The organism is Achromobacter sp. LC458 (genome assembly GCF_001005835.2).
In the GTDB taxonomy this organism is placed as follows: domain Bacteria; phylum Pseudomonadota; class Gammaproteobacteria; order Burkholderiales; family Burkholderiaceae_B; genus Achromobacter; species Achromobacter spanius_B.
The window spans coordinates 57,672-115,342 of record NZ_LBHW02000010.1 but is presented as its reverse complement, the minus strand read 5'-3'; the positions used below and the strand labels follow the sequence as shown (position 1 = coordinate 115,342).

Sequence of the window (57,671 nt, the reverse complement as noted above, 5' to 3'; positions counted from 1 at the left end):
TTGCAGCACTTCGATGGTGCCGGGGGCATTGGTACAGTCGGCCGCGCGGTCCAGCTTGCGCACGATGGCGGGGTCGCCGCCCAGGCCACGCACCGCGTTGACCATCACGTCCACATCGCCCACCACCAGCAGGCGGGCCTTTTGGCGCAGTTCGTCATGGCCCATCAGCATCTTGGCCGTGATTTCCGGCCCGATGCCGGCCACGTCGCCCAGGGTGACGGCCAACAGCGGCAGCTTGTTCGATTGAGGTTGTGTCATCGCTTGAATCTCCTGTCGCGGATCGCGCGCACGGCGCGAACCAGTACGTCTTCGGTGCCAAAGCCGCCGGCCTTGGTCACCACGGGCAGGCCCGCGGCCATGCCCCCGGTCAGCGTGCCAAGAGGCACGCCGCCCATGACTTCATCCACCAGCGCGATGCCGCGCGCGGCCAGCGCCACCAGCACGCTGCGCGCGCCGTCGCCACCCGTGGCGACCACGCCCGCCGCGCGGGATGCCGTGATCAATTGCGCCGCCAGGCTGCCCAGCCGTTCGGCGACTTTCTCGGAATCCAGGCCGTCCAACTGCCCTTCAGGCGCCAGCAGCAGCACGGTGCCTGCGTCGGCCGGCGCCTTGGCGTGGGCCTGCAACAGCGGCTGCGTCCAGGCCTGCCAGGCGGCGTCGTCGGCCAGTTGTTGCAGCGAGGGCGTCCAGGTGTCGGCGCCCGACGCCTTCAGTGCAGCGGCTTGCGCGCGTGCGGCGCTGTGCTGCGACGTGACCACGACGACGACGGGCGCCGTCTGGTCCGCACCGGCCCACACGCGAGCCAGCGGCACGGCCAGACCGCCCGCGCCCACGGGCAGGGCGTGTTCGCCCAGCAAGCCGATGGCGCGCGCCAGGCGCTCCAGGTCGGCGTCCGTGGCGGCATCCACCACCACGGTGTGGCCCGCTTCGCGGATGCGCGCGGCCAGCGCTTCCGGCGTCTCGCCGTCTTGCACCGCGACGTGGGCGCAACCCAGCAACGTGGGGATATGGCTTTCGGTGACGGGCGTGACCGGGTCCGTCGCGGCGGACGTTTCGGTGACGGGCTTGCCGTTCACCCTCAGCACGCCTTGTTCAACGGTGCGGCCGGTGGCGGGAAAGGCGGGGCAGATCACCGCCACCGTGTCCGGGCCCCAGGCCAGGCGGGCCGCGTCGATCTCGGCCTTGAAGGCGCCGCGCAAAGTGGAGTCCACCTTCTTGTACAGGCGCGACACGCCGGCCGCGCGCAGCTGGCGCACGTTCTGGTCGATGACGCGGGCGGCCTCGGCGGCGGGCAGGGCGCGGCTGTTGGTCGTGACCGCCAGCACTTCGACGCCGGCCGTGGCCGGGCCGGACAGCGCTTCCTCGGCGCCGCCGATGGACAGGTGCGTGCTCCAGCCGGCGCGCACGAACTGCACGGCGGTGTCGCCCGAGCCGGTCAAGTCATCGGCAACGATGGCGATGGTGGGGGTCAAAGCGCCTCTCCGCGCGCCTCGCCCAACGTCGGCGTGGCGCGGCTTGTGTCCGCGTCCTCGGACTTCAGTTCACCGGCGCGCTTCAGGAAGTACGACGCCAGGATCGGAGCCAGGATGGAACTGATCAGCACGCAGGCGGCCACTTGCGCGGTGGCAGTGGACACGTATTGCTGGAAGTTGGGATCGGCGGCGGCCACGACGGCGGGCGTGGCGATGGCGTTGCCGGCGGTGGTGCCGGCGGCAAAGCCCAGGCCGCTCTTGCCGCCACGACGCAGGATCAAGCGATAGCCCAGGTAGACCAGGCCGCCGGTAATCGGGCTGATGATCAGGCCCAGGATCAGGCCGCTGATGCCGCCGCTGACGACCGCGCCCAGGTTGATGCCGGTGCCCAGCGCAAAGGCGAAGAACGGGATGACGATGTTGGGCACGGGCTTGAGCACGTCGCGCCACTTCGGGTCCAGGTTGCCGACCACGACACCCAGCAGGAACGGCACCAGCGCCGCCACCAGGGCAATCATGGGAATGTCGGCCAGGCCCGAGGCGCCCAGGAACAGCAGGCTGAAGAAGGGGCCGTCATTGACGGCGCTGGCAACGTAGGCGCCACGGTCGCGCGCATCGCCGTACTGGCCGGTGTAGGCCAGCCACAGGCCGCCGTTGCTGTTGTCGAACGCGGCCAGCAAGGCCAGGATCGACACGCCCAGCACGCCGTCCAGGCCGACGTAGCTGCCCAGGATGATGATGAGCGTGGCGGGCACCAGCGTCTTCATCAGCAGGATGGTGCCGGCCGTGGCCAGGATGGGGCCGCCGGTGCGGGCGTTGACCTGCGTGCCGGTCGCGAAGATCAGCAGGGCGATCAGCGGCAGGGCGCTGTTCTTGAAGAGGGCGGTAGTGAAGCCGCCGATGGCCAGCGCATCAGGGGCAAAGGTGCCGATCAGGGAACCCAGGATCAGCGGCACAAGCATCAATCCACCAGGGATTTTCTGCATGGTGCCAAAAAAAGGCGAACGGGAAGAGGCAGCGGTCGACACTTGCGTAAGTCTCCAGGACGGTTCTGGTGGATTGCAGACGTTCGTTGACGCGTCTGTCAGTGGGGGTTGAAAAACCGCTAGTGTACACCTGTACGTACTGCCTGTACGTACAGGTTTCGCAGCTGGCTCGGGTTTTTCAGGATTCCCGTCCTGGAGGGTTTAGCGCAAATGCCGGCGTCGCGACGAGCCTTGCGTCAGAAGCGGTACGCACCGCTCAACATTACCGTGCGGCGTGCGCCGTAGAAGCAGTCGCCACGGTCCAGGCAAACCACTTCATAGCTGCGGTCGGCAATGTTGTTGACATTCAAGGCATAGCGCCACGGGCCGTTGTCGTAGCTGACCATCGCGTCGAACAAGGTGACGGCGGGCGTTTCGGGCGCGCCGCCATCGCGGAAAGCCGTCAGGTAGCGCACGCCCGCGCCCACCGCGAAGCCGGGCTGGCCGGCCAGCGCAAAGCGGTACTTGCCCCACAAGGACGCCATGTGCTTGGGCAGGGCTTCCAGTTGCGGGTCGACATCGGTGTAGAGGTAGTTGGCGATCACGTCGACGTTCTTGGTGACGCGGCCGCGCAATTCCAATTCCACGCCGCGCGTGCGCGTCTTGCCGGCCTGGAGCTGGTTGTTGGGGTTGTCGGGGTCATTGGTTTGACGGTTCTTTTCGCGCAGGTCGTAGGCCGCGGCGGTGAACTCGATGTCGGCGTCTTTGGGCATGTATTTGATGCCGGCCTCGACCTGCTTGCCGCGCAGCGGCTTGTAGCGTTCGTTGTAGAAGTTGGACCCGGCAATGGGCGTGAACGATTCGCTGTAGCTCAGGTAGGGCGACCAGCCGTTGTCGGCCGCGTACATCAGGCCGAAGCGCTTGGTGGTGGCGTAGTCGGTTTCCTTGTCTTGGCCTTCGATGCGATTGTCGGCGCGGTCGCGGCGGATGCCCGCCAGGAAGATCCAGTTCTGGTCGAACTTGATCTGGTCCTGCGCGTAAAAGCCCAGCTGCTGCTGCTTTTGCTTGGGCGTGTCGGACAGTTCATATTCCGGCCGGTTGCCGTAGGCGGGGTGATACAGGTTCAGCGGCGCGCCCAGGCCGGAGGCCGTCTGGCTGGTCTCGCGGTAGTGCGAATAGTCCATGCCGAAGATAACGGTGTGCTCGGTGCGGCCCCAGTTCAGCTTGCCCTCGATATTCTGGTCGGCCAGCAGCGTGCGCATGCGCGGCTTGTTGACGTAGAAGTAACGGTCGGTGGTGGTCTGTTCCGCGTCGATATAGGAATCGCCACGGCGTGCGCCGTACACGTTCGGGTACAGCGATTGGTAATCAACGCGGCTGACGGTGTTGCGGAAATTCTGGTGGAATTTCCACGTGTCGTTGAACTGGTGTTCAAACAGCCAGCCCACGCTGAATTGCTCGGTGTCGTAGGCGTCAAAGCCGGGCTCGCTGACGAAGCGGCGCGTCGGGATGCGGCCATTGGGGTTTTCTTGCACCGACCCGCTCCAGGGCAGGAACGATTGCGTCGTGCCCGCCTTGTCCTTCTGCCACAACGCCTGCAAGGTCAACGACGTGGCGGCGCTGGGCCGCCAGGTCAGCGACGGCGCCAGCATCAGGCGGTCATCGGGCGCATGTTGCACCTGGGTGTCGCTGTCGCGCCCCACGCCCACCACGCGATACAGCCATTGGCCGTCTTCCGTGACCGGGCCGGTCAGGTCGGCCTGGATTTCGCGGCGGCCGTGATTGCCCACCACCACGCCGATTTCGCGCTGGGCGTCGGCTTGCGGGCGCTTGCTGACCAGGTTGACCAGGCCTCCGGTGCTGCCTTGTCCGTACAGCATGGACGACGGGCCGCGCAGCACTTCCACGCGCTCCAGGCCGTAGACCTCGGTGCGCGGGTTGTTGGAGTTGAAGAACTGGCGCAGCCCGTCCAGGTATTGCGCGGGCTCGGTGCCGCGTATGCGCACATAGTCGCCGCGGTTGTCCACGCCGTACGCATTGGGCCGCACGCCCGCGGCGTAGTTCATGGTGTCCTGAACGTTCAGCGCGCCCTGGTCCACGATCTGGTCGCGCGGAATCACGGTGATGGCTTGCGGCGTTTCGGACAGCGGCGTGTCGGTCTTGGTGCCCGTGGCGCTGCGCGTGGCGACGTAGCCGTCCACGGGACCGGTCGCGGTTTCGCCCATGCCGGTGACCTGCACGGCAGGCAGGACGGTGGTGGCTTCGGTGGCCGGATTGGTGGTTTGCGCCTGCGCGTTGGCGCCCAGGCAGGCGGCCAGCGCGGCGGCCAGCGCGGCGGCGGGCAATAGCGTCTGCGGCCGCGCCAGGCGGGCGGCACGAAGTGTATGGCGTTTCAAGAGTCGTCCCCTACGGCGCTGCGGCCGCTGATTACATACAGGAATAGCAACGATAACTATTATTAATTGCGTTGCGGCCACGCGCCAAGACGCATGGGCGATCCCAGATGTAAAAAAAACCTGCAAGGGTGGGCGGCGGCGCTTGGCGGCCGGCAATAAATACCTTGCGTTTCAGAGGCTTGGCGGGACGCCAGGCAGGCCCCGCCATTGAAGAGAAGAAGGCGCCGTCCTGTTGGCCCCAAGCGACACCGGACGCCTCATGCGTACTGCGCGCGCCGCGTGCCACCTTCGCGGCGGCTGGCCTTGTCGGCCACGATATTGTCTTGGCCCATCTGCCGGCCGCGCTGTTCGATGCGGCCCAGAAAGTCGCGCAGCTGCGCCACCTCGGCATCGCTCAGGTCTTGCACCAGCAGTGCATTCAGCCGCGACACTTCGGGCAGCAGCGCCTGGTATCGCGCCAGCCCCTCGGCCGTGGCCTCGACCCGCACGACACGGCGGTCGGCGCTGTCGTGCAAACGTCGCAACCAACCTTTTTCACACAGCGCGCCCAAGGTGCGCGACGTGCGCGCCAAGTCCAGCTTGGCGGCGGCGGCAAGCTCGGCGGAATTCATGATGCCGCCTTCAATAGCGCAGGCCAGGATGCGCCACTCGCGTCGCGTGATGCCAAAGCGCCCTTCGCACAGGCGCACGAAGACGGGGTTCGATTGCGACCATGCCTGATACAGCCGATACATCAGCATGTCGGCCAATTGCGGCGGTGCGGGGATGGGGCGGGTTGGCATGGCGTCTCCTCCTTGCCGCAGCGCGTGCCGCGTCGGCGCGTTGCGCTGCATATCGTTATGGAAAGTCCTGGATTAGATCAAGCAATGGACCCGTTGCTACAGTCAATCTGCTTATTTCGGTATACGGCCAGGCAGAAAGAAACATAACCGACGGCGGGCCACTGTCGACAGGAGAACACCATGCGTAAATGGATGACGGGCGCGGCCTTGGCTGCCGCGTTGGCGGGGGCCGCGTCGCTGGCCGGTGCGCAGCAGGCGCCGCTGGATGGCGCGTTGACCATCGTGGTCGGCTACCCGCCCGGCGGAAGTTCCGACCGCATTGCGCGGCTGGTGGCCGACCGCCTGAAAGACCGCGTGGGCGTGCCCGTCGTCGTGGAAAACAAGACGGGCGCCGGGGGGCGCATCGCGGCCCAAGGCCTGCATGCCGCGCCTGCCACGCAGAACGTGTTGATGCTGGCCAACCCGGCCGTGATGGTGGTGGCGCCGCTGGTCTACGCCCAGCCCGGCTACGACGCCCAGCGCGATTTCAAGCCCGTGTCCCTGGTCAGCGAATATAAGTTCGCGCTGGCCGTGCCCGCGTCCTCGCCCATCCAGGACGTCGCCGCGCTACGTCTGTGGCTGCGCGCCAATCCCAAGCAATTCACCGTGGGCGTGCCCGCCACCGGCAGCTTGCCGCATTTCTTTGCATTGATGCTGGGCCGTGAAATCGGCCAGGAGCCCGAGGTGGTTGGCTATCGGGGGTCGGCGCCGCTGATCTCGGAACTGATCGGCGGCATCCTGCCGCAAGGCATCGACACGCTGGACACCTTGTTGCCGCAGCATCGCGCCGGCAAGATCCGCATCCTGGCGACCTCCGGTGAAACGCGTGACGCCGATCTGAAAGAGGTGCCCACCTTTCGCGAAGGCGGTGTGAACCTGGCGGCCGACGGCTGGAACGCGTTCTTCGCGCCGGCCGCGATGCCCGAGGCGAAGGTCAAGCGGCTGGGCGCCGACATTGCCGCCATCCTGCGCGAGCCCGCCATGCAGCAAGCGGTGCGCGCCGTGTTCCTGGAGCCGGTGTCGCGGGACGCATCCGACACCGCCAAAGCGTTGGCCGCCTACCGCCAGCAATGGGAGCCGGTCGTGCGCGACTCCGGCTTCACGGCCACGCAATAAGGGGCGGCGATGCGTACCGTGCAAAACGTGTTGTTCATCATGGCGGATCAGCTGCGCGCCGATCACCTGGGCTGCTACGGCCATCCCTATCTGCAAACGTCAAACCTGGACGCCCTGGCCAGGCGCGGCGTGCGCTTTGACCGCGCCTTCGTCAATTCCGGCGTGTGTGGCCCGTCGCGCATGAGCTACTACACGGGCCGCTATCCGTCGCGGCATGGCGCGACGTGGAACCGCGTGCCCTTGTCCGTCAACGAGATCACGCTGGGTGAATACCTGGCCGGGCAGGGCCGCGACCTGGCGCTGGCGGGCAAGACGCACATCATTCCCGACAAGGCCGGCATGGAACGGCTAAGCATCGATGGCGCCTCCGAGCTGGGGGTGCTGCTGGCGCGTGGCGGCTTCACCGAACTGGACCGCTACGACGGCCACCATCCGCCCGGCGACGAAAGCGGCTACCCGGCCTACCTGCGGCGCCACGGCTACGACAGCGCCGACCCCTGGACGGACTTCGTCATTTCAGGCGTGGATGCCAACGGCCAGATCGCCAGCGGTTGGCACATGCGCAACGTGCATCTGCCGGCGCGCGTGGCCGAACCGCATTCCGAAACCGCCTACATGACGGACCAGGCGCTGGACTTCATGCAGCGGCGCGGCAGCCAGCCCTGGGTGCTGCACTTAAGCTACGTCAAGCCGCACTGGCCCTACATGGCGCCCGCGCCGTACCACCGGCGCTATACCGCCGACCAGTGCCTGCCCGTGCAGCGCAACCGCGAAGAACTGCGCGACGCGCACCCCGTCGTTGCCGCGTATCGCCAGCAAGAAGAAAGCATCAGTTTTTCCACCGACGAATGCGTGCGCGTGGTGCGGCCCGCGTACCAGGGGTTGATCCAGCAGCTGGACGACCACCTGGGCCGACTGTTCGACTACATGGAAGGCGCGGGCCTGATGAAGAACACGCTGATCGTGTTCTCCGCCGATCATGGCGACTTCCTGGGCGACCACTGGCTGGGCGAAAAGGAATTGTTCTACGACACCGTGCAACGCGTGCCGTTCATCGTGATGGACCCATCGGCGGCGGCCGACGCCACGCGCGGGCAGGCGCTGGATGACATGGTGGAAAGCGTGGATCTTGTGCCGACCGTGCTGCGCGCGCTGGGCACGCCAGGCCCCGCGCACCGGCTGGAAGGCCGCGAACTGCAAACGCTGCTGCATGGCCGCGACGCCGCCACGCCGTGGCGCGACTGCGTGTTTTCTGAACTTGACTACAGCTTTCGCCACGCGCGCATCCTGCGTGGCAAGACGCCGCAGAACGCCCGCGCGTGGTCGGTGCGCACGGATCGCTGGCGCTATGTGTACTGGCTGGACGAGCCCGAGCAACTGTACGACCTGCATGCCGACCCGGGCGAATTCCAGGACCTGGGCACAAGCCGCGAGCACGCCGCCGTCCGCCTGGAACTGCGTCAGCGCCTGTTGGACTGGATGCTGCGCGGCAAGCGCCGCACCACCCTGAGCGACGAGGCCGTGGAAAGGGCCACCAACGCGCACAAACGGGCGGGCGTGTTTTTCGGGCAGTGGTAAGGGGCGAGCGCCGTTGCGCGGTAAGCGGCGGGAAGGCGTCGCGCACCAAGGGGCGTGGTGGCGTCGCGCACTAAGGGGCGGGGCGCGTCTTGCACCAAGGGCCGCAAATCGGCCAACTGGCGCCGGACGTGTAGTATTGCACGGCGTTTGGCGGGCACGGCATGAACACCACCTCGGCGGGGCGCCGTCGCGCGCCGCCCGGTCGCCGCGATTGGGCGTGCCCCCTCAGGCGTGCCCCGCGCTTTGCGTTTGCGTCGGCGCGGCGGTCTCGGGTTTCAGTTCCCGCCGCAGGATCTTGCCCACATTCGAGCGCGGCAGGTCATCGCGAAATTCCACATAGCGCGGCACCTTGTAGCCGGTCAGCTGCGTGCGGCAATGCGCAATCAGCGTGTCGGCGTCCAGGCCCGGATCCTTGCGGATCACGAACAGCTTGACCGCTTCGCCCGACCGTTCATCCGGCACGCCCACGGCCGCCACCTCGCGCACGCCCGGATGCAACGCGGCGGCGTCCTCGACTTCGTTCGGGTACACGTTAAAGCCCGACACCAGGATCATGTCTTTCTTGCGGTCGATCAGGAACACGTAGCCGTCGTCATCGACGTAGCCGATGTCGCCGGTGCGCAGAAAGCCGTCCGGGTACATCACCAGCGCCGTTTCGTCGGGGCGATTCCAATAGCCCTGCGTGACCTGTGGCCCGCGCACGCAGATTTCGCCGGGTTCGCCCACGCCCAGTTCTTCGCCGTCGTCGTTGCGGATCGAAATCTCGGTGGACGGCACGGGCAGGCCGATGGACCCGGTGAACGTCGTGACGTCCAGCGGGTTGACCGTGACGGCGGGCGACGTCTCGGTCAACCCATAGGCCTGCGCCAGCGACTTGCCTGTGACGGCGCGCCAGCGGTCCGCCACGGCGCGTTGCACCGCCATGCCGCCGCCCATCGTCAGGCGCAGGCGAGAAAAATCCAGCTTGGCGAAATCGGGATGATTCAGCAGCGCGTTGAACAAGGTATTGACGCCGGTAAACGCCGAAAACGGCACCTTGCCCATCTCTTTGATCAGGCCGGGGATGTCGCGCGGGTTGATGATCAGCAGGTTGCTGGCGCCGATTTTCATGAACGTCAGGCAGTTCGCCGTCAGCGCAAAGATGTGATACAGCGGCAAGGCCGTCACGACGCATTCCTCGCCATCGTTCACCAGCGGCTTGATCCAGGCGTGGGCCTGGCTGACATTGGCCACCAGGTTGCCATGCGACAGCATTGCCGCCTTGGCTACGCCCGTCGTGCCGCCCGTGTATTGCAGGCAGGCCAGGTCGCGTTGGTCCAGCTGCACGTCGGTAAACGGCTGGGCGCGGCCGGCAAGCAGCGCGTCGGCCAGGCGCACATGCCCGGGCAGGGACCACGCCGGCACCATGCGCTTGACGTGGCGGATCGCGAGGTCCACCAAGCGCCCTTTGACCGGCCCCAGCATCTGGCCGATGGAGGTGACCAGCACGTGTTCCACCGCGCTGTTGGGTAACGCCTTTTGCACCGTGGCCGCGAAGTTGTCGGCCACCACGATGGCGCGCGCGCCCGAATCCACCAGCTGGTGTTCCAGCTCATGCGGGGTGTAGAGCGGGTTGCAATTGACCACGACGCAGCCCGCGCGCAAGGCGCCGAACAGGCACACGGGGTATTGCAGCAGGTTGGGCATCATGAGAGCGACACGGTCGCCACGGCCCAGGCCTTGCGCGTGCAGCCACGCGGCGAAGTCGCGCGTCAGTGCGTCCAGTTGGGCGTAGCTGATGGATTTGCCCATGCTGATGTACGCGGTTTTATCCGCGTAGCGGCGGCAGCTGTCTCGCACGATCGAGACCAGCGTGGTGACGCCGTCCATGTCGATTCGTGCGGGGACGCCGGCGGGGTAGCTCTTGTGCCAGATAGGTTCCATCTTTGAGGATTTCCGCCTAGTTGCCCAACAGGGCTTTTTTCAGGGAGGCCTGCGCCGGCTTCTCGCCCAGCCACACGCGCAGCAGCGCGCGCGCGAAGTCGGGGCTGTCGATGCGGCCGCGCTGCTTGCCGTTATGTGACCCGGTCACGCCACGGGCATCGAAATCCAGGTCGACCACATCGCCTTCCTTGAGGGCGCCGATGTCGGCCATCATGCCGGCCAACTGGTCGGCCGGCGCTTTCATGGCGGCCAGCTCTGCCTTGGGCGTATTGTCGCGCAGGCCTTCCTGCAAGGCCTCGTCCAGGCTTTTGCTATCAACGTCGCGCAGCAATTGCAGACGGATGCGGCGCGGCTCGGTGCTGTTGATCAGCGCCGCCGCGTCGTGGCTTTTCGTGGTGACGTACAGCGACGCCACGTACACCTTCACCACGATTTTCGTGCGCACGCCGGCGCCGTTAAGCACCAGCGCATGGCTGCCTGCGGACAGCTGTTCCGGCACGCGCCTGCCCGCCACATCGAGGTCGGCGGCAAAGGCCGGCGCACCCACCAGGCCGGCCGCCAGCGTGCCGGCCAGAACGCCTGCCTGAAGTCGGCTCAGGGCGGTGGATCGCCCTCCAGGGATACGTTGCATGTGTCTCCTCCTGTGGTCTTTCGCTTGTAGAACTTCTTGTCGGCGATATAGATCGTGCGTTCCACGACGGCGTACACCACGCCGTCCTTGTCCTTCAATTCCACCGTGTACGTGCGGGTGGTTTCGTGGTCGCGCGCGAGGTCGGCGCGGATGTCCGCGATTTCCCCGGGCGGCAGCCGGAAGTCGACATACAGGGTCGTGTAGGCGGGCTTGCGAAAGCGGATCGAGGCGGCCTTGTCCCACACGATGTGATCCGGTCCCAATGCCGACATCAACATCGTCGGGTGGGCGCCGTCCGTTACCGCAAACAGCGACCCGCCGTACATGGACCCCACGATGTTGCGCGTGCGGCGAAGCAGCGGCAGCTTGATGCGGATGTGCAGGAAATCCGGCGACACAAACATCACGCGGCCGCCGGTGGCGCGAAACGCCGGATGCAGGTTGAAGCCCACCCGCATCAGGCGCGCGCGCCATTGCGGCGACAGGCTTTTAAGCCAATAGGGCTTCAGGCTGGGCATGCCGGTCGATTCCGCAATGGGCCTACATCGCTTCAAACAGCCCGGCCGCGCCCATGCCGGTGCCGATGCACATGGTGACCAACCCGTACTTGCCGCCCGTGCGGCGCAGCCCGTGCGTGATGGTTGCCGTGCGGATCGCGCCGGTGGCGCCCAGCGGGTGGCCCAGCGCGATGGCGCCGCCCAGCGGGTTGACCTTGGCCGGGTCCAGCTTCAGTTCGCGGATCACGGCCAGCGATTGTGCGGCGAAGGCCTCGTTCAGCTCGATCCAGTCCAGCGCGTCCTGCGTGATGCCGGCGCGTTGCAGCACCTTGGGGATGGCGGCAACGGGGCCGATGCCCATCACTTCGGGCGGCACGCCGGCGACCGAGAAGCTGACGAAGCGCGCCAGCGGGCTCAGGTTGAATTCGCGCAGGATGCGGTCGGACACCAGCACTACGGCAGCCGCACCGTCGGACATCTGTGAGCTATTGCCCGCCGTGACGCTGCCGCGCGTCGAGAACACCGGGCGCAACCGCGCCAAGGCTTCGGCGCTGCTGTCCGGGCGCGGGCCTTCGTCCACCTCGACCAGCCTGCGCACCACCCGCACCGCGCCGCTGGCGCCGTCGGGCAGATGCGATACCACTTCATAAGGCGTGGTCTCGGCGCGGAAATGGCCGGCCGCAATCGCCGCGCAGGCTTTCTGGTGCGAGGCCAGCGCGAAGGCGTCCTGGTCTTCGCGCGACACCTTCCAGCGTTCCGCGACCTTTTCGCCCGTCAGCCCCATGCCGAACGCCATGCCGATGTTCTCGTCGCGGGCGAAGATCTCGGGGTTCATCGACACCTTGTTGCCCATGATCTGCGGCATTGCGCTCATGGATTCGGTGCCCGCGCCAATCATGATGTCGGCTTCGCCCATGCGGATGCGCGCGGCGGCGTCGGCCACCGCCTGCAAGCCGGACGCGCAGAAGCGGTTCACGGTGACGCCCGCGACGCTTTGCGGCAGGCCCGCCAGCAGCAAGCCGATGCGCGCCACGTTCATGCCTTGTTCGGCCTCGGGCATGGCGCAGCCGGCAATGACGTCTTCGATGCGCGCGGTGTCCAGCGACGGCACCTGCGCCAGCACGCCGTTCAGCGCGGCGGCCAGCATGTCGTCGGGCCGCGTGGTGATGTAGGCGCCGTTGCGCTTGCCTACCGGCAGGCGCGTGGCGGCGACGATGTAAGCGTCTTGAATCTGCTTGGTCATGATCGTTTCCTCAGTTGCGCAACGGCTTGCCGGTTTCGAGTGTGTGGCGGATGCGGGCCTGGGTTTCAGGCGTGCGCAACAGAGCCACGAACTCGCGGCGCTCGACCGCCAGCAGCCATTCTTCGTCCACCTTCGTGCCGGTCTCGACCTCGCCTCCGCACAGGGCCACGGCGGCGCTGCGCGCCACGCGGTAATCGTGCGCGCTGATCATGCCGCCTTCGCGCATGTTGACCAGCACCATCTCGAAGTTGGCGATGCCATTGCGTCCCGCGACGGGGATGTTCGACAGGCGTGGCGGCGGCGTGTAGCCCGCTTCGGCGGCGGCGCGGGCCTGGCCGATGGCCACGAACAGCAGCTCGTCGGGATGGAACAGCACCACGTCGTGCTCGCGCGCGAACCCGGCGTCGATGGCTTCCAGCGCGCTCTTGGCCACCTGCGCCATGGCGATGGTCTGGAAGACCGGTTGCAGGTACGGGAAGACTTCACCGGGCGTGGCGGTCTTGGCGGCAAGCGCCGCCGCACGGCCGGCGAATTCCTTGCTGCCGCCGCCAGCCGGAATCAGCCCGACACCGGCTTCCACCAGGCCGATATAGCTTTCCAGCGCCAACACGCGGTGCGAGGCATGCATCAGGAATTCGCAGCCCCCGCCCAGCGCCATGCCCTGCACGGCGGCCACTGTGGGAATGCGGGCGTACTTGAACGATTGCGAGGCGCGTTGGAATTTTTCAACCATCGCTTCCAGCATGTCGAACTTGCCCTCGGCGCAAGCCTGCACCACCTGCTGCAAGTTGGCGCCCACGGCAAAGGGCGGTTCGTGCCAGATCACCAGGCCGTCGAAATCGCGTTCGGCGCGGGCGACGGCTTGCAGCACGCCTTCCAGCACTTCACCGCCCAGCGTGTGGTTCTTGGACGTGACGGACAGGATGGCGATGCCGGGGTCCACGTCCGGCAGGTTCCACAGGCGCACGCCTTCGTTGTCCCAGACGGTAACGCCACGGTCGTCGGGGCCTTCGCCAAACACGCGTTCGGGGAACAGCTGGCGGCGATACACCGGCAGGGACGAACGCGGATGCAGCTTGCCCGTGCGCGCGGAATACGAACCCTGCGGCGCGTGCACGCCCTGGCGGTCGGCTTCCTGCACCCAGGCGGGCAGGGGCGCGTTGCTCATGGCGCGGCCTGCGGCGATGTCGTCCGCCACGGCGGCGGCAATGGCCTGCCAGCCGGCCGCCTGCCAGGTTTCAAACGGGCCTTGCGACCAGCCGAACCCCCAGCGCATGGCCAGGTCCAGGTCGCGCGCGTTGTCGGCCACGTGTTCAAGCTGCACGGCGCTGTAGTGGAAGATGTCGCGGAACAGGCTCCACAGGAACTGCGCCTGCGGGTGGGTGCTGGCGCGCAGGGCGGCAAAGCGCTTGGCCGGGTCGCGTTCTTTCAACAGCGCGGCCACTTCGTCGGCCAGCTTGCCGGCGCTGGGCACATAGTCTTGCGCGTTCAGGTCCAGCACCAGGATGTCGCGGCCCTGCTTGCGGTAGACGCCGGCGCCGGTTTTCTGGCCCAGCGCGCCCTTTTGGATCAGCGCCGACAGCCAGTCGGGCAACGCGAAGTAGCGGTGCCAGGGGTCATCGGGCAGGTTCTTTTCCATGGTGCCGACCACGTGGGCCAGCGTGTCCAGGCCCACCACGTCCGCCGTGCGGTAGGTGGCGCTTTTGGGCCGGCCGATCTTCGGGCCGGTCAACGCGTCGACTTCGTCAAAGCCCAGGCCCAGCCGCGCGGTGTGGTGCATGGCGGCCAGGATGGAAAACACGCCGATGCGGTTGGCCACGAAGTTGGGCGTGTCCAGTGCGCGGATCACGCCCTTGCCCAGCGTCGACGTCAGCCAGGTTTCCAGCTGGTCCAGCACGGCCGGCTGTGTATGCGACGTGGCAATGATCTCCACCAGCCGCATGTAGCGGGGCGGGTTGAAAAAATGGATGCCGCAGAAGCGCTCGCGCAGGCTTGCGGGCAGGGCGTTGGCCAGCGCGTCGATCGACAGGCCGGACGTGTTGGACGCGATGATGGCGTCGGGCGACACATGCGGAGCGATCCGCTCGTAGAGCGCCGTCTTCCAGTCCATGCGTTCGGCGATGGCCTCGATGACCAGGTCGCAGCCGCGCAGCGCATCCAGGTGGTCGTCGTAGTTCGCGGGGGTGATCAGGGCAAGGCGGGCCGCGCCGGCCAGCGGTGCGGGTTCCAGTTTCTTCAATCCGGCCAGCGCCTTGTTGACGATGCCGTTGCGATCGCCTTCACGGGCGGCCAGATCGAACAGCGTGACCGGCACGCCGGCATTGGCCAGGTGGGCGGCGATCTGCGCGCCCATGACGCCGGCGCCCAGGACGGCAACGTGTTTGACGACGAACTTGCTCAAGGGGATTCTCCTGTGTAAAGCGGGCGGGCGGCGCGCGGCCGCCCACCCGCGCAAGGCTAGAAGCGGGACGACAGTTGCAGGCCGACGATGTGGCCGCTGCTGTCATAGGTGCCCGCCACGCGGCCCTTGGTCGCCTGGCTGCCGGACGTCGTGTCGATGTCCGTCTTGCGCAGGTACAGATAGGTGTAGCCCAGATCCAGCGTGGTGTTCTTGGTGGCCGCCCACTGCACGCCGGTCGAGAACCAGTAGCGGTCGTTATCGGGCAGGGAGGTGGGGCGGTCGGCCTTGTCATGCACCGGCGACTGGTCGTACGCCAGGCCGAACTTCCACTTCCAGTCGGGGGCGAACTTGTAGTTCGCGCCCAGCGCGACGCGCCAGGTGTCGCGGAAGTTCAGCGGCAGTTCGTCATCGCGCGCGCCGGGGCCGGAGTTGCGGATCTTCAGTTCGGGGATGCTGCTCCAGCCCGTCCAGGACACGTCGCCCAGCAGTTCCCAGCGCTCGTTCAACTGATGCGCGGCGCTCAGGATCAACGTGTCGGGCAGGTCCACCGAGGCCTTGGCGTCAAACGACACCGATTGCTTGGTGGGGCCGATGCTGGTGATGTCGGTGTCGCCCTTGGCGGTGTGCTTGATCTTCGAGCGGTACGACAGGCCGATGCGCGTGTCTTCGGTGGGTTGCAGCATGAAGCCCGCGTTCCAGCCCCACGCGTCCCCCTTCAGGTTCAGGTCGGCGTCGCCGTTGGTGGCGACCGGCAGGCCCGCAATCGGCACGACCGTTTTCTTCTTGTAGTTGGCGTCGATGTGTTGCCAGTTCAGCCCGAAGCCCATCGAGAACTTTTCGTTGACCTTGTAGGCAATCGACGGGTTCACGTTGATTGTCTTGATCTCGAATTTGTTCGAATGGTATTGGCCGACCCAGCCGTCGTCGTATTCGGTCATCAGGCCGAACGGCGCGCCGACGCCCAGGCCGATGTACCACTGCTCGTTCAATTGCCAGGAGGCGTAGAGGTTGGGCACCACGCCCAGGTTGCCCGCATCGCCGCCGTTGCCGCCGGTGGGGGCCGACCCGTTCAGGCCCGAGCCGGGCAGGCCGGGAACGCTGGGATTACGGCTGTTGCCGTTGTCCTTGAACTTGAACGAGGGCTTGATCAGATTGACCCCGCCCGAAAAATTCACGCCGGGCAGGTACGTCATGCCGGCCGGGTTGAAGTAAATGATGCTGGCGTTTTCGGGATTTGCCGCCGAGCCTGCGTAAGCGTTGCCCAGGCCACTGGCGTTCTGCTCTAAAAGCTGAAAGCCGGCGGCGTAGGACGTTGCGGACGCGCCCAGGCCGACCACCAGGGCCGACAAGGTGCTCAGGGACAATGAACGTCTGCGCATGGTACTGCCTCCTCGAGTTGGATGTATGTCTCTACTTGCACTGCCGGTCTGGTTGTGACCCCGGTCTATTCGGCGTTAGCCGGTTTGCTGCTGCGCCAGGCATGGCTCGCCTGGTAATGCAGGGGTCCGCCCGTGAAAGGCGCGAACCCCGTTCCAAAAATTACCCCGGCATCGGCCGAGTCGGCATCGGCGACCACGCCGGACTGCACGCGCTCCAGGGTGGCGTCCACCAAGGGCTGGATCAGGCGCTGTGCCAGCCCGGCGGGGGCGGCCGTAGTGGTGGTGCTGCTGCTGCCGTGTCCGGCGGCGCCTTTGCCTTGCTTGACCGGTTTGCCGTCGCGCCACGTATAGAAGCCCTTGCCGCTTTTCTTGCCCAGGTCACCGCGCGCCAGGCGTTCGGCCAGGCAGCGGGGCGGCTCGGCGCCACCGGCAAGTTGCTCGCCTGCCGCGCGCGCAATGTCCAGGCCGACGGTGTCGGCCAGTTCCAGCGGCCCCATCGGCATGCCGAATTCGACCATGGCGGCATCCACCGTTTCCGGCGCCATGCCGTCGTCCACGCTGCGCATGGCTTGCAGCATATAGGGCGCCAGCACGGCGTTGACGAGGAATCCCGGCGCGCTCTTGACGGGAAGCGCCAGTTTGTCTATCTGGCCCACGAAAGCGCAGGCGCGCGCCGTGGCCTCGCCCGAATCGCCCTCGGCATGCACCACTTCCACCAGCGGCATCTTGGCCACGGGGTTGAAGAAGTGGATGCCCACCAGACGCTCGGGGCGAGCCAGGCCGCTGCGCAGCGTTTCCAGCGACAGGCTGGACGTATTGGTGGCCAGCAGCGCGTCGGCCTGCATGCGCGGTTCCAGCGACGCGTACAACGCGCGCTTGGCCTCGGGTTGTTCGCTGATGGCTTCGATGATGATGTCGGCGCGCGGCACGCCGCCGCCGGTGGGATCGGGTATCAGGCGGTCCAGCGCGGCGCGAACCAGGCGCGGGTCTTTCAGGCGGCGCGCATACAGCGTGGCGGCGCGTTCGATGGCCGGTGCGATGCGCGCCATGTCCTGGTCTTGCAGCGTCACCGTCAAGCCCTTGTACGCGCACCAGGCCGCGATGTCGCCGCCCATGGTGCCGGCGCCCACCACGTGCACATGGCGGGCCGGCGTGACGCCGGTCTGCTTGCCGTTGGCCTTCAGGCGCTCTTGCAGGCGGAACACGCGCAACAGGTTGCGCGCGGTGTCGGACGAAATGATCGCGTCGATCAGGTCAGGCGCCTGCAAGGCGTTGCCGCCATGCTTTTCCCATAGCGTGACGATGGCGGGGGCGGCGGGGTAGTGGCCCAGTGGGTCCTTGGCGGCAATCTGCTTGCGTGCGCGGTTGGCGACCAGGGCCTTGAAGGGCCAGCGGTTGGCCCAGGCGCCGATACCACGCGCGCGGCGCGGCGGCTTTTTCGACAGCACCAACTGGCGCGCGGCAGCCTGTAGCAAACGCGGCGGCACGCGCGCGTCGGCCAGGCCCAGCGCGGCGGCGCGTCGCGCATCCGCGCCCCGGCCGGTCAGCATCATGTCCAGCGCGGCGGGCGCGCCGATCACCTGCGGCAAGCGCAGCATGCCGCCCCAGCCCGGGAAGATGCCCAGCATGACTTCGGGCAGCGCCAACGACGTGCCGGGCTGATCGGCGACCAGGCGATAGCGGCACGCCAGCGCCAATTCAAGCCCGCCGCCCAGGCAGTGGCCCTGGATCAGGGCAAGGGTGGGGTAGCGCACGGCGGCCAGGCGGTTGAACAGGTTCCAACCACGTGCGATCAGGCCGCGCGCCTGTTCGGGCGTGTCCAGGCTGGCGAATTCGTTGACGTCGGCGCCCACGATGAAACCGGTGGCCTTGCCCGACTGAATGATCAGGCCCGCCGGCGGCGCGGCGTCCAACGCGTCCAGCACCACGGCCAGTTCGGCCATGGTGTCGGCCGACAGCGCATTCACGGCGCTGCCTGCGCGGTCGAACGTCAGGCGAGCCAGGCCGTCGGGGTCGCGGTCCAGGCGCCAGTGGGAAAGCGTGTCCATGGTCGTCATGGGCGGTCCTCGTCCAGGGTTTCAACCAGCATCGCGCCGCCTTGGCCGCCGCCGATGCAGATGGCGGCCATGCCGCGCTTGGCGCCACGGCGCTTCAACGCTTCAAGCAGATGCAGCACGATGCGCGCGCCGGACGCACCCACGGGGTGGCCGATGGCGATGGCACCGCCGTCCACATTCAGCTTGGCCGGGTCCAGCGGCCCCCATGCTGGCGTACCGAAATGCGCTTGGCAATAGGCATCGTCACGCCATGCCGCCAGGCACCCTAGCACCTGCGCGGCGAAGGCTTCGTTGATCTCCCACAAGTCCAGGTCATTCAAGCCCAGGCCATGGCGTTGCAGGATGGGCGTGGCCGCATGCACCGGCCCCAGGCCCATTTGCGCGGGGTCCAGGCCGGCCCACTGGCTGTCCACAATGCGGCCAAGGGGGCGCAGGTTCCACTTGGCCACCGCTTCTTCGGACGCCAACACCAGCATGGCGGCGCCGTCGGTCACCTGCGAACTATTGCCCGCCGTGATGTTGCCCCAGGGTTTGTCGAACACCGGCCGCAGCTTGGCCAGTTTCTCGGGCGTGGAATCCTCGCGCACGCCGTCATCGTCGGGGTAGAGCTTGCCTTTGTTGTCGATCAGCGGCGTGATTTCATTGAGCGCACCGGCCGCGCGCGCGGCCAGAACGCGCTGGTGGCTGCCCGCCGCATAGGCGTCCATGGCGGCGCGGTCGATGCCGAAACGGGTGGCTACGTTTTCCGCCGTCTGGCCCATCGACAGGCCCACCACCGGGTCGGTCAACCCCTTGAGCAAGCCAATGACGGGCGCCAGGTTCTTCAGCCTGAAGCCGCGCAGCGCCGCCAGCTTGGCGCCGGTGCCGCGCGCCGCGTACCAGCCGGACAGCCAGCGCACCATGTCGTCGGAAAACAGCAGCGGGGCGCGGGACAAGGCGTCGGTGCCGCCCGCCAGCACCAGCTGCGACCGGCCGGTTTGAATATTGGCGATGCCGGAATCCAGGGCCTGCATGCCGGACGCGCAATTGCGCATCACGGTCCATCCGGGCACGTGGTTGCCACAACCCAGGCGCAGCGCAATCACGCGGCCGATGTTGACTTCATCCGGCGACGGCGCGGCGCAGCCGATGATGACTTCGTCCAGATCCGTGGGGGCATAGGGTTGGCGCAGCAGCAGGGCGCGGCCGGCTTGTACGGCCAGGTCCCCGGCCGAGAACGGGCCGGGGCCCGTGCGTGCTTTCAGGAAGGGCGTGCGAGTCCCGTCAATGACGTAAACCGGTTTGAATGCCATCGGTTTCCTCCGTCAGGCGACCTTGCGTTCGGCGGCGGGCCGGTCGGCCTGCGCCTTGCCCAGGTCAAAGGGGAAATCATCCACGTGCACCACGGTATCGCGCAAGCTGTTGCGGTGTTTGACCACGGCGTACTCTTCGGCGGTGATGCCACGTGCCGCGTAGGCGGCGTCGGCGATATCGCGCACGTTGGCTTGCGGGTTGCCTTGCAGGGCGCCGCGCTTTTCAAGTTCGCGGATCTTGGCTTCGATGGGCTCGGCGGCAAGCGTGGCGGCCAGCGCCAGTTCGATGGCGCCCACGGGCTCATCAGCGGTGGCGGGCAGGTGGCAGCCCGAGGTCAGGCGGTCGCGCGTGGCGCTGGGGTTGATCAACAGCCGCGCCACGTCCTGGCCCAGCGCGTCGGACGGTGGCGTCTGCGTGCGGCCCCACGGGAAGATCAGACGCGCCAAGGTCCAGGCCACGAAACGGTTGGGCGTGTTTGCCAGCACGCCGTCAAAGGCTTCCTGCAACTTGAACAGCGCGTCCTGGATGGACCAGTGCGCCAGCGGCGCATCGGCGGCCTGGCGGCCTTCGTCTTCAAAGCGCTTGAGCGTGGCGCTGATCAGGTACATCTGCGACAGCACGTCGCCCAAGCGCGCCGACAGGCGTTCGCGGCGTTTCAGGCTGCCGCCCAGCACCAGCATCATCGAGTCGGCCAGCAGCGCGAAAGCGGCGGAATACCGGCTAAGCAGCTGGTAGTAGCCCTTCATGTCGGGCGCCACGTCGGCGTTCACGGCAACAAAGCGCGCGCCGGTCAGCGCAGTGCCCAGGGTGCGCAACGTGTTCTTGGCCACAAAGCCCACGTGACCCCAGAACGCGCGATCAAAATCGTCCAGCCCTTGTTTGGCGTTGGGCGATTGCGCCGCCTGCATTTCCGCCAGCACGTAGGGATGGCAGCGAATCGCGCCTTGTCCAAAGATGATCAGGCTGCGCGTCAGGATGTTGGCGCCTTCGACGGTGATGCCGATGGGAATCTGCTGATACGCGCGGCCCAGGAAGTTGTTGGGACCCAGGCAGATGCCCTTGCCGCCAATCACGTCCATGCCGTCGTTGACGACCTGGCGGGCGCGTTCGGTCACATGGTATTTGACGATGGCGGACACGACGGACGGCTTCTCGCCCAGGTCGACGGCGCCCGCCGTCATGCTGCGCGCGGCATCCATCATGTAGGTGTGGCCGCCGATACGCGCCAGCGCTTCTTCCACGCCTTCGAACTTGCCCACGGGCATGCGGAACTGGCTGCGCACGCGGGCATAGCCGCCCACGGCGCGCGCCGTCAGCTTGGACATGCCGGTGTTGGACGAGGGCAGCGATATGGACCGGCCGGCGGCCAGGCATTCCATCAGCATGCGCCAGCCTTGGCCCGCCATGGCCGGGCCGCCGATGATGAAGTCCAGCGGCATGAAGACGTCGGTACCGCGCGTCGGGCCGTTCATGAACATGGCGTTCAGCGGGAAGTGGCGGCGGCCGGTGTCCACGCCGGGATGGTCGTGCGGCACCAGCGCGCAGGTGATGCCCAGGTCTTTCTTGCCGCCCAGCAGGCCATCGGGGTCGTACAGGCGGAACGCCAGCCCCAGCAGCGTGCAGACCGGGGCCAGCGTGATGTAGCGCTTGTCCCAGGTGACGCGCATGCCGATCACTTCGCGGCCTTGCCATTCGCCCTTGCAGACGATGCCGCTGTCGGGAATGGCCGCGGCGTCGGATCCGGCCCACGGGCTGGTCAACGCAAAGGCCGGCACCTCGTCGCCGCGCGCCAGGCGCGGCAGGTAGTGGTTCTTCTGTTCGTCGGTGCCGTAGTGCAGCAGCAGTTCGGCCGGGCCCAGCGAGTTCGGCACCATCACCGACACGGCCAGCGCGGACGAGCGCGTGGACAGCTTGGTCACGATTTCGGAATGTGCATAGGCAGAGAAGCCCAACCCGCCGTATTCCTTCGGGATGATCATGCCCAGGAAACCCTGGGTCTTCAGATAAGTCCACACGTCCGCCGGCAGGTCGTAGCGTTCCTGCGTGACGCTCCAGTCATTGACCATGCGGCAGGCCCGCTCGGCCTGGTTGTCCAGGAACTGCTGTTCGGCGTCGGTCAGGCGCGGGCGCGGGTAGGCCAGCAGACGGCTCCAGTCCGGGCGGCCGCGAAACAGTTCGCCTTCCCACCATACGGTGCCGGCTTCCAGCGCGTCGCGCTCGGTGTCGGACATCTGCGGCAGCACCTTGCGATACAGGTTGAAGATGGGCGCCGACAGCAGCGCCCGCCGCAGTGGCCGCACGCCCAGCACGATGGCGGCAAGCACCGCGATGACGACTAGCGTGAGGATGACTGCGGACATGTCTTTGTCTCCGTAATGGGGGGTCTGGTCGGTCTGGTTCTGGTTCTGGGGATGCCGATGCTGATGCCGATGTCGGCTAGGCGCCGGCCACCGGTGGCAGCGGGGCGCGCAGGCCGCCCAGCAGGAAGCTCATCAGGCGGGGCAGCAGCAGTTCGGGGTTGTCGGGTTGTTCGGCTTCGTCCAGCTGCCAGCCCGTGACGGAACGCAGCAGGTCGGTGCCGATGATGGCGTACGACGTGGCGCCCAGCATGAACTGGAAGCGCCACACGATTTCAGCCTTGGGCACATCGGGCAGGGCGGCGAACAGGGCATTGCGATAGCGCTCCAGCACGTCGGCGTATTCCTCCGCGAACAGCGCGCGGATGAAATCGGACGGCTCGGTCATGGTGCGTTCAAGCAGCGGCAGAAAGGTGCTGCCGGCCTGGGCAGGGTCGGCGGCGAGGCGCAGCAGCGTGCCGAAAAAGGCGTCGACGATCTGCGACGGCTTGAGCGGCTTGCCTTCGGATTGCGCCTCAAGTTCGTCCAACAGGCGCAGGCGCTCGCGGTTCAGCACTTCCAGCCGCCGTTTCAGCACCGCTTGCACGAGTGACTCTTTAGAGCCGAAGTGATAGTTCACCGAAGCCAGATTGACGCCGGCCGCGCCGGTGATCTGGCGCATCGAGGTGCCCTCGTGGCCTTGCTGCGCAAAGAGCGCTTCGGCGGTGTCCAGGATGGATTCGCGGGTAGTGGGAGTTCTGATTTCTTGCATAAGGTTGAATTCAAACGTTCGTTTAAAAATCATTATGCGGCAGGGAAGAACGAGAAGCGAGCCTCGGCTATCCCCAATAGGGTTTACCCCTAACGTACGGACGCAGCATCCTTTGCGCACTAGGCAAGGGGCTTTTCATACCGGGTCAGCTAGACCAGAAGGATGAGCCGGCAGGCGCGCTTGCATGAGCCCGGATCGGCCGCCGGCACGAGCTTGAACCGTTCGTCCTCGGACGGCCGGCCTAGGATGAATGTGGTCTGGAAGGCGGGGGAAAAACGCCGCAGTATCAGCGCGAGGACTCAATTGCGTTGTACCGGCGATGCAAGGGGCTAGCCCGCGCACCAGGCCGGTGCGCTCGCCCTAGACGCCCTGACACAGGAGCGGGACATATGAAAACCTACCGAGTGGGACTGTTGGTTGACGGGTATGAGCAACCCGGCTGGATGCATGAGATGGTGGACTGGCTGGTCCATAGTCAGGATTTCGACATCTCGGCCTTATTGGTGATGAGCGGCGAGGGGGCCGAGAAGGCCCCGCGCCTGGCGGTCAAGGCGCTGTTTGGCACGTTGTCGCGCTTCGAGGCCCGGATGCTGCCGGCCAAGCAACGCCAGATGCTGTCTTGCGCGGACCTGCGCAAAAGCATGCCGTCGCCCTCAGTGCCGGTGCTGCCGCTGGAAGCGGGCGTGACCACGCCCGGCGCGCAGGACGCGGTCACTGCCCTGGGCCTGGATCTGGTCATCACGCTGGGCGCGTCGTGCGCCACCCGCGCGCAAATGGCCGACTGGGCGAGGATGGGGGTATGGCAATTGAGCTACTCCGATATCGCCGTGTCGACCAGCCGCTACGCCGGCTTCTGGGAGGTGTTTCATCGCGAGGATCACACAACCGTAAAACTCTGGCGCATGGGAGCCAAGTCCGAACAGGACGAGCTGCTGGACCAGCGCAGTTTCAATACCGAAGTGTTCTGGTTGAAGAACCAGGCGCGCGCGTTCAGCCTGGGAAATTTCATGCTCTACGACGCCTTGCAGGCCCTGGCGCGCGCCCGCCAGAGCGAGCCGGCGCCCGACATGCAGATCATGAGCGGCCCGCGCCGGGCCGACCCGGCGGAGTGGGATAGCGCGGCGTATATTGCGCGCCAGGCGTGGTTAATGTCTGATTTGATTGTGCGGCGCATCATGAAGCGCAATGTGCGCTGGCGGATTGGTATGTTTCCGTCATCCCGGCAACAGGCGGTGGTATCGGAAGCCATGGTGCTGCAACCTCCCAAAGGTAGGTTCTTCGCAGATCCGTTTGTTTATACGCACGATAAAAAACCATATATATTTTTTGAAGACTACGACTTCACTTCCCGGAAGGGTACGATTTCGGTCGCGACCTACTCCGACGGGGCTTTCCGGCTGTTGGGCACTGCCTTGAATCTGCCTTATCACCTGTCGTTTCCATATATTTTTGAACACGAAGGTGTGACGTATATGGTTCCTGAAACGTGCGGAAATCGCAGTATTGAGTTATGGAAATGCACTGAATTTCCGTTGAAATGGGAGCTTGATGTCACGTTGATGACCAATATATCCGCCGTGGATACCATTATTTTTAAACACGGAGAATATTGGTGGCTATTAACAAATATCGACCGAACGGACGGCCAAAGCCATTGCGACGAGCTGTTTGCCTTTTTCTCGGATTCGCCGCGCTCGACCGAGTGGACGCCGCACGCCTGCAACCCCATCGTGCGCAACCCCATGCGCGCCCGCAACGCCGGAATCGTTGTGTCGCCTAGCGGAGAGGTGATCCGCTGCGCCCAGTACCAAGGCTTTTGCCACTACGGCAAGGGCGTGTCCCTGAACCGCATCGAAGAGCTGACGCCGTCCACGTATGTGGAAACGGATGGCGAAATCCACTACGCCAGCTTTTTGCGCAAGCGTCATGCTTCAATGCACCATTGGCACCATCAGGGGGGTCATACCGTATTTGACTTCGCCTATATGGAGTAAATGGAGCGTAGCGTTCCAAAATAAAAATGTTACCTATATTGCGATTCGGCGATCCGCAGCGGGCAGGGGTGTGTCTGCGGAAACATATCGAAAGTTATTCGGTCCAAATTTCGGCATATCGGCCGCGACGGGCTTGCGCCCGGTCGCGGCCTTTTTACGGCCCCAATTTGGCCGACAGCGTTACGAATCAAGCCTCTTGACGCGGGTCCCCATAGGGGGAAAGCCGTCATTGCCCCAGGGGAGTCAGTGAAAACCCTAGCGGCAAAAAGGCGGAGAGGGCGCTCTCATCCGTATTTACGAGAGTGATTAAGGCTAACGAATGATTTCTGTTTTTATCGGATTATATCGCCCTGAAACGTCTTGATTTTGAAGGTTTCGAACCATAAGATGGGTTCATGCCATCCGTTATGTTGGCTACCAAAGTTGCCCAGCCCAAATGCCCCGGTCCAGCTTCATTAGATATTCCGGGATATTGCGGACCACCCCCGCAGGGCTGGAAAAAAAATAGTCTTCAGCACAGCGAAGATCCCTTCTAGGCCCGTCGAAAAACCGGGAGGACACCATGGCCAAGATGGTCCTGATTGAAGCCCATCCGCTACTGCGGTTGGGGTTGTGGCAGATACTTAGCAAGTTGGACGATGTGTGGGAAATCGAGGGTATGGGCTTGGCGGACTTGTCCAAGGCCGATGGCGCGCACGCTGGCGCCGATCTCTTGATCTATGGGTTGCCGGTGGATACCGATGAAGCCTGGAGCGCGCTGCACGAAATTCAGCGCGTTCTGACGCCCAAGCGGATTCTGCTGCTGACCGATGTGATGCCGTTGCCGATGCCGGTGCAAGGTTTGCCTGGCGCCAGCGTGTATGGCTGCTTGATGAAGACGGCTTCGGTCGAAATCCTGGAAGCCGCGATTCGCCTGGTCATGGCCGGCGGTCAGTGCTTCCCCAGCGAACAGGCAATGCAAGCGCCTGCCGCGACGGTCTGCGCGTTGCCGGCACGTGATGGCGACGACGCTTCCAGCAAGGGCTCCATGCCGGTCAGCGCCGGTGCGCAGCTGCTTCAGATCACGCCGCGTCAGTACGAAGTGCTGGTGTTGCTGGCTCGGGGGTATCCGATCAAGACGGTCAGCCGCATGCTGAACATCTCGGTCGCTACCGCAAAGACGCATGCTTGCACGCTTTATCAGCGTCTGCATGTCAAGAACAAGGGCGAAGCCGTCTACGCAGCGCTGCAACGCGGCGCAACCTTGGAATGGCATGAACCCAATGGCAGGGAATCGGACGCCGGGCAGATCTATGGGCGCAAGCTCGGCTAGCAAGAACGGGCGCGCCGCCTGCCCGGCAGCCAGGAACAGGTCTGTTCTGTTGCTGCCGGGGTCGCCCCACCATCCCGCCTAAGTCATACATCGCAGTTGCCGCGGCCCTTTCGGATGCGGCTTTCCTCCACCATTCATCCTCCTGAACGAGATTCAGCGAACGGTGCCGCTGATAGCATGGGTTGTGTCCGCAAGCATGGGTCGAGAGCGCGAACCACCACGCCTCGCCATCGCGATCCAATAGCGCGGACAAGATTCCCTTGGGGTTGGCGCCGCACAGAACCTGCCATCGCAGTGTGATGCGCCGACGTCATGGGAACCGTGCATGGGCCATGTGTCACAAGGTTCTCCCCGGGATGACAACCGTACTGATCGAAGACTACGCTCTGCTTCGCGTCGCGATCCAGCATGTGCTGGAGCGTGTACGGAACGCCGACGACATCCTGGCTATATCGCCAGCTCATTTACTTAACATGTCCAGTTCGATCAACCGCCCGGTCGAGTTGCTGGTGATCGGTTGCAGCGGCATTGCCGAACAGGACATGGGGCTTATCTCGCAGGCCATGGCCTTCTTCATGCCCAGGCTGGTGCTGGTGCTGTATTCCGTGCTGGACCCCGCCGTGATGGGGGCGTGTGCGCGGGCAGGCGTGGCGGGCTATCTGCCCAAGGCTTCCAGCCCCGACGCGCTGGCCGCTGCCGTGAGCCTGGTCGTGGCGGGCGGCGAATGCTATCCGCAACCGGCCGGGCGGCCCCAAGGCGTCGCCCAGGCGCCCATGCAGGAACTGCGTGAACTGACACAACGCCAGGAAGAGATTCTTCAGCTGTTGGTGCAAGGCAAGACCATGCGCGAGATCGGCCAGCATGTCGGCATATCCGTGGCGACGGTCAAGAGCCACGCGCGCACGTTGTACTGGAAGTTGAACGCGCGCAACCAGGCCGAGGCCGCCTACATCGCGGTGCAGATGGGCCTGGTGCGTAGCGGCGGCCCGCCGCCCACCCCGAAGAAGGATGTGCTGGGCTAAGGGGAAGGGGGGCGGTCTCTTACTCACCACGCCTGTCGGCCGGGGTTGCGCCCGGCCGATTGCTTTTGACTGCGGCCGGCAAGCGCAAAGCAAGCCAGGAGCCCGAAGGCAAAGGCAAAAGGCCAAGACCAAAACCAAATAAAAAACGGTAGAGATCCATCGATCTCTACCGTTCCTTCAACGCTTGAATCTCCCGCCCAGCCAGCCGCTACCGTTCGCCCTCGCGCGGGACGGCATCCACCGCTGCCGTTGCCGTTGCCGCCTCCGCTGCCCCCGGCGTTGCGCGCTTGCCCACCACCTTGGCGAATTCGCGTTCCGCCGCCGCCAGCACGGCATCCACGTGCAGGTGGTTCAACGCATACTGGCGCGCGGCGGCGCCCAGCGTTTCGCGGATCTGCGCGTTGTAGCTCAGCTTGCGCACCGCCTCGGCCATGGCCTCGGCGTCTTCGGGCGGCGTCAGCAGCCCGCAGCGCGCCACCACGCCGGCAAGCTCGGTGCCCGGCGCCGCGCCGCACACCACCGGGCGGCCGCTGGCCAGCATGCCGGTCAGCTTGGACGGCATCACCAGGTCGGCCGCGCCCGCGCGTTGCGGCAGCAGATGGATGTCGGCCGTGTTCAGCAACGCGCCCAGCCGATCGGCCGGCTGCAAGTCCAGGAAGCGTACGCGGGGCAAACCCTGGCACGCCGCTTCCAATGGCGCGCGCTCCGGTCCCTGACCGCAAAAGATGAACCACAGGCGGCTTTCGCGGCTCAGGCGCCGCGCCACGTCGGCCAGCGTCTGCAAGCCTTGCTTGCCGCCCATGTTGCCCGAATACAGCGCCACGATCGCATTGGCGGGTATGCCCAGTTGGGCACGGTAATCGCCACCCTCCGTGCGCGGCGTGATGGCGTTGACGTCGATCCAGTTGGGCAGCAGCACGGCGCGGTCGGGCTCGACACCCTTGGCGATGGCCAGGTCCAGCATGCGATTCGAAATGGTCGATACGCGGTCAAAGCGCCGCATCAGCCAGCGCTCGCCCCGCTTGACCAACGCGCGCAGGCCCGCTCCCTTGAGCAGGCCCAGTTCAAAGGCCGCGTCGACCTCGTAGTCCTGAATATGCAGCCACGCGCGCGCGCCGCACAGCCGCGCCGTGATCCATGCCGCGGGCGCGCAGAACAGCGCCGGTTCCACCACCAGGATCAGGTCCGGCCGGCCGGCTGCCGCGCGTAGCAGCGAGGGCAGGCTGGAGACCGCGAAGCTGGCCAGATGGATCAACCGCTTCAGGCCACCGGGGCGCGCGGGCACCCACAGCGGCGCGCGCCGCACGGTCACGCCGCGCCGCTCTTCTTTGCGATAGCGGCCGGCGCGGTAGCCGTCGTGCACCTGCCATTGCGGATAGTAGGGCGGGGCGGTCACCACGCTGACCTGGTGCCCGTGCGCGGCCAGCCACTCGGCCAGCTCGGCGCTGTACTTGCCGATGCCGGTCAGTTCGGGCGCGTAGTTGATCCCGTAGATCAGGATCTTCATGGCGCCGTCGCCATGCGTGGGCGCACCGGGCGGCAGGGGTTGCCATGGCACACCATCGCCGCCGGCATATTGCGAAACACGGAGCTGCGCGCGCCCACCACCGCTTCACGGCCGATGGTCACGCCCGGCCCCACGAAGACATCGGTGGCGACCCAGGCGCCGTCTTCCACGCGCACCGCGCGTTCGCGCAAGGGAAAGTCAGGCTGGCCGGCGTCGTGGTCCGCGGCGCACAGGTAGCTGCGCTGCGACACCACGGCGTGGGCGCCGATGTGGATAGGGCCCAGGCTGTACAGCACCGCGTCATCGCCGATCCAGGCGTAATCGCCAATCTGCACCTTCCACGGGTAGGTCACCGTGGCGGACGGGCGAATCAAAACCTTCTTGCCCACCTGCGCGCCAAAGCAGCGCAGCAGCCAGCGCCGAAAGCCATACGCCACCTGGGGCGACCATCGAAACAGCGTGGCCTGCACCGTCCACCACAGTTGCACCGTCAGCGCCGAGCGGCCGCGCTGGCCGGGGGCCAGCGCAAAGCGGTCCAATTGCTGAAGCGCGCTCATTTGGCGGCCCCCGGCACGGCGTCCGCCTGGGTTCCGTTGGCGCGCGCCAGACGGGCCTTTTGCAACTCTTCGGTCTTGATGCGGATCTGCCAGTAGTACATGGCACGCGCCACCGCGTAGTCATAGCCCGCCTTGCCGTCCAGAAAACCCAGGCGGAACACGTACGAATGCAGGAACGAGATGGGCGCCTTGAACGGCATGGCCTGGAAAATGCGCTTGAGCAACGCGCGCGCGCCCACGTTGGCCTCGCGCGGATCGTTCATCAGCCCCTTGGTGCGCAGGTTGGCTTCCCAATCCGAATAGCGGTTGTGCTTGTCGAAATAGTGGAACAGGGAATCGTGGTCGTTATGCACCATGCGCTGGCGCAGCGCAAAGGTCTCGCCTTTGACCTGCGGCTGGTAGTGGCCTTCCACTTCCCACATATGCGCCACGTCCAGGTCGTCGTAGTCCAGAAAGCGCGATTGGTCGCGCGCCAGCAGCGCCAGCTTGTAGACGCGGTGGCCGTGCACCAGCTTCTTGCCGCAGAACACGTAATCAAAAGGCACGAACGCGCCGCCCGCGCCCGCCGCGAAGCGTGGCAGCACCTCGCGAATTTCGGCGGCAAGCTGCGGCGTCATTTCTTCGTCCGCGTCCACGTACAACACCACCGGATGCAAGAAGGGCAGTTGCTCCAGGCACCACTGCTTTTTCTTCGGGTACTTGCCGTTCCACTGGAAATTGGACACGCGGGCGCCCAGGGCGGTGGCCATCGCGCAGGTGGCGTCGGTGCTGTTTGAGTCCACCACGAACACTTCATCAAACTCCACCAGCGCCTTCAGGCACTTGGCGATGTTGCGCTCTTCGTTCTTCGTCATGACAACCACGGATACCGGTATTTTCTGCATGATGCTGTCCTGTTCAGGGCGTGCCGCGTTGCATCAGCGGCTGGAATAGCGCGATGACGTTGCGGCAGTGCCGCTCTAGGGAAAAGGCGTCGGCGCGTTCGGGGCCTCGCGCGGCCAGTTGCTCGCGCATCTTGGCGTCGTAGGCCAGCCGGCGCACGGCGTCGGCCAAGGCTGCCGCGTCGCCCACCGGCACCAGCAGCCCGTAGCGCCCGGCGTCCAGAATCTCGGCGGGGCCGTGCGGACAGTCGGTGGAAATCACCGGCACGCCCAGGCACAAGGCTTCCACCAGCACGTTGCCGAAGCTCTCGCGGATGGACGTCAGCACAAAGGCGCCGGCGCTGGCGATGACGGGAAACGGATTGTCGATGTGGCCGGCCAGCGTGACCGGGCTGCGGGACGGGCGCTCGTCGATCCGCTTTTGCAGCGCGTCGTGTTCGGACCCTTCGCCCAGGATGGTGAAGGCGATGCCCGGGTCGTCCAGCAAGGCGGCCGCGTCCACCAGCGTGGCGTAGTCCTTCACGGCTTCCAGCCGGCCCACCGCCACCACGTGATAGGGCGCGGCAGCATCGCCTTGCGTGCGCTGCGCGCCTTGGCGGCGCACGTTGTCCAGCGGCACGCCGTTGTAGATGGTGTGGACCTTGCCGCGCAGCGGCGGAAACATGCTGACCAAATCTTCCTTGACGCCGCGCGACACGCCCACCACCGCGTCGTGGCGCCGATACGTCTGGCTGACCAGCCAGCATTTCAGCCGCCGCATGCGCGAGGCGCCGTAGTGGATGGCCGGGCTGCTGTGCTCGAATGCCACGGTGCGAAACGTGCCGCCCAGTATCTTGCGGGCCAGCACCACCAGCATGTTGCACAGCAGCCCGTGCGAACACACGATGGCCGGCTTGTCGCGGCGGATCTGCGCCAACAGGCGCATAAAGGCTACGGGCAGCATCAGCCGCAGCTTGGTGGGCGATTCAATGATGGGCAGGGCGCGCGTCACCTTCGGGTTGGCGACGGGGTATTCGCGGTTGCGCGAACGCAGCAGGAACAGGCCCGAATCAACGCCCTGTTCCGGCAGAGCATCCACGATGAAGGCAACGCATCTACCGACGCCGCCGTGCAAGTCTGGCGCGACAAACAAGACATCAGGCATGAGGAATCACTCGAGGTGGCGTCCGGCGCACGGCATCCGGACGGTGGCTGGGGGATAGCGGCGCACGGGGCGCGTCCGCGCGGGGCACGGGCATGATCTGCGCATTGCGCATCAACGACAGGCAATAGCACAACAGGAAGCCGGTGAACGCGGTCTTGGGCGCGTAGGCCAGCCCACCGGACAGTGAATCGATGAAGATGTAGATGGGCGCCGTGGCCAGCAGGTAGCGCCGGTGCATTTCCAGGCCGGGGTGCGCGTATCGCCGCAACAGCGTCAGCAGCAATATCAGCAAGGGCGGAAGCATGATCATGATGGTGCCGACCACGCCGAACTTCATTAGGTAAAAGGCCCAGGAGTTATGCGCGAACGTGCTCAGTTCGAAGCCGTTTTCGCCCATGACCCAACTGCGAAAGCCCGCGCCCTTGCCAAACACGGGGCTTTCGGCAAAGTAGTCCATCTGCCCCTGCATTTCCTGGATGCGCGCGCCGTAGCTGGAATCTTCGTCCAGCTTTTCCACGCTGAAGATGCGGTTGCTCAGCACGTCCAGGTAGCCGATGCTGGCAAACACCAGCACGCCCGCGACGGCGGCGGGGGCAAAGATCAGCACCGCGCGCCGGCGCAGCTCGGGGCCGGTGCCCAGCAGCACAGCAATCACCACCGATATCGCCAGTTGCAGGTACTGGCTGCGGTTCAGCGAAAACACCAGCGCCAGCAGCATGTACAGCGTCAACGCGTAGGCCTTGGGTCCGGACACGTTCAAGGTGCGCCGGAACGTCAGCAGCGACACCACGCCAAACGGAATGGCCCACACGCCCAGCCGCACGTTGCGCAGCGGGTTCGACACGCTGAACCCCTGCAATTGTTCCAGCAGCATCAGCGTGGCCACCGCCAGGCAGGCCGCCACGATGTACTTCTGCAACACCGCGTAGGCGGCCGGGCTGTCGATGTCCTTGTAGCAAAGGAACGGCGTGCACAAGAAGTAGAAGACGATGCGCAGGTCGCGCGCCACGTCGCCGGTTTCAATGCCGGGGTGGTGCATCGACACCAGCAGCAGATAGATCACCGACATGGCCTGCAAGCCCAGCAGCGCGCCAAGCAGGCCGCGCGGCAGGGCGTAGGCGCTGGGCTCGGCCAGCCGCAGCGCCTTGACGGCCAGCATGGCCACGAACAGCACATCGAAGGGCGACAGCTTGAAGCTGCCCACGCCCAGGATGAAGCGGTCGTCGTTCAGGGCCAGCGCGGTGAAGGCGAACAGGCCCAGCAGGTGCAAAGTGGATAAGCGGCGGTGCGGGCTCATGTCGGCGTCGTCCTAGTGCGCGGCCCAGTCGTCGCGTCCGAAGATCTTGGTGGTCAGCTTTTCGAACAGGTACGACAAGTCGCCCTGGCGCGCGTGCGCGGCCACCTTGGAGGCGCGGCATGACAGTTCGAACAGCTTGCCCAGGCCCGGTTCGGTGCGCCGGATGCGCGTGACGATCTGCTCGCGTTCTTCCAGCAGCACGTCCTGCATCAGCGCGGTCTTGGTTTCGTCATGCGCGGTGTAGACGCCCAGCGCATCGGGCACGATCAGGTTCTTGCCTTCGCGCAGCAGCCGGCTCCACAGCTCCAGGTCCATGCAGTAGCGCATGCTTTCCTGCAACAGCCCGTATTTGCGCAGCAGGTCGCGGCGGAAGATGGCCGACTGGTTGGGTATGGACGCCTTGACTACCGTCAGCGTGCCGCGATTGACGGGCGTGTAGTGGATCTTGCGAAAGATGTGGTTGTTGGCGTCGGCCACGAACAGGTTGCCGCTGACGATCGGCGCGCGGCCCCGCGCGGCCGCTGCGCCCAGCTTGCGCAAGGCGCCGGGGAAATACAGGTCATCGGAATTCTGCCAGCCGACATAGTCGCCCGTGGCGCGTTCAAAGCCCTTGTTGATGGCATGGGACTGGCCGCGGTCCGGGGTGCTTTCCCAGTACGTCAGGTAGCGCTCGTACTTGCGGATGATGTCCACGCTGCCATCGGTCGAGCCGCCGTCGATGATGATGTATTCCAGACGCGGATAGCCCTGGTTCAGCACCGACAGGATGGTGCGCTCCAGGAACTTGGCCTGGTTGTACGAGGGGGTCACGATGGTCACCTTGGGCAACAGGCCGCCGGCGATCGGCGCGGGCGGGCGCAGCTCGCGGACGAAGTCGATGAGCTGACGTGAATACTCGTTATGACGCTTGCGCATGTAAGACCTCAGCATGTAGGTGTTATCGGGTGGCCGCTGGCAACGCGCCCGGAAATTCGGGGCGGGATTGACGGATGGCGAGGGCCACGCCGGCCAGCGTGATCGCCGCATACGCCATGCGGCCCCACGCCGCGGCGTGTTCGCCCGCCGCGTGCACCAGGCCCGCCATGACACACAGCATCGCCAGTCCGCCCAACCCGTTCAGGATGGCGACGGCGCGGGAATTGCCCAGCCCCAGCAAAGAAAAGTGGGCCGCGGCGTTCAGCGACAGCAGCCCGGAGGCCACGATCAACAATTGGAAAGTGCCCAGATGACCGGCCGCCACGTTGTCGCCTAGCAGCAGGTTCAACAAGGGATGGCTCACGGCCAGCACGGCCAGCGTGGCGGTGGCGGACAGCACCAGGTTCCATCCCATCATGCGGCGAATCTCGCGTTCGACGGCGCCCGCGTAGGGCGGCGACACCGACAAGCGCGTCACGCGCGGCATGGCCTTCTGGAAGATGGCCACCGAAGCGGTATGGATGATCTGGCCAACCTGCACGCCCACCGTGTAGATGGCCAGCGCGGCCGGCCCCATCATGCTGCCCACCAGCACGCGGTCGACCGAGCCGAAGGCCAGCGCGCTAAGGCTGTTCAGCCATGACCAGCGTGAAAACTTGAAGGCGTCCATCATGGCGCCCCGATCGCGCACCGGCCGCACCAGCACATGGCCGTAGGTGCGCGAGAACACGCGCATCTTCACGCTGCCCGCCACCAGCAGCCCCAGCGCCTGCGCCAGGCCGGTGTAGGTGGGCGACGCGGTCATCCAGGCGGTGGCGCAGGCCAGCGCCATGGTGCCGCTGCGGCTGAAAACCTCGCACAGCGCGGTGGCGCGAAAGTCCTCTCGGCCTTTCAGGCAGCCCGAAAACAATTGGTCGTATTGCTGCGTCAGGTAGATGGCCAGCGCCGGCAAGGCCAGCAGCGTGACCGCCACGCCGCCGAACGTGGCGGCGGGCCAGGCCAGCCCCACCACGGCCCAGAGCAACACGGCCGCCAGCGTCACCACGCCCAGCGCGCAGCCGATCAGCGACATGCTGACCCCCGCCGCGCGATAGGCGCCGCCGGGTTCGTGCATCCGCTCGGACACCAGCTTGGTGGCGGTCACGGCCGCGCCCAGGTTGGCGGCGTTGCCGAAGCCGGCCAGCGCGATGATCATCGAGTACTGGCCGAAGCCCACCGTGCCCAACTGCCGAAACAGGAGGGGCAGGGCGATCAGCGCCGCGACCGGGCCGATGCCGTATTCCACCAGCCCCCAGAAGGAGGCGTTGCCGGCGATGTGTTTCCTGACGAATCCAAACATCGGGGAAGCCTGTGGTGAGTGCTGGCGTGGCCGTCAGGCCACGGGCAGCGCCGATTGGGATTGATCCGCGCGTTCACGCAGGAAGTGCTGGTAGGCCAGCGCGATGCCTTCGGTCAACGACACGGCGGGTTGCCAGCCCAGCGCCGACACGCGCGACGAATCCATCAGCTTGCGCGGCGTGCCGTCGGGCTTGCCGGTGTCGTAGACGATGCGGCCTTGGTAGCCGACCACACGCGCCACCAGCGCGGCCAGGTCCGCGATGCTGATGTCCTTGCCCGCGCCGATGTTGTAGATGCCCTCGGCGTCGGGGTGTTCCATCAGCATCACGCTGGCTTTGGCCAGATCGTCCACGTACAGGAACTCGCGCAGCGGCGTGCCCGTGCCCCAGATCGTCACGCTGTCCTGACCGGCTTCGCGGCCTTCATGGAACTTGCGGATCAGCGCGGGCAGCACATGGCTGCTGTGCAGGTCGTAGTTGTCGTGCGGGCCATACAGGTTGGTTGGCATGGCGCAGATAAAGCGCGCGCCATATTCCCGTTGGTAGGCTTCGCACAACTTCAGTCCGGCGATCTTGGCGATGGCGTAGGGCTCGTTGGTGGCTTCCAGCGGGCCGGTCAGCAAGGCGTCTTCGCGGATCGGCTGGGGCGCCTCGCGCGGGTAGATGCAGGACGAACCCAGGAACAACAACTTGCGCACGCCGGCCGCATACGCGGCGCGGATGACGTTGCACTGGATCATCAGGTTCTTGTACAGAAAGTCGACCGGATGATTCTGGTTGGCCAGGATGCCGCCGACCTTGGCGGCGGCCAGGTACACCACATCGACCGGCGTGGTCGAGAAAAAGCGGTGCACCTGATTCTGGTTTTCCAGGTCCAGCTCGGCCCGGCTGCGGGTCAGCACGTTGGGGTAGCCGCGGCGTTGCAGTTCGCGGGTGATCGCCGCGCCCACCATGCCGCGATGGCCCGCCACGAACACGCGTTGGTCCAGGTTCGTCATGGCGCGCTACTCCTTGTAGGCGTAGATTTCGTAGCCGTTCTGCTCGACCAGCGCATCGCGGCGCGCGTCCTTCAGGTCGGCTTCCACCATTTCCTTGACCAGCTCCGCGAACGTGGTGCGCGGCGACCAGCCCAGCTTTTCGCGCGCCTTGGTGGGGTCGCCCAGCAGGGTTTCCACTTCGGTCGGGCGGAAGTAGCGCGGGTCGACCCGCACGATGACCTGGCCGGGCTTGACGTCGTGTACCGGCGAGAACAGCACGGTGGCCGTTTCTTCCAGGCCTTCGCCTTCCCATGCCAAGAGGATGCCCAGCTCGCGCGCCGCCGTATTGATGAATTCGCGCACGCTGTATTGCAAGCCGGTGGCGATGACGTAGTCCTCGGGCGTGTCCTGTTGCAGCATCAGCCATTGCATTTCGACGTAGTCACGCGCATGGCCCCAGTCGCGCAGCGCGGACAGGTTGCCCAGGTACAGGCATTCCTGCAAACCCAGCACGATGCGGGCCAGGCCGCGCGTGATCTTGCGCGTTACGAACGTTTCGCCGCGCTTGGGCGATTCGTGGTTGAACAGGATGCCGTTGCAGGCGTACATCCCATAGGCTTCGCGGTAGTTCACGCTGATCCAATAGGCGTAGAGCTTGGCGGCGGCGTACGGGCTGCGCGGGTAGAAGGGGGTGGTTTCCTTCTGCGGCGTTTCCTGCACCAGGCCATACAGCTCGGAGGTGGACGCCTGGTAGAAGCGCGCCTTGTTCTCCAGCTTCAGGATGCGGATGGCTTCCAGAAGGCGCAGGGTACCCAGGCCGTCGGCGTTGGCGGTGTACTCCGGCTCTTCGAACGAGACGCCCACATGGCTTTGTGCGGCCAGGTTATAGATTTCGTCCGGCTGCACCGATTGCACGATGCGGATCAGGCTGCAAGAGTCGGTCATGTCGCCGTGATGCAGCACGAAGTTGCGCGGCTTGTCATGCGGATCTTGGTACAGATGGTCGATGCGGGCGGTGTTGAACAGCGAAGCGCGCCGCTTGATGCCATGGACTTCATAGCCCTTGGCCAACAGAAACTCGGCCAGATAGGCCCCGTCTTGTCCGGTAACGCCGGTAATGAGTGCCCGTTTTGGCATGGTTGTATCCTTAAGACTTAGTGACTGCACGAAAGGAGCCGAAGGCTGCGGAACCAATGTGCAATGAGATTACTGTTGCACCCGCCGCCAAGATATCGGCCAAAAGGTCTAAGAGTTCAGCCTGTCGGTAGGGAAAAAAGGATTGGATTGATTCATCCAGCGCACCCAGCGCGGTGACGGCAAGCATGGCCACCAGGGCAGGGCGCCGGTTGACCGACAGGTAGATCAATCCCGTCAATACGGCGTAGGCCACAAGATGCAGGCGCTTGTCCCCAAAGGCATCGGACATCTCGGCGGCCAGCCCGGGCAGGTTCCCCACGGTGATCAACACCAGGAAGAACAGCCCCGCGACCGGCAGGCAAAGCCGGGCTACGCCAGGTCGCCAGAAGGGTTCCCCGTCCAATAGGCCCGCACCCCCGCCGCCGGGCCGCCCCAAGGCGGGGGTAACCCCCTCGGGGGGCAGCGCGGGCCCGGAGGGCCTGGCGCGTGGGGGCAACCCTGCGCCGCCGGGCCGCCCCAAGGCGGGGGTAGCCCCCTCGGGGGGCAGCGCGGGCCCGGAGGGCCTGGCGCGTGGGGGCTCCCTAAACTCGGCCATACATATCCTGGAAACGCACGATGTCGTCCTCGCCCAGATACGCGCCTGACTGCACTTCGATGATTTCCAGGGGGATCTTTCCCGGGTTTTCCAGGCTGTGGGTTTCGCCCAGCGGGATGTACGTCGACTGGTTTTCCGTCAGCAGGTACTGCTTGTCGCCGTTGTAGATCCGCGCCGTGCCCGACACCACGATCCAGTGTTCCGCCCGGTGGTGATGCATCTGCGACGACAGCCTGGCGCCCGGTTTCACGGTGATCCGCTTGACCTGGTAACGCGGCCCGTGGCCCACCGAGTCATACGACCCCCACGGGCGCTGCACCTCGCGGTGATGGTTCAGCTCCGACCGATGCTGCGTCTTGAAGATCTCGACCAGGCGCTTGACGTCTTGCGAGCGCGACTTGTGCGCGACCAGCACCGCGTCGGCGGTTTCGATCACCACAATGTCATCCAGCCCCACGGACGCCACCAGCCGGCTGGTCGAGTGGATCAGGCAATTGCGCGAATCCTCCACCATGACGTCGCCCGTGGTGGAATTGCCTTCGACCGTCTTCTGGGCGATGCCCCAGACCGCGTCCCACGCGCCCACGTCGCTCCAGGACGCCGCCAGCGGAATCACCACCGCGCTGTCGGTGCGTTCCATGATGGCGTAGTCCATCGAATCGCTGGGGCACGCTTCGAACGACGGCCCATCCAGATGAAACAGGCCAGCCTCGCCATGGCCGGTGGCCACCGCCGCCTGCACCTGTTCCAGCATCTTGGGCGCCAGCCGCGCCATCTCGGACAGGAACACCGACGCCTGGAACGCGAACATGCCGCTGTTCCAGTAATACCCGCCGTCATCGATCAGCCGCTGCGCGACTTCGGGCGACGGCTTTTCCACAAAGCGCCGCACGCGCCGCGCCGGCGCCATCACGCCGGGTTCGTCCGACTGGATGTAGCCATAGCCGCTAAGCGGCGCGGTGGGCGTGATGCCGAACGTGACCAGCGCGCCCTGGCGTGCCGCCTCGTACGCCTGCGCAAAGGCTTGCCGTAGCACGTCGCCGTCTTCCAGCACATGGTCGGACGGCATGATCAGCATGATCGGGTCTTCGCCGTCGCGCATGGCGCGCAGCGTGGCGGCGGCAATCGCCGGCGCGGTGTTGCGTGCAAAGGGCTCCAGGATCACTTCCGCGTCCTTGATGCCCAGCTCCTGCGCTTGCTCGGCGGCAATGTACTGGTGCGCGTCGTTGCAGACCAGCATCGGCTTGGCCTGCGCGCCGGCGGACCCAAGCCGCAGCAGCGTGTTCTGCAACAGGCTGCGCGAATCGGTCAAACGGATGAACTGCTTGGGCAGCAGTTCGCGCGACAGCGGCCACAGGCGCGAGCCGGAACCGCCGCAAAGGATGACAGCCCGGTAGGCGGGAGGGGGATTCGTCATGGCGCTCACTCCTTGAAGTAGGCCTGGGTGTACGGATGCACGCCGGGATCGGCGGCGATCTCTTCCGCTTGCAGCCAGCGGTAGCCATGGTGCTGGCCGCGCGGAAGGGTTGCGGTATCCAACGAAAGCTCGGCCTCATACGCGAGGACGACATAGTGGGTGGAGCGTCCCGCTTCACCCGCGAAATTGGTGCCATAGAAGTGCTCGTACACGCCGCGCGGCGTCCACGATTCGGGGGCAATGGCCAGCCCCAGTTCTTCACGCGCGATACGGTCCAGCGCGGCGCGCAGCGGTTCGTTCTTGCGGATGCGTCCGCCCGGCACGAACCAGGCGCCACGCGCCGGCGGGTTGGTGCGCAACCCCGTCAAGTAGCGTCCGGCGCCGTCGCGCAACAACAGGTCGATGGACACCAGCGGCAGCATCTCCACCGCCTGGCGGAAGTCGGCGCGCGGCAGCACGCTGGTGGATGCCGCATGTGCCGTCATGGCCGTCGGCACGGGCACGGGCGCGTCGGGCCATCCCAATGGACTAGTAGACATTTCGGCCCGTCCATCCCGACACGGCCGTGCGGGCGATGATCAGCAGGTCCATCCGGAACGTCCAGTGCTGGATGTAATAGATGTCGTGCTCGACGCGGTCGCTCATCTTGCGCAGCGTGTCCGTCTGCCCACGAAAGCCATTGACCTGCGCCCACCCCGTGATGCCGGGCTTGACGCGGTGGCGCATCATGTAGCGCTGCACCAGGTCCTTGTACATTTCGTTGTGCTCCAGCGCGTGCGGGCGCGGGCCGACCACCGACATATCGCCCATCAGCACATTCAGGAACTGCGGCAGCTCGTCCAGGCTGGTACGCCGCAGGAAGCCGCCGATGCGGGTAATGCGCGTATCGTTGCGCGTGGCCTGCGTGACCGTGCCGTGTTCCTGGTGCACCGTCATCGTGCGGAACTTGTAGACGTGGAACACCTTGCCGTCCACGCCCAGGCGAGGTTGCGTAAAGAACACAGGCCCGCGCGAGGTCAGCTTGATGGCCAGCGCAATCGACAGCATCAGCGGCGCCAGGCCGATCAGCGCGCAGAACGCAAAGCCGCGGTCGAATACTTCTTTCGCCCAACCGCGCACGCCGGCGGCGGGCAGGCTGTTCAGCTGGATGGCGGGCAGGCCCAGGAATTCGCCGATGCGATGGCCCAGCAGCTGGATCGACATCACATCCGGAATCCAGCGGATATCCACCAAGTCGTTGCGCAGGTGGTACAGCACTTCGCGCAATTCCTGGCCCGCCTCCATCGGAAGAACGATCCAGATCTCGCGCACATTGTTTTCGTGCACGAAGGAATGCAGGTTGTCCAGATCGTGCAAGCGGCGCACTTGCGGCGGCAGGCTTTCGTGCGGCTCGGCGTAGATGCCCGCGACTTCATAGCCCGCGCCCCGGTAGCGTTCAACGCGGCGCCACAGGTCATGGCCCAGCGCGCCGAACCCCACCAGCAACACGTTCTTCTTGTTCATCCCGCGATCGCGCGCGGCGCCCAGCGCGGCGTAGACCGCGATACGTACGCCGGCCAGCGTCAGCGCCGCCATGCCGAACCAGGTAGCCGCCCACATGCGCGATATCGCGGCGGTCTGATGCATGAGAAAACTGACAAGGATGCCCAGCGCAAACACCGTGGCCCACGCAGCCAGGCTGCGCACGACCAGATCGGTCAATAGCCGCCCGCGCCATGACACATACAGGCGGAATGCGGGGAACAGGGCGATCACGCCCAAGCCGCACAGATAGATCAGGAATAGATGAATTTGCGGAGGGTCCGCCATTGCATCTTCCGAGAACTTCAAACCGGTGGCAGTCAGGCCGCAGGTGATCACGATCGCGGCATCGAGCAGGCGGTACAGATAGCTTGCTCCGCTGAATCTTGCCGATGTGTCCGAGTGGGACGGGTCCATCGCGCACTCCTGTTCGTGGGGAGTCTTCTTGCGGCGAAGAAAAAAACGATGCACTGCCGCAAAACATGTGGCTACCGACGAAATCTTATTGAGTGCGGGGCGTACCCGAAACCTCCAAACGATGTAGGAGAAGGCTTAGGACATCCGTCGAATGTGCGGGGCTTCGAAAAGAGAGTGGAATGTCGCAACCCGTTACGCATCGGGCTCCATTCCAAGCAACGAAGTCATTCACAGTGGATTTGCCATGACGACATTTTTCGGAACGTTGAGCCGAGCCATCGCCGCTATCGCGCTCGTGTCCTCGCTGGGCGCTTGCGCCCTGTCTCCCGGTATGACCTTTAATTCCGGCCACCTTGTTGATCCCATGGACCCGAACTCCGTGGCGCCGATCAAGGAAATCACCCCCAGCCTGGTCGTCGACGACCTGCGCAACCGCCAGGCGTTGATCGATAACGATGGCGTCGAAAAGCTGGTCGGCAGCGTCGAGCCCTACCGCATCGGGCCGGGCGACATCCTTTCCATCGTGGTGTGGGACCACCCCGAACTCGTCCTTCCGACGCAAACCTATGCCATCGGGACTGGGGTGACCGAACTAGTCATGGGGGATACCGCCTCGGGCATACCGGGGTATACCGTCTCATCCACTGGATATATCCAATTTCCGTATACGGGACTGCTGAAAGTGGCGGGGTTGACGGAACTTCAGGCGCGCAATCTCATAGTCAATAGTTCCGGCAAGTACATCCAGGATCCGCAGATCACGGTACGCGTGCTGGGCTATCGAAGCAAGCGTGTCTACGTCGAAGGCGAAGTCAAGTTGCCGGGCACGGTTGCCATCAACGACATTCCGATGACTCTGCTCGAAGCGGTCAACCGCGCGGGTGGCTTGCTGCCCACCGCTGACCGCAGCGCCGTCTATGTCATTCGCGATGGCCGCCGTACCCGTGTGAACCTGCCCGCGCTGATCGAACGTGGCCAGGACTTGAATCAGGTCATGCTGAAGTCGGGCGACATCGTGCGCGTTACGCCGCGCGACGACAGCAAGATTTTCGTGATGGGTGAAGTGTTCTTGCCCACCACGGTCGTGATGCGCGATGGACGCATGTCGTTGACCGAGGCGCTGGGCATGGCGGGTGGCCCGAACCAGTTGACGGCCGACGCGTCGCAAGTGTTTGTGGTGCGCAGTACCGAGCAAGCGACGCCGCAGGTGTTCCACCTGAACGCCAAGTCGCCGCAAGCCCTGGCTGTTGGTGCGAAGTTTGAGTTGGAACCCAAAGACGTCGTGTTCGTGGATACGGCCGCGCTGGTGCGGTGGAACCGCTTCATCAGCAATCTGTTCCCGAGCGCGCAAACGGTACAGACCGTCAAGTCGATCAACTAGTCCGCCTTTCGGGCCTTCGGGCCCAAAACAACGCCTTTGGGGGCGCCGCATCCGCCGCGGCGCCCACGTCTGGAGAGCTGCATGTCGTTGCCCATCGAAGCATTCGAGCCGAACGTCCCGGCTCGCCAGCAGGAAACCCCGTTGTCCTCGCACGTGGACGCCATTATTTCGAATCGTTGGATGATCCTTGGGATCACCTTGCTCGCCCTTCTGGGCGCGCTGGCCTACGTGATGGTGACCCCATCCGTGTACTCGGCCGACATCATCGTGCAAGTCGAAGAGGAAATGCCTAACGGCCAGGCGCGCAGCCTGCTGGGCGACGTGTCCGCCATGTTCGACACCAAGGCAGAGACCTCGGGCGAAATGGAAGTGCTGCGTTCGCGCATGGTGGTGGGGCCGGCCGTCGACAAGTTCCTGTTGTACATCCACGCCAAGCCGCGTTATTTCCCCGTGGTGGGCGAATGGCTTGCGCAGCGCTATGAAGCGTTGCCGTATCCGTCCAGCCTGCCGCGCGGCGGCTATGCGTGGGGCGGCGAACAGATTGCGATCTCGCAGCTGGACGTGCCCAACGAATGGCTGGGCAAGCCGTTTCGCGTGACCACGCAAGGCGAGGGCCGCTACACGTTGACGGACAAGTTCACGGGCGCCACGTTCAGCGGCGCGGTGGGCAAGCCGGAACACTTCCTGTTGCCCGGCGGGGGCGCGATGGACGTGCATATCGACGCGTTGACGGGCCGGCCCGGCACCGAGTTCACGATCTCGCGCAGCTCGCGCCTGGCGGCGATCGAAAACGTGCAATCGCATCTGGGCATCTTTGAACGAGGCCGCGCATCGGGCGTGATCGGCGTCACGCTGGAAGGCAACGACCCGGCACTGACCACGGCCGTGCTGAACCAGATTGGCCAGGAATACGTGCAGCAGAACGTCAACCGCAAAGCGGCGCAGGCCGAGAAATCGCTGGGCTTTCTGGAACAGCAGCTGCCCATCCTGAAGGGCGAGCTGGACGCGGCCGAAACCAAGTACAACGCCTTGCGCAACAAGCGCGGCACCATCGACCTGTCCGAAGAAGCCAAGCTGATCCTGGCGCAGTCGGTGGACGCGCAGACCAAGGTGATGGAGCTGCGCTCCAAGCGCCAGGAACTGATCACGCGCTTTGCCCCCACGCACCCCAGCATCGTCGCCATCGATCGCCAGATCGCGTCGCTGTCGGGCGATGTCAGCCGCATCGGCAACAACATCAAGGCGCTGCCCGACCTGGAGCAGGACGTGGTGCGCCTGGTGCGTGATGTGCGCGTCAATACCGAGCTGTACACGGGTCTGCTGAACAACGCGCAGCAACTGCGGTTGATCCGCGCCGGCAAGGTCGGCAACGTGCGCATCCTGGATGCCGCTGTGCAACCGGACCGCCCCGTGCGCCCCAAGGCCGCGATCATCATCGGCGTGGCCACGGTCATCGGTTTGATCTTCGGCATGCTGTGCGCCTTTGTGCGCAACGCGCTGTTCGGCGGCCTGTCGGAACCCGACGACGTTGAACGCTACACGGGCCTGCCGGTGTTGGCCGCCATTCCGTACAGCGACATGCAGGACAAGCTGTGGCGCCGCAGCCGCCGCAAGAACGCGACGGTGCCCGCGCTGCTGGCGCAAAGCCAGGGCAACGCGCCACCTATCGAAAGCCTGCGATCGTTTCGCAACGTGTTGCAAGCCTCGCTGCGCCAGTCCGCCAACAACATGGTCATGTTCACCGGCCCGGTGGCGGGCGTGGGCAAGTCGTTCCTGTCGGCCAACTTTGCCTTCATCCAGGGCGGCGTGGGCAAGCGCGTGCTGCTGATCGACGCCGACTTCCGCAAGGGCCAGCTGAACCGCTATTTCGGCGTGCCCAAGGAAGACGGCTTGTTCGAAGTGCTGTCCGGCACGATTCCGCTGGCGCGCGTCAGAAAGCACAGCGTGTCCGAAGGCGTGGACTTCATCGCCACCGGCGCGGTCACTTTCGATCCGTCCGAGCTGCTGGCCTCGCCCGTGTTCGGCGCCACCTTGCGTGAGCTGTCCTCGCAGTACGACATGGTGATCCTGGACACGGCGCCGGTGTTGTCCTCGCCCGATGCGGCGGTGGTCGGCACGCATGCCGCCGCGGTGATGGTAGTGGTGCGCTCGGGCATGAACACCGTGGGCGAAATCCGTGAAACGGCCAAGCGCCTGATCCAGGCCGGCGCGCCGGTGGACGGCGTGCTGTTCAACGGCTTGAAACTGATGCCGGAGCGCTTTGGCTTCCGGTCCAAGTATGGGAATTATCGATACTCCCGTGCGGCGTATTACGGCGATTTCAAACAGAACGGTCCCAAGTAACGCCACCCGGAGAAACTGGCATGCACGGAACTTTTGGCTGGGATACCCCGCAAATTCTGGATGCGGTTTTCAAGGCTTACGACATACGCGGCACGGTGCCGGACGAAATTGACGCGCGCTTTGCGCACAGCCTGGGCATGGCGGCCGGCACCAAGGCGCGCGAGCTGGGGGCGCGGTCGATGGTGGTGGGGCGCGATGGCCGCTTGAGCAGCGTCGAGCTGGCGGCCGCGTTGCAGGCCGGGCTGCGTTCGGCCGGCATGCACGTCATTGACATCGGCATGGCCACCACGCCGATGGTGTATTTCGCCACACGCCTGATGGACACAGGCGCGGGCATTGCGGTCACGGGTAGCCATAACCCGCCGGCCCACAACGGTTTCAAGATCGTGCTGGACGGCGCGTCGCTGTACGGCGACGGCATCACCGCCTTGCGCGATGCGATGCGCCTGCCGATCGAATCGGCCAGCGTGTCCGGCGGACGCACGCAGATGCAGATCCAGCCCTGCTACGCGGCGCGCCTGGTGGGCGACATCCGCATGGCGCGTCCGATGAAGATCGCCATCGACTGCGGCAGCGGCGTGGCGGGCGCGGTGGCGCCGGCGCTGTTTCGCGCGCTGGGTTGCGAGGTCACCGAACTGTTTTGTGAGGTGGACGGCTCGTTTCCCGGCCATCACCCCGACCCGGCCGACCCGCAAAACCTGCAAGACCTGATTTATTGCCTGCGCTATTCCGATTGCGAGGTTGGGCTGGCGTTCGACGGCGACGGCGACCGGCTGGGCGTGGTGACAAAATCGGGACAGATCATCTGGCCGGACCGGCAGCTGATTTTGTTCGCCCGCGACGTGCTGTCCCGCAACCCCGGCGCGGAGGTCCTCTACGACGTGAAATGCAGCCGCCACGTGGCCCGCGCCATCTTCGAGGCCGGGGGCAAACCCACCATGTGCAAGACCGGGCATTCCCTCATCAAAGCCAAGATGCGCGAGTCGGGAGCGCTACTTGCTGGAGAGATGAGCGGTCACATGTTTTTCAAGGAGCGCTGGTACGGCTTTGACGATGGGATCTACGCCGCCGCCCGGCTGCTGGAGATCCTGTCCGCTGCGCCGGACCCGTCTGCCCTTCTTGAAGGCTTGCCGCAGTCCTGCGCGACCCCCGAAATCAAGCTGGACACCGCCGAAGGCGAACAGTTCGAACTGGTGAAGTTGCTGCGCGAGCAAGGGGAATTCCCCAGCGCGGTCTCCATCAACGATCTGGACGGCGTTCGGGTGGACTACGTCGATGGCTTTGGCCTGGCGCGTCCATCGAACACCACGCCGACGGTGGTTTTGCGTTTTGAAGGAGACACCGTGGCCGCACTGGCCCGGATCGAGGAGGATTTCCGCAACGCGTTCCGGCGCATTGCACCTCTCGTTCGTTTACCGTTCTAAGGAGCATCACGCGATGGGAAAGGCCAATTTTGCGATTGAGGCGTTAAGGGCGGATTCCGGCCTGGCGCAGAGCCCTGAGTGGCAGGCGTTCGCGCAGGCTGCCGAGGCCGCCGAACTTGACGCCAACACGCTTAAAGTCATTGAAGCTGCCGGTTTGTGCGTGGACCTGACCATGCAACGGCAATCGCCCGCGCTGGAAGCGGCCGCACTGAACCTGCTGCAAGCGCGCGGGCTGGCGGACGCCCGCCATGCGCTGTTCACGGGTGAACCCGTCAACTGGACCGAAGGCCGACCCGCCTGGCACACGGCCGTTCGCGCCGGGCGCACGCCCGAGCAACCGGACGGGCTGGACGCCGATTCCGTCTGCGAATATTCGCGCATGAGCGACTTCGTGCGCCGGGTGGACCAGACGGCAGATTTTTCAACCGTGCTCCATATTGGCATCGGCGGCAGCGACTGGGGCCCGCGCCTGGCGGTCCAGGCGTTTGGCGGACCCTCGCAACGCCGCCAGATCCGCTTCGTGTCCAACATCGACGGCCACGCCTTCCATGACGCGGTGGCGGGCCTGGACCCGCGCCGTTGCCTGGTGGTGATTTCGTCCAAGTCGTTCACCACGTCCGAAACCATGCACAACGCGCGCGCCGCGATTGCGTGGCTCAAGCAGGGTGGGGTGGCGGACGTGTCCGAGCACCTGGCGGCCGTTACCGCCAACGTGTCGGCCGCGCGCGCGCTGGGCGTGCCCGCCAGCCACACGTTCAAAATGTGCGACTGGGTAGGCGGCCGTTATTCCGTGTGGTCGGTGGCCGGCCTGTCGATTGCGCTGACCGTGGGCGCCGACGTGCTGATCGGCATGCGCGCGGGCGCCGAGGCGATGGACCAGCATTTCCAGAACGCCCCGTTCGCCGCGAACGCACCGATCCAGCTGGCCTTGGCCGGCTTGGTCAATTGCAGCGTGCTGGGCTACAACTCGCTGAACATTGCCGCGTACAGCGCGCGTCTGCTGCACCTGGTGACCTATTTGCAGCAGCTGGAAATGGAATCGCTGGGCAAGCGCGTGGCGGGTGATGGCACGGCGGTGGGCGTGCCCACGGCCCCGATCATCTGGGGCATGCCGGGCACCGACGGCCAGCACACGTTCTTCCAGTGGTTGCATCAAAGCGAAGACGGTGCGCCGGTGGACTTCATTGCCAGCCTGCAAGGCCACGCCGACAGCCCCGACGCCCATCGCCATCTGCTGGCCAACTGCCTGGCGCAGCGCCAGGCGTTGCTGCGCGGCAAGAACCTGGAGCAAGCGTTGCAGGACGTCGCGCACATCGACGATCAGGAAAAGGCGTTGAGCCTTGCCCAGCACATGGTGCACCCGGGCGGACGGCCGTCCACGCTGATCGTGCTGCGCCAGCTGGACCCGCGTGGCCTGGGCGCCTTGCTGGCCTTGTACGAACACAAGGTGTTCGTACAAAGCGTGGTGTGGGGCATCAACCCGTTCGACCAATTCGGCGTGGAACTGGGCAAGCGCCTGGCCACGGGCATCGACCGCGAACTGGCCGTGCCGGTGTCGGCCGGGGTGGTCGACTGGGGCCATGACGCGTCCACCTCGTACTGGATCGATCGCTATCGCAGCCACACGCAGGCGCCGCGTCCGCGCCATGCTTGGGTGCCGGGCGTGGCGGCGCATCTGTGACGAGCGCCGCCATGTCAGGCATGCACGTACTGGTGACGGGCGGGGCCGGCTACATCGGCACGCACACGCTGATTGCGATGCTGGCGGCGGGCCAGCGGCCGCTGGTGCTGGATAACTTCAGCAACGGCAGCCGCGAGGCCGTGCGCCGCGTCGAACGGCTTTGCGGCCAGCCGATAGCGCTGATAGAAGGCGATATCCGCACCCCCGGCCTGATCGAGCGCGTGCTGTCGGACGCCGCCGCGCGCGGGCAACCGGTGCAGGCGGTGTTGCACCTGGCCGGTTGCAAGGCCGTGGGCGAATCGGTGGCCGACCCGCTCAAGTACTACGACAACAACGTCACGGGTTCGATGGTGCTGCTGCGGGCCATGCGCGAGGCGGGCGTGTCCCGCCTGGTGTTCAGCTCGTCGGCCACCGTCTACGGTGAACCGCAATTCCTGCCGTTTACCGAAGCGCATCCGTTGACCCCGGCCAATCCGTATGGGCGCACCAAGCTGATGGTCGAGGAGATGCTGCGCGATGTCTGCACGGCCGACCCGTCGTTCAGCGCGGTCACGCTGCGCTACTTCAACCCGATCGGCGCGCATCCCAGCGGGCAGATCGGCGAAAGCCCGCGTGACCTGCCCAACAACCTGTTCCCGTATCTGACCCAGGTAGCGGTAGGCCGCCAGCCGTTCCTGCGCGTCTTCGGCAACGACTACGACACCGTCGATGGTACCGGCGTGCGCGACTACCTGCACGTCATGGACCTGGCGCAAGGGCACGTGCAGGCCCTGGCGTACGGCGCCGGCCAGAGCGGCTTTGTCGCCGTGAACCTGGGAACCGGGCACGGCACCAGCGTGCTGCAACTGGTGCGCGCCTTTGAAGCCGCCAGCGGTCTGCGCATACCCGTGCAGATCATGCCGCGCCGGCCGGGCGACGTGGCGCGCACCTGGGCGGACCCGTCGCTGGCCGAGTCGCTGCTGGGCTGGCGCAGCACGTACGACGTGGCGGCGATGTGCGCCGACGGCTGGCGCTGGCAGCAGGGCAATCCACAAGGCTACGAGGCGGACGACGCCAGCCAGGGCGTGCAGGCCGCCGTGGCATAACCCCTATGCCATATCGGAGGCCTGTTGAAAAAGGGGCGCCAGCGGTTACAGTTGACGGGACTATTGCGTAGCACCGTCAATGAGGCATTCCCATGTTTGACATCCATTCTCAGCCCGGGTCCACCCGCCCCGCCCAGGGGCAGTCGCGATGAACGGGCCCACCTACATTCCCCCCGCCCACTGGAATCTGGACAGCATCGTGTCTGGCTTGCGCGAAGCGCGCGTCGCCTGGCGCGGCCCGCGCGGCCGCCTGCGCGAAGATTCCGGCCTGCGCGAATTCCCGTCGCAGGAAAGCCTGCGCCAAATCATCAAGGACCTCTGCGGCGCCTTGTTCCCCATGCGGCTTGGCCCGATCGATCTGCGTGAAGAAGTCGAAGACTTCTACGTGGGCCACACCATTGGCGCCGCGCTGGACGCGCTGCTGCATCAGGTCTGTCTTGAACTGCAATACGTCGGCCGGCACGAACACGTCGACCCGGCCGAGACGCAGCGGCGCGCCATCGAAATCGTGCGCCAGTTCGGCGCCGAGCTGCCGCGCGTGCGCGCCGCGCTGGACCTGGACGTGACTGCCGCCTACCAGGGCGACCCGGCCGCGCACAGCGTGGACGAAGTGCTGCTGTGCTATCCCGGCGTGGCGGCAATGATCCACCACCGCCTGGCCAACGTGCTGTACCGGCTGAACGTGCCGATGCTGGCCCGCATCGTGGCGGAAATCGCGCACGCGGATACCGGCATCGACATCCACCCGGGCGCCACCATCGGCCGCAGCTTTTTCATCGATCACGGCACGGGGGTGGTCATCGGCGAAACGGCCATCATCGGCGACCGCGTGCGGCTCTATCAGATGGTGACGCTGGGCGCCAAGCGCTTTCCGCCCGGCGAAAACGGCGAGCTTAAAAAGGGCCTGCCGCGCCACCCGTTGATCGAGGACGACGTCGTCATCTACGCGGGCGCAACCATTCTGGGCCGCGTCACCATCGGCAAGGGCTCGACCATCGGCGGCAACGTCTGGCTGACGCGCAGCGTGCCGCCGGGCAGCAACGTCACGCAGGCCAGCCTGGTCAGCGACATGCCCGATTGTGGGCTGGGCGGCTGAACGCAGCTTAGGAATCAGGATGGACACCCAAGTCTCGGATCTGGCCGCGTTGCGCGGCTTTGTCGACCGCCACCCGCGGCTGTTCGTGCTGACGGGGGCGGGCGTCAGCACCGATTCCGGCATCCCCGACTACCGCGATACCGAAGGCGAATGGAAGCGCAAGCCGCCCATGACGCTGCAAACGTTCATGGGCGACGACCTGGCGCGCGCCCGCTACTGGGCGCGCAGCATGGTGGGCTGGCGTCGCTTTGGCCATGTTCAGCCGAACGAGTCGCATCGTGCCCTGGCGCGGCTGCAAGCGCGCGGCTTGATCACGGTGCTGGTCACGCAGAATGTGGACGGCCTGCACGAAGCGGCCGGCAGCCGCGACGTGGTGGACCTGCACGGCCGCCTGGACGAAGTGCGCTGCATGAATTGCGACTGGCGCGGTGGGCGTGCCGACTGGCAAGACCGCCTGCAAAACGGCAACCCCGCCTGGACGTCGCTGGATGCCACCGACGCGCCGGACGGCGACGCGGACCTGGAAGGCGAAGACTTTTCGCAATTCATCGTGCCGCCGTGCCCGCGCTGCGGCGGCATCGTCAAGCCCGACGTGGTGTTCTTTGGCGAAACGGTGCCGCGCGACCGGGTCGACCGCGCCAACGCCGGCCTGATGAGCGCCGATGCGGTGCTGGTCGTGGGCTCGTCCTTGATGGTGTATTCGGGCTACCGCTTCGTGACTGCCGCGTCACGCAACGGCATGCCGATCGCCGCCATCAACCTGGGCCGCACGCGTGCCGACAGCCTCTTGACCCTGAAGGTGGAACAACCTTGCGCGGTCGCGCTGGAAGCCTTGTAACACGGGTTTTCGGCGGCCGGTTTTTGACCGGTTTAAGCAAGTGCTTGTCCTGTAAGCGTTTTTTGACGCCGTTACAGACCTTTCCATAGGGTTGTCCACAGGAACTGTGGATAATTCCTAGGGAATACCCCTGGTCTTTCGATCATCCCCTGTCCGCGATGTCCACCGCTTCGCCCAGCAACGCGCGGCGGGCGGCGTGCCAGCTGCCGGCATCCGGGGCATACAGCAGGCCGCCGGTGCGGTGCGTGGGCTTGTAGGGCGATCCGTCAAAGCGCGCGGCGTAGCCGCCCGCCTCGCGGTGCAGCAGCCAGCCCGCGGCGTGGTCCCAGGCCGTCAGTTGGTTGTACAGCGCAACGTGGCAATGGCCGGCCGCCAACATGCGGTATTCGTGGGCCGCGCAGCGCAGCGACGCGGTACTGCCCAGGCGCGACAGGTGGCTGTTCACGGTGGTGCGCAGCGGCTCGGGCAGGGCGTCCGTCGAGATCAGGCCGTCCATGTCTTCCAGCGGCGCGGGGCCGGCGACGGTCAACGGCGCCCGGCGCCCGTTTTCGTATTCCATCCACGCCCCTTCACCCCGCACCGCCAGCGCGCTGTCGCGGTTGACCGGGTCGTAGATCACGCCCGCGATCACGTCGCCGCGATGGCAGGCGGCGATCATCATGCCGAACAGGGGCAGGCCCGCCACGTAGTTGCGGGTGCCGTCGATGGGGTCGATCAAAAAGGCCAGGTCGGCGTCGACCAGCATGTTCAGCAGCGAAGGGTTGCGCGCGGAGGCCTCTTCGCCGATGAGCACGGCGCCTGGGTACAGTTTGGACAGGCGCGCGCCGATCATGCGTTCGGCGGCCTCGTCCGCATCCGTGACGAGGTCGCGCGGTGAACTCTTGCCCCGCACGGCGCCTTCGGGCAGGTTGCGAAAGCGCGGCATGACTTCCACCAGGGCCGTTTCGGCCAGCACGGCGGCAAGCTTGCGGGTGTCGTCAAGGGTAAAGGTTCTGCTCATACGGATCCATTCAGGGAACGCGCAAATCTATCATGCCTGGGCGGCATTTGATCGCGTTTCGCAAGTGACTGGATTGAAAGGACTTTTCCGGGCTGTGCAGGACTTATCTGCCGGGTTGTCCACAGTTGTTGGGGATAAGCGGCGGGGATCGCCGCTTATCCCCGGTGCGCGGCGAGCGCCGCGCACCGGCCGGGGCCTCAGGCGCCCAGGTCCACGCACAGGTACTTGATTTCGAGGTATTCCTCGATGCCGTACTTGGAACCTTCGCGTCCCAGACCCGACTGCTTGACGCCGCCGAACGGGCCGACTTCGTTGGAGATCAGGCCGGTGTTGATGCCGACGATGCCGTATTCCAGCGCTTCGGACACGCGCCAGATGCGGGCGTAGTCGCGCGTGAAGAAGTACGCGGCCAAGCCGAAGATGGTGTCGTTGGCCATGCCGATGACTTCTTCTTCGGTTTCAAAGCGGAACAGCGGGGCCACCGGGCCGAAGGTTTCTTCGGTGGCAAAGCGCATCGATTGCGTCACGTCGCGCACCACGGTCGGTTCGAAGAACGTGCCGCCCAGCGCATGCGGCTTGCCGCCGGCAATGACCTTGGCGCCGTGCGAGGTGGCGTCGGCGATGTGCTCTTGCACCTTTTCGATGGCGTTCGTGTCAATCAGCGGGCCTTGCGTCACGCCGTCTTCAAAGCCGTCGCCGACCTTCATGGCGTTGACCTTGGCGACCAGGCGCGTGGCGATTTCCTCGTACACGCCGGCCTGCACGTAGATGCGGTTGGCGCACACGCAGGTCTGGCCGGCATTGCGGTACTTCGAGGCCAGGATGCCGTCAACCGCGCGGTCCAGGTCGGCGTCGTCGAACACGATGAACGGCGCGTTGCCGCCCAGTTCCAGCGACAGCTTCTTGATGGTGGGCGCGCATTGCTCCATCAGCGTGCGGCCCACTTCGGTGGAACCGGTGAAGCTCAGCTTGCGCACCACATCGCTTTCGCACAGCGCTGCGCCGATATCGCGCGAGCTGCCGGTGATGACGTGGAACACGCCTGCCGGAACGCCCGCTTCTTCGGCCAGCACGGCCAGCGCCAGCGCCGTCAGCGGCGTCTGCTGGGCGGGCTTGACCACCATCGTGCAGCCGGCGGCCAGTGCCGGACCGACCTTGCGCGTGATCATGGCGGCCGGGAAGTTCCACGGCGTAATGGCGGCGGTGACGCCAATGGGTTGCTTCAGCGCCAACAGGCGTTGGCCGGCCTTCGGGCTTTGCAGCACGTCGCCGTCGATGCGCTTGGCTTCTTCGGCAAACCATTCCAGGAACGATGCGGCGTAGGCGATTTCGCCCGCGGCCTCGGTCACCGGCTTGCCTTGCTCGGACGTCATGATGGCAGCCAGGTCCTGCTGGTTCTGCATCATCAGCTGCGACCACTTCAGCAGGATCGCGGCGCGTTCCTTGCCGGTCTTGGCGCTCCAGGCGGGCAGGGCGGCCTGCGCGCTGGCGATGGCCTGTTCGGTTTCCTTGCGGCCCAGCTTGGGCACGGACACGATGGTCTTACCGGTGGACGGGTTGTCAACCGGGATCGATGCGCCGTTGCCGGCGCCAACCCACTTGCCGTCGATGTAGCAGGCGTCGCGCAGCAGATCGGGGCGCGACAGGGGATGGGTCAATGCGGTCATTATTGAAGTCTCCTTGATTGGGATTCAACGGGGCCAAGGCAGCGAAAAAAGCGCAACAGTAATGCGCAGCGGGCGCGGCGGAAAGATCCGCAACGCCCGCAATCACCGTGCCTGTGGCCCAAGAACAGGGTTCAGGCCGTGAACGTTACGCTGCCAGTGCGTCGGACAAAATCGCCAGCGCGCGATCGAACTGCGCGTCGGGGATGGTCAGCGGGTACAGGAAACGCAGCACGTTGCCGTAAACGCCGCAGCTCAACAGGATAAGCCCTTGTTCCAGCGCGCGGGCCTGCACGCGCTTGACGGCTTCAGCGTCCGGCTTGCCGTTGGCGTCGTTCAGTTCCAGCGCCACCATCGAACCCAGGCCACGCACGTCGGCAATAGCCGGCACCTTGGCGCGCAGGCCTTCCAGGTGGGCGCGCAGCTTTTCGCCCAGCACGTTGGCGCGATCGCACAGCTTTTCTTCGGCAATCACGTCCAGCACAGCGTGGGCCGCGGCTACCGCCAGCGGGTTGCCGGCGTAGGTGCCGCCCAGGCCGCCCGCTGCCGGGCCGTCCATGACGTCGGCACGGCCGACCACGCCCGAGATCGGGAAGCCGCCGCCCAGGCTCTTGGCCATGGTGATCAGGTCGGCTTGCACCGAGTGGTGTTCCATGGCGTAGAGCTTGCCGGTGCGGCCAAAGCCCGTTTGCACTTCGTCGGCGATCAGCAGGATGCCGTGCTCGTCGCAGAGCTTGCGCAGCGCGCTCATCAGTTCGGGCGGGGTGATGTTGAAGCCGCCTTCGCCTTGCACCGGTTCAATGATGATCGCGGCGACGCGCTTGGGGTCGATGTCGCACTTGAACAGCAGGTCCAGCGCCTTGAGCGAATCGGCAACGGAGATCGACTGCGTGGCGTTGGGGAACGGCACGTGATAGATGTCGCCGGGCATCGGGCCGAACGACAGCTTGTACGGGGCAACCTTGCCGGTCAGCGCCATGCCCAGCATGGTGCGGCCATGGAACGAACCCGAGAACGCGATGACGCCCGAACGGCCCGTGGCCGAACGCGCGATCTTGATGGCGTTTTCAACGGCTTCGACGCCGGTGGTGAAGAAGGCGGTTTTCTTCAGGCCGTCGATGGGGGCCAGGCGGTTGATGCGTTCGGCCAGCGAGATGTAGCTTTCGTACGGAACGATCTGGTAGGCCGTGTGCGTGAAGTTGTCCAGCTGGGCGGCCACGGCGGCCTTGACCTTGGGGTGCAGGTGGCCGGTGTTGAGCACCGCGATGCCGCCCGCGAAATCGATGTATTCCTTGCCGTTGGCGTCCCACAGCGTGGCGTTCTCGGCGCGCACTGCGTAGAAGTCGCACATGACGCCAACGCCGCGCGGCGTGGCCAAAGAACGGCGGGTATTCAGGTCTTGATTCTTCATCTCAGCCTCGATGAACAGGGTGGGCGGGAAAAACCTTATTTAATGCTACGATGGCCCCATTTGTGGGAACCACTTTGATAAAACAGGTAGAACCAATTGCGGTCCATTGTAGGTGACTTGCTGCTGCTGCGTCTGGCGGACGGATCTAGCGAGCCCATGAACAAGCGCTTGTATCGCGGCATACGCGAAGCGATCCTGGATGGCGCTATCGCCGCCGACTCGCGTTTGCCTGCGTCGCGCGACCTGGCAACAGAGCTGGGCATTGCCCGCAATACCGTGGTCCACGTCTACAGCCAGTTGCTAGCCGAAGGCTATACGCGCAGCCGGCAGGGCAACGGCACATTCGTCAACGCGTCGGTGCCCGACTCTTACCTGGCCAGCGGCCGGCGCCTGCGCCAGCCCGCGCAAGCGCAACCGGGGCCCGCGCTGTCACCACGTGGCGCGGCCATTGTCGAAGGCGTGTCGGCCTCGCCCTACCAGTGGGGCGCGTTCATGCCCGGCGTGCCCGACCTGACCGAATTCCCCCACAAGAAATTTGGCCGCATCGTCAGCAATTTGTGGCGCAACCCGTCGCCCGATCTGTTGACCTATGCCTACGGCGGCGGCCTGCCGGCGCTGCGCGAAGCGCTGGCCCAGCATCTGGCGCTGACGCGTTCCATTGACTGCGACCCTGACCAGATCATCATCACCGAAGGCTCGCACCAGGCCATCGACCTGACGACGCGCATCCTGGGCGAAGCGGGTGAAACCGCCTGGGTCGAAGACCCCGGCTACTGGGGCGCGCGCACCATCTTGCAAGCCAACGGCCTGCACACCGTGCACCTGCCGGTGGACGAAGAGGGCATGCGCCTGCCCGAACCCGGCGGCACGCCGCCGCGCTTTATCTTCGTCACGCCATCGCACCAATATCCCTTGGGGCCGGTGATGTCGCTGGCGCGCCGCCGGCAATTGCTGGCCGTGGCGCGGCAAAGCGGCAGCTGGATCATCGAAGACGATTACGACAGCGAATTCCGCTTCTCGGGCCGCCCCATCGCCTCGTTGCTGGGCTTGGAGCCCGATGCGCCCGTCATCTATATGGGCACGTTCAGCAAGACGCTGTACCCCGGCCTGCGCGTGGGCTATCTGGTCTTGCCCAAGCCGCTGACCGCCGCGTTCCAGGCCGCGCACGCCGAGCTGTATCGCGAGGGCCATCTGATGACGCACGCGGCGCTGGCCACGTTCATTTCCGAAGGCCATTACGCCGCGCACATCCGTCGCATGCGCATGCTGTATGGGCGGCGCCGCGCGATGCTGGTCAACCTGATTGAACGCCGGCTGGGCCCGGACTGGCTGCACCGTGACGCCAGCATGGCAGGGTTGCATCTGGTGCTGACCTTGCCGCTGGACATGGACGACCTGCGCGTGGTGGATGTGGCGCGCAGCAAGGGCGTGCTGACCCGCGCGCTGTCGCGCTATTACGTCAATGCCGAAGGGCGGCGGCCCGGCCTGCTGCTGGGCTATGCCTGCGTGCCGGAAAACGATATTGCGCGCAAGTTCGAGGTGCTGCTGGAAAGCCTGGCCGACGTCGCCCGCAAGCCCGCGGCGGCTTGACCCGGTCCGCCTAGAAAAGCGGCAGCGCCGCGCCGAATGCCGCCGCGTTGCGCATGCCCTGGTCTTCGAAGTTGGTGTTGAAAACGGCATGCGCCTGGCTGCTTTGCGTGGCCAGCCGCGTGAAGCGTTCAACCAGTTCGGCAAGCTCCTGCTCGGTATATTCATATTGAAAGCGGCCCGACGACGCGCTGCCCGAGGCGTTCCATGCGTCGGCATTGCGGCCGTGCAGCCGCAGCAGCGTCAGATCGGGATGCGTGCTTTCCCAGATGGCGGGCACGGTATTTTCAAAGCCCTGCGGTGCGTCCACCACCGTGTGCACCACGCCCAGATCGCGTTCGAAAGCCAGCGTGTCGGCGATGGCGCCCGGGCTGTCGAACCAGCTGCGATGGCGAAATTCCACTGAAATCAAATGCTCTTGCATGCGCGCGGCGCAGTCGGCCACATGCGCGCGTCCCCGCGCGTCGCGCCGGATCCACGGGGGGAATTGAAAATGCACTGCGCCCAGCTTGCCTGGCATCCGCAGCGGTTCCAGCGCCAGCTGATAGCGGCGCCACATTTCATCGCGCAGGTCTTCGGGCATCTGGCGGTGGTAGATGATCGGGTCCGGCCAATCTTCCAGTTCGCGTGCGATGTCCCCGGGCAGGGCGGCCAGCGGCGTCTGGTGGCCGGTGAACAAGCGGAACGCCTTGATGTTGAAGACGAAGTCGTCCGGCGTGCGCTGCGCCCACAGATAGGCGTTGTTGGCCGACGGCAGCGCGTAGTAGCTGGAATCGATTTCCGCCATCGAAAAGCGCGACGCGTAAAAGCGCAGCCGCGCTTCGGCACCGCGCACGTCGGGCGGGTAAAACCGCCCGCAGGCGAGCAGGGTGGGGTCGGTCCAGGAGGCGGTGCCGGTCAGGATACGCATGGCAAAAGGGTGGCGGATGGGGCGCGGGGCAGGGCGACGACGCTGCTATGATAGCTGGATAAATAGCCAGTCATTTGGCCTACTTGCCGCCATGCCCGACCACGATCCTACTGCCAACACCCGCCCCGATCCCCTTGCCGATCTGAACCCTGCCCAGCGCGAAGCCGCCGAATTCGGCGTGCGACCGGGCTCAAGTTCGGGCTCAAGTTCGGCCGAAGACGCGGCGTTCGATGACGGCCCCCTGCTGGTGATTGCGGGGGCGGGATCGGGTAAGACCAATACGCTGGCGCACCGCGTGGCCCACCTGATCCTGAACGGCGCCGACCCCCAGCGCATGCTGC

The 57,671-nt window shown here is 65.6% G+C and carries 46 protein-coding genes (2 of these 46 cut by a window edge); 14 read left to right on the top strand and 32 right to left on the bottom strand.

Annotation, left to right across the window (positions count from 1 at the left end):
• From pdxA to YH64_RS11040, 5 genes are all read right to left on the bottom strand, one after another.
• Positions 1–258: the 5' portion of a 4-hydroxythreonine-4-phosphate dehydrogenase PdxA gene (gene pdxA, locus YH64_RS11060; RefSeq protein WP_046804139.1), read on the bottom strand. The gene continues 795 nt to the left of window position 1, outside the view; only the first 258 of its 1,053 coding nucleotides appear in the window; the start codon lies at positions 256–258; the stop codon falls past the left edge of the window.
• Positions 255–1,472 (bottom strand): D-threonate kinase, encoded by a 1,218-nt coding sequence (gene dtnK / locus YH64_RS11055; RefSeq protein WP_046804138.1) that lies wholly within the window; start codon positions 1,470–1,472, stop codon positions 255–257. The genes pdxA and dtnK overlap by 4 nt, the downstream gene beginning before the upstream one ends.
• Positions 1,469–2,434: a 2-keto-3-deoxygluconate permease gene (locus YH64_RS11050; RefSeq protein ID WP_255444323.1), complete on the bottom strand. Its 966-nt coding sequence runs from the start codon at positions 2,432–2,434 to the stop codon at positions 1,469–1,471. Before YH64_RS11050 ends, dtnK begins: the two co-directional genes overlap by 4 nt.
• A gap of 260 nt (positions 2,435–2,694) precedes the next feature.
• The gene (locus YH64_RS11045; protein ID WP_370512736.1) at positions 2,695–4,833 is read right to left on the bottom strand and encodes a TonB-dependent siderophore receptor; all 2,139 of its coding nucleotides are present in this window, start codon (positions 4,831–4,833) and stop codon (positions 2,695–2,697) included.
• A 257-nt stretch (positions 4,834–5,090) separates the two neighbouring features.
• Positions 5,091–5,615 carry a MarR family winged helix-turn-helix transcriptional regulator gene (locus tag YH64_RS11040; RefSeq protein ID WP_046804136.1) on the bottom strand — a complete coding sequence of 175 codons (525 nt, stop codon included), beginning with the start codon at positions 5,613–5,615 and terminating at the stop codon, positions 5,091–5,093.
• A gap of 180 nt (positions 5,616–5,795) precedes the next feature.
• Here YH64_RS11040 and YH64_RS11035 point away from each other — a divergent pair, with 180 nt between their 5' ends.
• Both YH64_RS11035 and YH64_RS11030 read left to right on the top strand, forming a co-directional pair.
• Positions 5,796–6,770 carry a Bug family tripartite tricarboxylate transporter substrate binding protein gene (locus tag YH64_RS11035; RefSeq protein WP_046804135.1) on the top strand — a complete coding sequence of 325 codons (975 nt, stop codon included), beginning with the start codon at positions 5,796–5,798 and terminating at the stop codon, positions 6,768–6,770.
• A 9-nt stretch (positions 6,771–6,779) separates the two neighbouring features.
• A complete protein-coding gene (locus tag YH64_RS11030; RefSeq protein WP_046804134.1) occupies positions 6,780–8,348 on the top strand; it encodes a sulfatase-like hydrolase/transferase in 1,569 nt (522 codons plus the stop codon).
• A gap of 225 nt (positions 8,349–8,573) precedes the next feature.
• Here the strand turns inward: YH64_RS11030 and YH64_RS11025 are convergent, their stop codons facing one another.
• The 10 genes from YH64_RS11025 to YH64_RS10980 all read right to left on the bottom strand — a co-directional run bounded on the left by YH64_RS11025 (position 8,574) and on the right by YH64_RS10980 (position 22,880).
• Positions 8,574–10,271, bottom strand: coding sequence for an AMP-binding protein (locus YH64_RS11025; RefSeq protein ID WP_143215332.1), 1,698 nt, complete (start codon positions 10,269–10,271; stop codon positions 8,574–8,576).
• A 16-nt stretch (positions 10,272–10,287) separates the two neighbouring features.
• On the bottom strand, positions 10,288–10,902 hold the full coding sequence (locus YH64_RS11020) for a chalcone isomerase family protein (protein WP_052945977.1): 615 nt from the start codon (positions 10,900–10,902) through the stop codon (positions 10,288–10,290).
• The gene (locus YH64_RS11015) at positions 10,866–11,411 is read right to left on the bottom strand and encodes a PaaI family thioesterase (RefSeq protein ID WP_046804197.1); all 546 of its coding nucleotides are present in this window, start codon (positions 11,409–11,411) and stop codon (positions 10,866–10,868) included. Before YH64_RS11015 ends, YH64_RS11020 begins: the two co-directional genes overlap by 37 nt.
• Before the next feature lie 31 nt (positions 11,412–11,442).
• Complete coding sequence (locus tag YH64_RS11010; protein WP_046804132.1) at positions 11,443–12,642, bottom strand: acetyl-CoA C-acyltransferase; 1,200 nt, start codon at positions 12,640–12,642, stop codon at positions 11,443–11,445.
• Positions 12,643–12,652: 10 nt separating this feature from the next.
• Positions 12,653–15,043, bottom strand: a complete 2,391-nt coding sequence (locus YH64_RS11005; protein ID WP_046804131.1) for a 3-hydroxyacyl-CoA dehydrogenase/enoyl-CoA hydratase family protein — start codon at positions 15,041–15,043, stop codon at positions 12,653–12,655.
• Positions 15,044–15,099: 56 nt separating this feature from the next.
• Complete coding sequence (locus YH64_RS11000; protein WP_046804130.1) at positions 15,100–16,422, bottom strand: OmpP1/FadL family transporter; 1,323 nt, start codon at positions 16,420–16,422, stop codon at positions 15,100–15,102.
• 65 nt (positions 16,423–16,487) lie between these two features.
• Positions 16,488–18,479, bottom strand: coding sequence for a 3-hydroxyacyl-CoA dehydrogenase NAD-binding domain-containing protein (locus YH64_RS10995; RefSeq protein WP_046804129.1), 1,992 nt, complete (start codon positions 18,477–18,479; stop codon positions 16,488–16,490).
• On the bottom strand, positions 18,476–19,771 hold the full coding sequence (locus tag YH64_RS10990) for an acetyl-CoA C-acetyltransferase (protein WP_046804128.1): 1,296 nt from the start codon (positions 19,769–19,771) through the stop codon (positions 18,476–18,478). The genes YH64_RS10995 and YH64_RS10990 overlap by 4 nt, the downstream gene beginning before the upstream one ends.
• Positions 19,772–19,783: 12 nt before the next feature.
• Positions 19,784–22,132, bottom strand: coding sequence for an acyl-CoA dehydrogenase (locus tag YH64_RS10985; RefSeq protein WP_046804127.1), 2,349 nt, complete (start codon positions 22,130–22,132; stop codon positions 19,784–19,786).
• Between the two features lie 76 nt (positions 22,133–22,208).
• A complete protein-coding gene (locus YH64_RS10980) occupies positions 22,209–22,880 on the bottom strand; it encodes a TetR/AcrR family transcriptional regulator (protein ID WP_046804126.1) in 672 nt (223 codons plus the stop codon).
• A gap of 389 nt (positions 22,881–23,269) precedes the next feature.
• Here YH64_RS10980 and YH64_RS10975 point away from each other — a divergent pair, with 389 nt between their 5' ends.
• The 3 genes from YH64_RS10975 to YH64_RS10965 all read left to right on the top strand — a co-directional run bounded on the left by YH64_RS10975 (position 23,270) and on the right by YH64_RS10965 (position 27,208).
• Positions 23,270–24,874, top strand: a complete 1,605-nt coding sequence (locus YH64_RS10975; protein WP_046804125.1) for a hypothetical protein — start codon at positions 23,270–23,272, stop codon at positions 24,872–24,874.
• A gap of 562 nt (positions 24,875–25,436) precedes the next feature.
• Positions 25,437–26,186 carry a response regulator transcription factor gene (locus tag YH64_RS10970; RefSeq protein ID WP_046804124.1) on the top strand — a complete coding sequence of 250 codons (750 nt, stop codon included), beginning with the start codon at positions 25,437–25,439 and terminating at the stop codon, positions 26,184–26,186.
• A gap of 356 nt (positions 26,187–26,542) precedes the next feature.
• Positions 26,543–27,208, top strand: coding sequence for a response regulator transcription factor (locus YH64_RS10965; protein WP_046804123.1), 666 nt, complete (start codon positions 26,543–26,545; stop codon positions 27,206–27,208).
• A gap of 208 nt (positions 27,209–27,416) precedes the next feature.
• Here the strand turns inward: YH64_RS10965 and YH64_RS10960 are convergent, their stop codons facing one another.
• The 13 genes from YH64_RS10960 to YH64_RS10900 all read right to left on the bottom strand — a co-directional run bounded on the left by YH64_RS10960 (position 27,417) and on the right by YH64_RS10900 (position 40,910).
• On the bottom strand, positions 27,417–28,715 hold the full coding sequence (locus tag YH64_RS10960) for a glycosyltransferase WbuB (protein ID WP_046804122.1): 1,299 nt from the start codon (positions 28,713–28,715) through the stop codon (positions 27,417–27,419).
• Positions 28,712–29,272, bottom strand: a complete 561-nt coding sequence (locus YH64_RS10955) for a putative colanic acid biosynthesis acetyltransferase (protein ID WP_046804121.1) — start codon at positions 29,270–29,272, stop codon at positions 28,712–28,714. The genes YH64_RS10960 and YH64_RS10955 overlap by 4 nt, the downstream gene beginning before the upstream one ends.
• Positions 29,269–30,156 carry a glycosyltransferase family 2 protein gene (locus YH64_RS10950; protein ID WP_046804120.1) on the bottom strand — a complete coding sequence of 296 codons (888 nt, stop codon included), beginning with the start codon at positions 30,154–30,156 and terminating at the stop codon, positions 29,269–29,271. Before YH64_RS10950 ends, YH64_RS10955 begins: the two co-directional genes overlap by 4 nt.
• Before the next feature lie 13 nt (positions 30,157–30,169).
• On the bottom strand, positions 30,170–31,297 hold the full coding sequence (locus YH64_RS10945) for a glycosyltransferase (protein WP_046804119.1): 1,128 nt from the start codon (positions 31,295–31,297) through the stop codon (positions 30,170–30,172).
• Positions 31,290–32,594, bottom strand: coding sequence for an O-antigen ligase family protein (locus YH64_RS10940; RefSeq protein WP_046804118.1), 1,305 nt, complete (start codon positions 32,592–32,594; stop codon positions 31,290–31,292). The genes YH64_RS10945 and YH64_RS10940 overlap by 8 nt, the downstream gene beginning before the upstream one ends.
• A gap of 12 nt (positions 32,595–32,606) precedes the next feature.
• Positions 32,607–33,509 (bottom strand): glycosyltransferase family 2 protein, encoded by a 903-nt coding sequence (locus tag YH64_RS10935; protein ID WP_046804117.1) that lies wholly within the window; start codon positions 33,507–33,509, stop codon positions 32,607–32,609.
• A 22-nt stretch (positions 33,510–33,531) separates the two neighbouring features.
• Positions 33,532–34,848 carry an oligosaccharide flippase family protein gene (locus YH64_RS10930; RefSeq protein ID WP_046804116.1) on the bottom strand — a complete coding sequence of 439 codons (1,317 nt, stop codon included), beginning with the start codon at positions 34,846–34,848 and terminating at the stop codon, positions 33,532–33,534.
• Between the two features lie 33 nt (positions 34,849–34,881).
• Positions 34,882–35,844 (bottom strand): GDP-L-fucose synthase, encoded by a 963-nt coding sequence (locus YH64_RS10925; protein ID WP_046804115.1) that lies wholly within the window; start codon positions 35,842–35,844, stop codon positions 34,882–34,884.
• A gap of 6 nt (positions 35,845–35,850) precedes the next feature.
• Positions 35,851–36,960, bottom strand: a complete 1,110-nt coding sequence (gmd, locus tag YH64_RS10920; RefSeq protein ID WP_046804114.1) for a GDP-mannose 4,6-dehydratase — start codon at positions 36,958–36,960, stop codon at positions 35,851–35,853.
• 10 nt (positions 36,961–36,970) lie between these two features.
• Positions 36,971–37,363, bottom strand: a complete 393-nt coding sequence (locus YH64_RS10915; protein WP_046804196.1) for a VanZ family protein — start codon at positions 37,361–37,363, stop codon at positions 36,971–36,973.
• Positions 37,364–37,541: 178 nt separating this feature from the next.
• Positions 37,542–38,972 (bottom strand): mannose-1-phosphate guanylyltransferase/mannose-6-phosphate isomerase, encoded by a 1,431-nt coding sequence (locus YH64_RS10910; protein WP_046804113.1) that lies wholly within the window; start codon positions 38,970–38,972, stop codon positions 37,542–37,544.
• Between the two features lie 5 nt (positions 38,973–38,977).
• Positions 38,978–39,430 carry a GDP-mannose mannosyl hydrolase gene (locus YH64_RS10905; protein WP_046804195.1) on the bottom strand — a complete coding sequence of 151 codons (453 nt, stop codon included), beginning with the start codon at positions 39,428–39,430 and terminating at the stop codon, positions 38,978–38,980.
• Between the two features lie 70 nt (positions 39,431–39,500).
• Complete coding sequence (locus tag YH64_RS10900) at positions 39,501–40,910, bottom strand: undecaprenyl-phosphate glucose phosphotransferase (protein WP_046804112.1); 1,410 nt, start codon at positions 40,908–40,910, stop codon at positions 39,501–39,503.
• 244 nt (positions 40,911–41,154) lie between these two features.
• Here YH64_RS10900 and YH64_RS10895 point away from each other — a divergent pair, with 244 nt between their 5' ends.
• The 7 genes from YH64_RS10895 to YH64_RS10865 all read left to right on the top strand — a co-directional run bounded on the left by YH64_RS10895 (position 41,155) and on the right by YH64_RS10865 (position 50,758).
• On the top strand, positions 41,155–42,291 hold the full coding sequence (locus YH64_RS10895) for a polysaccharide biosynthesis/export family protein (RefSeq protein WP_046804111.1): 1,137 nt from the start codon (positions 41,155–41,157) through the stop codon (positions 42,289–42,291).
• A gap of 81 nt (positions 42,292–42,372) precedes the next feature.
• Positions 42,373–44,634 carry a GNVR domain-containing protein gene (locus YH64_RS10890; RefSeq protein ID WP_046804110.1) on the top strand — a complete coding sequence of 754 codons (2,262 nt, stop codon included), beginning with the start codon at positions 42,373–42,375 and terminating at the stop codon, positions 44,632–44,634.
• A gap of 20 nt (positions 44,635–44,654) precedes the next feature.
• The gene (locus YH64_RS10885; RefSeq protein WP_046804109.1) at positions 44,655–46,058 is read left to right on the top strand and encodes a phosphomannomutase/phosphoglucomutase; all 1,404 of its coding nucleotides are present in this window, start codon (positions 44,655–44,657) and stop codon (positions 46,056–46,058) included.
• Between the two features lie 13 nt (positions 46,059–46,071).
• Positions 46,072–47,739 (top strand): glucose-6-phosphate isomerase, encoded by a 1,668-nt coding sequence (pgi, locus tag YH64_RS10880; protein WP_046804108.1) that lies wholly within the window; start codon positions 46,072–46,074, stop codon positions 47,737–47,739.
• Positions 47,740–47,750: 11 nt separating this feature from the next.
• A complete protein-coding gene (gene galE / locus YH64_RS10875) occupies positions 47,751–48,824 on the top strand; it encodes a UDP-glucose 4-epimerase GalE (RefSeq protein ID WP_082134426.1) in 1,074 nt (357 codons plus the stop codon).
• 148 nt (positions 48,825–48,972) lie between these two features.
• Entirely contained in the window at positions 48,973–49,920 is a 948-nt protein-coding gene (gene epsC, locus YH64_RS10870) for a serine O-acetyltransferase EpsC (RefSeq protein WP_046804107.1), read from the top strand.
• Between the two features lie 19 nt (positions 49,921–49,939).
• Positions 49,940–50,758, top strand: a complete 819-nt coding sequence (locus YH64_RS10865) for an NAD-dependent protein deacetylase (RefSeq protein ID WP_046804106.1) — start codon at positions 49,940–49,942, stop codon at positions 50,756–50,758.
• 142 nt (positions 50,759–50,900) lie between these two features.
• Here the strand turns inward: YH64_RS10865 and YH64_RS10860 are convergent, their stop codons facing one another.
• From YH64_RS10860 to YH64_RS10850, 3 genes are all read right to left on the bottom strand, one after another.
• Positions 50,901–51,758, bottom strand: a complete 858-nt coding sequence (locus tag YH64_RS10860; protein ID WP_046804105.1) for an inositol monophosphatase family protein — start codon at positions 51,756–51,758, stop codon at positions 50,901–50,903.
• Between the two features lie 197 nt (positions 51,759–51,955).
• On the bottom strand, positions 51,956–53,425 hold the full coding sequence (locus tag YH64_RS10855) for an NAD-dependent succinate-semialdehyde dehydrogenase (RefSeq protein WP_046804104.1): 1,470 nt from the start codon (positions 53,423–53,425) through the stop codon (positions 51,956–51,958).
• 145 nt (positions 53,426–53,570) lie between these two features.
• On the bottom strand, positions 53,571–54,833 hold the full coding sequence (locus YH64_RS10850; protein WP_046804103.1) for a 4-aminobutyrate--2-oxoglutarate transaminase: 1,263 nt from the start codon (positions 54,831–54,833) through the stop codon (positions 53,571–53,573).
• A gap of 96 nt (positions 54,834–54,929) precedes the next feature.
• Here YH64_RS10850 and YH64_RS10845 point away from each other — a divergent pair, with 96 nt between their 5' ends.
• Positions 54,930–56,423, top strand: a complete 1,494-nt coding sequence (locus YH64_RS10845) for a PLP-dependent aminotransferase family protein (protein ID WP_370512735.1) — start codon at positions 54,930–54,932, stop codon at positions 56,421–56,423.
• A 10-nt stretch (positions 56,424–56,433) separates the two neighbouring features.
• On the opposite strand, the gene YH64_RS10840 is transcribed toward YH64_RS10845, so the two are convergent.
• A complete protein-coding gene (locus YH64_RS10840) occupies positions 56,434–57,330 on the bottom strand; it encodes a DUF72 domain-containing protein (RefSeq protein WP_046804102.1) in 897 nt (298 codons plus the stop codon).
• 91 nt (positions 57,331–57,421) lie between these two features.
• Here YH64_RS10840 and YH64_RS10835 point away from each other — a divergent pair, with 91 nt between their 5' ends.
• Positions 57,422–57,671: the 5' end (the start) of an ATP-dependent helicase gene (locus tag YH64_RS10835; protein WP_046804101.1), read on the top strand. The gene runs 1,886 nt beyond the window's last position; 250 of the gene's 2,136 nt are visible here — the first part of the coding sequence; its start codon is at positions 57,422–57,424; its stop codon lies off the right edge, out of view.

What these genes read in the sequence shown, in the direction of transcription:
- YH64_RS10865 (WP_046804106.1), top strand. Translation starts at nt 49,940, where the DNA reads ATGGACACCCAAGTCTCGGATCTGGCCGCGTTGCGCGGCTTTGTCGAC.
- YH64_RS10840 (WP_046804102.1), bottom strand. Translation starts at nt 57,330, where the DNA reads ATGCGTATCCTGACCGGCACCGCCTCCTGGACCGACCCCACCCTGCTC.
- YH64_RS11020 (WP_052945977.1), bottom strand. Translation starts at nt 10,902, where the DNA reads ATGCAACGTATCCCTGGAGGGCGATCCACCGCCCTGAGCCGACTTCAG.
- YH64_RS10985 (WP_046804127.1), bottom strand. Translation starts at nt 22,132, where the DNA reads ATGTCCGCAGTCATCCTCACGCTAGTCGTCATCGCGGTGCTTGCCGCC.
- YH64_RS10960 (WP_046804122.1), bottom strand. Translation starts at nt 28,715, where the DNA reads ATGAAGATCCTGATCTACGGGATCAACTACGCGCCCGAACTGACCGGC.
- YH64_RS10975 (WP_046804125.1), top strand. Translation starts at nt 23,270, where the DNA reads ATGAAAACCTACCGAGTGGGACTGTTGGTTGACGGGTATGAGCAACCC.
- YH64_RS10885 (WP_046804109.1), top strand. Translation starts at nt 44,655, where the DNA reads ATGCACGGAACTTTTGGCTGGGATACCCCGCAAATTCTGGATGCGGTT.
- YH64_RS10850 (WP_046804103.1), bottom strand. Translation starts at nt 54,833, where the DNA reads ATGAAGAATCAAGACCTGAATACCCGCCGTTCTTTGGCCACGCCGCGC.
- YH64_RS10970 (WP_046804124.1), top strand. Translation starts at nt 25,437, where the DNA reads ATGGCCAAGATGGTCCTGATTGAAGCCCATCCGCTACTGCGGTTGGGG.
- YH64_RS11025 (WP_143215332.1), bottom strand. Translation starts at nt 10,271, where the DNA reads ATGGAACCTATCTGGCACAAGAGCTACCCCGCCGGCGTCCCCGCACGA.
- YH64_RS10910 (WP_046804113.1), bottom strand. Translation starts at nt 38,972, where the DNA reads ATGACGAATCCCCCTCCCGCCTACCGGGCTGTCATCCTTTGCGGCGGT.
- YH64_RS10925 (WP_046804115.1), bottom strand. Translation starts at nt 35,844, where the DNA reads ATGACGAACCTGGACCAACGCGTGTTCGTGGCGGGCCATCGCGGCATG.
- YH64_RS10995 (WP_046804129.1), bottom strand. Translation starts at nt 18,479, where the DNA reads ATGACGACCATGGACACGCTTTCCCACTGGCGCCTGGACCGCGACCCC.
- YH64_RS10945 (WP_046804119.1), bottom strand. Translation starts at nt 31,297, where the DNA reads ATGCCTGATGTCTTGTTTGTCGCGCCAGACTTGCACGGCGGCGTCGGT.
- YH64_RS11030 (WP_046804134.1), top strand. Translation starts at nt 6,780, where the DNA reads ATGCGTACCGTGCAAAACGTGTTGTTCATCATGGCGGATCAGCTGCGC.
- gmd (WP_046804114.1), bottom strand. Translation starts at nt 36,960, where the DNA reads ATGCCAAAACGGGCACTCATTACCGGCGTTACCGGACAAGACGGGGCC.
- epsC (WP_046804107.1), top strand. Translation starts at nt 48,973, where the DNA reads ATGAACGGGCCCACCTACATTCCCCCCGCCCACTGGAATCTGGACAGC.
- YH64_RS10930 (WP_046804116.1), bottom strand. Translation starts at nt 34,848, where the DNA reads ATGTTTGGATTCGTCAGGAAACACATCGCCGGCAACGCCTCCTTCTGG.
- YH64_RS11010 (WP_046804132.1), bottom strand. Translation starts at nt 12,642, where the DNA reads ATGACCAAGCAGATTCAAGACGCTTACATCGTCGCCGCCACGCGCCTG.
- YH64_RS11035 (WP_046804135.1), top strand. Translation starts at nt 5,796, where the DNA reads ATGCGTAAATGGATGACGGGCGCGGCCTTGGCTGCCGCGTTGGCGGGG.
- YH64_RS10980 (WP_046804126.1), bottom strand. Translation starts at nt 22,880, where the DNA reads ATGCAAGAAATCAGAACTCCCACTACCCGCGAATCCATCCTGGACACC.
- YH64_RS10935 (WP_046804117.1), bottom strand. Translation starts at nt 33,509, where the DNA reads ATGCGCAAGCGTCATAACGAGTATTCACGTCAGCTCATCGACTTCGTC.
- YH64_RS10900 (WP_046804112.1), bottom strand. Translation starts at nt 40,910, where the DNA reads ATGGACCCGTCCCACTCGGACACATCGGCAAGATTCAGCGGAGCAAGC.
- YH64_RS11040 (WP_046804136.1), bottom strand. Translation starts at nt 5,615, where the DNA reads ATGCCAACCCGCCCCATCCCCGCACCGCCGCAATTGGCCGACATGCTG.
- YH64_RS11050 (WP_255444323.1), bottom strand. Translation starts at nt 2,434, where the DNA reads ATGCTTGTGCCGCTGATCCTGGGTTCCCTGATCGGCACCTTTGCCCCT.
- YH64_RS10895 (WP_046804111.1), top strand. Translation starts at nt 41,155, where the DNA reads ATGACGACATTTTTCGGAACGTTGAGCCGAGCCATCGCCGCTATCGCG.
- YH64_RS10860 (WP_046804105.1), bottom strand. Translation starts at nt 51,758, where the DNA reads ATGAGCAGAACCTTTACCCTTGACGACACCCGCAAGCTTGCCGCCGTG.
- galE (WP_082134426.1), top strand. Translation starts at nt 47,751, where the DNA reads ATGTCAGGCATGCACGTACTGGTGACGGGCGGGGCCGGCTACATCGGC.
- YH64_RS11000 (WP_046804130.1), bottom strand. Translation starts at nt 16,422, where the DNA reads ATGCGCAGACGTTCATTGTCCCTGAGCACCTTGTCGGCCCTGGTGGTC.
- YH64_RS10855 (WP_046804104.1), bottom strand. Translation starts at nt 53,425, where the DNA reads ATGACCGCATTGACCCATCCCCTGTCGCGCCCCGATCTGCTGCGCGAC.
- YH64_RS10955 (WP_046804121.1), bottom strand. Translation starts at nt 29,272, where the DNA reads ATGAGCGCGCTTCAGCAATTGGACCGCTTTGCGCTGGCCCCCGGCCAG.
- YH64_RS10965 (WP_046804123.1), top strand. Translation starts at nt 26,543, where the DNA reads ATGACAACCGTACTGATCGAAGACTACGCTCTGCTTCGCGTCGCGATC.
- YH64_RS10950 (WP_046804120.1), bottom strand. Translation starts at nt 30,156, where the DNA reads ATGCAGAAAATACCGGTATCCGTGGTTGTCATGACGAAGAACGAAGAG.
- YH64_RS10890 (WP_046804110.1), top strand. Translation starts at nt 42,373, where the DNA reads ATGTCGTTGCCCATCGAAGCATTCGAGCCGAACGTCCCGGCTCGCCAG.
- YH64_RS10990 (WP_046804128.1), bottom strand. Translation starts at nt 19,771, where the DNA reads ATGGCATTCAAACCGGTTTACGTCATTGACGGGACTCGCACGCCCTTC.
- YH64_RS10940 (WP_046804118.1), bottom strand. Translation starts at nt 32,594, where the DNA reads ATGAGCCCGCACCGCCGCTTATCCACTTTGCACCTGCTGGGCCTGTTC.
- pgi (WP_046804108.1), top strand. Translation starts at nt 46,072, where the DNA reads ATGGGAAAGGCCAATTTTGCGATTGAGGCGTTAAGGGCGGATTCCGGC.